This is a genomic window from Clostridium boliviensis (assembly GCF_033342255.1).
GTDB classification, from domain to species: Bacteria; Bacillota; Clostridia; order Lachnospirales; family Lachnospiraceae; genus Lacrimispora; species Lacrimispora boliviensis.
Genome location: NZ_JAWONS010000109.1, coordinates 115,344 through 173,014 on the forward strand (window position 1 = coordinate 115,344; position 57,671 = coordinate 173,014).

Here is a 57,671-nt window from a genome sequence, read left to right on the forward strand (position 1 = left end):
ATATCTTCCGTTTTGATTATTTTGGTAAGGAGGCATATCTGGCTCAAAGTCCTCAGTTTTATAAGCAGATGATGGTGGGAGTCTATGAACGGGTTTTTGAGATTGCACCAGTATTTCGTGCTGAAAAGCATGATACTTCCAGACACTTAAATGAATATATAAGTGTAGATTTTGAAATGGGATATATCAGGAGCTTTGAAGATATAATGGAAATGGAGACAAGGATGCTTCGTCATGTGATGGAGGTGCTGGAATCCTGTTATGAAGAGGAACGGGAGATTTTAAATGTAAACCTGCCGTATATAGAGAGAATTCCTGCAATTAAATTCATGGAGGCAAAGGAACTGATTTCTAAGAAATTTAACAGACCAATTACGGACTTTGATGATTTTGAGCCGGAAGAAGAGAAATTTCTTTCTCAATTAATGAAAGAAGAAACTGGAAGTGACTTTGTATTTGTCACTCATTACCCCAGCAGGAAAAGGCCTTTTTATGCCATGGACAGCAAAGAGAACCCAGAAGAAACGGATAGCTTTGACTTGCTGTTTAAAGGTCTTGAAATAACCACCGGAGGTCAGCGGATACATTCTTATGAGAAACAGTTAAATAAACTGAAAAGCAGGGGAATGAATCCGGATTTATTTGAAAGCTATCTGATGATGCACCGATACGGCATGCCACCTCATGGAGGTCTGGGTCTGGGTCTGGAACGTTTTACAAGCAGATTGCTTGACCAGGAGAATGTGCGCCATTCTTCACTGTTTCCAAGGGATTTAAACAGAGTAACACCCTAAGAAAGTACAAAAACACAGTTACACAGAACCTGCCATTCCGACAGGCCCTGTGTAACTGTTTCTTCTATATTATAGCGTGTAACGGTAAATCGCATTAAAACGGTCATTTCTGTAGGGATCATAAAAACCATCACTGATTTCCCAGCCCTCAAATTCATCCTTTGTGAAAAGAAGATGTTCTTTGCGGTGGGAACGAATTGGCAGTTCCCCGATGAGAACACTTTTTCTGGCGACACGGAGCAGCTCGCTGGTGGCTTTCTTTGCATATTCCTTATTATCAAAGTAGAGATAAACTCCATAGCAGATTACCTTGTCAAAGGAATGATCTTTAAATGGCAGATCTGCAGCTTCTCCGGTCAATACGGAATTGTTAAGGATCTCGATATGCTTTTTGACCAGTGTGTGGGAATAATCCATACCTGTATAGTCGCAGTCTAAGTATTGAGCAAGGGCACCTGCACCGCAGCCTACTTCCAGCACTTTGTCACCTTTTTGAATATCCAGGCGTTTTGTAATCTGACGGGCTACCTCTTTCATATCAACCTGAGTTGCCTCATAGCCGTCAAATGCAAGTAAGTCATTTCCTTCAGCCTTTCCTTTTCTAACCCAGATCTGTTTCCATGTTTCGTTTGCTGTTTCCTGTGCATTCATTCTCATTACCTCCTGATATTAACGTAATATATGTTTTAGTGCGTCGCATAGACGCCGGTTATCCTCTTTGGATCTCACTGCGATTCGTATGCATTCTCTGCCTTCCATTCCAGGTTTGTGAGAGAGATCCTTTACAAGAATGTTGTAACGGTTTAAAAGCAGCTCCGCAATCTGCTGGGCAGAACAGCCGTCTTTTACTTCGCAGAGTATAAAATTTGCCTGGGAAGGGTAAAGGGTCAGCTGTCGGATCGAGCTTAACATGCCATACATCTCAGCTCTGGTTTCACGAAACTGTCTTAAAGCACTGCAATAATCTCCCTGATACTTTTCAAATATCTGAAGAAAATATTCTGCAAGTGAGTTAATGTTCCAGATGGGAAGCTCACTGCGTACAAGACCGATGATGTCCGGATCAGCACAGGCCATGATTCCAAGCCGTAATCCTGGTACACCATAGGATTTAGAGATGCTTTTAATCAGCACCAGATTCCGGTTGGCATTTAACAGCTCTGGCGTCATAAAGGACGGCGATTCTTCCTGGTCTGAAAAATCCAGAAACGATTCATCCAGTATCAGCAGAGCGTTTTTCTCTTTGCAGAACCCGATAAGCTGCAGTACATCTTCTTTTTTTATGTAATTTCCGGTTGGATTATCCGGATTTACCAAAACTAGGGCATCAATGTCCTCGCCGCTATAAAAATCCATAACATCCTGAGCATTATAAGAAAAATCTCTGGAAGAAATGGTAAAAGGGATTGCCTGGTCTGTACAGTTTTCGTATTCCGAAAAGGAAGGGCGAAGGACACCTACCGGCTTGTTAAAGCTTCGAAGAAGGGGTTTGATCAGCTCTGTAGCTCCATTTCCTGTCAATACCTGGTTTTTATCCAGTCCCAGGGATTTTGCTGCAAGGAGATTGTTAATATCCAGCCCCGAAGGATAGCTGGTGGTAAGAATTTCGAAACTGGCTTTGATTTCTCCCATGAGACGGTTGTTGGGAAAATAGGGGTTCACCAGATAGCAGAAATCTAACAGTCCCGGATAGCGCCAGTATCCCCCGTACCGCTCAGAAAGGCGTTTTAGTCTGCTCTGGGAGTCTGTAAAAATGGATTCAGCAATATCTAAGTCCTGTTCGTCATCGATTTCATACCAGAATCCATTTTCCAGACGGGAGGCTTTTAAATCGTGATCATCCAGAAGGGATATAACCTTCAGCACCTGTTCATAGTAGGCATTATTTCCTAACGCCTTACTGTATGCCTCTAAGAAAGGAACATAATGGGTGGAAGAAAAGCTCTGGCTGAATTTGTATATATTAACCGTTTTATAGTAAGAATGGATGTCTTCAAACCGAAAGTCTTTTCTCGTTAAAAACTTCATAATATTATCCTGCTGGTCTATGAGTACAACCGTACCATCCATCCAGCTTTCAAAGGGGGCAGTAAGAGCCAGATTGGGACGGGAATCCGTTATAATCTGGGTCAGAACCTCCTGCTCAAATATTAAGTCGGATTCCAGGAGCAGAGTGTCGTCTTTCAGGAGATAATCCTTGGCTAAATAAAGGGAATAGATATTATTGGTGGTTTCAAAAACCGGATTATCGATAAATACAACGGGAGTAGTAAGGGAAAGGGATTCTACAAAGGACTTAAGCAGTTCTCCCTTGTGACCGGTTACAAGAATGATTTTCTCCAGCTGATATTGATCCAGCTGCTTTAACATTCGTTCAATTAATGGAATTTTGTTGACGGGCACCATACATTTGGGTTGATGCTCGGTTAACTGTTTCAGTCGCCGTCCCATGCCGGCAGCCAGGATGATTGCTTGCATAACCTCCTCCTTCTTGTTCAAAAAGTAAAATATTTCTAAATTTATGAACATAATACCAGTTTAAAAACCTGTTGTCAAGAGCCAGATGAGGGAAATGAAGAATTTTATCATAAGAAACAGAGAACTATTTTCATATTCATCTTGACATTTCAAGAGAGAGTGCTATAATATGAAAATGATTTCTGATTTCGAAAATAGGGGATGAATATGGCAGAACGTGGAAGATACCGGACCAGGCAGCAGGAGATGATTGTCAGCTGCTTAAAAAAACAAAAAGATATATTTTGTACAGTGGAAGAATTTATGGATAGTCTTCGCAGGGATGGAATTCAGGTGGGGCAGACTACGGTTTACCGTGCTTTGGAGCGCCTGTGTGAGGATGGTGTGGTTGTGAAAATACCGTCTGTTGATGGATCAAAGGCTCAGTTTCGGTATATTGGTGACGAAATTAACAGGAATGTAGGAAAGCTTGTCTGCTTAAAATGCGGCTCCATGATTCCTTTAGAATGCTCCAGGCTGGATGAATTTTACCGCCACATCCATGATGATCATGGATTTAAGCTGGACCAGAAGCATATGGTGCTTTACGGCTATTGCAGCGGGTGTCAGCAGTAAACGGACTAAAAGGAAGGTTTATCATGAAAGGCAGATTTAATTTCAGACAATGGGCAGCACTTATGACAGCAGTGATTCTCACTGTGGTCTTTTTTTCCTCATCGTTTTTTGTATTCACCCACCTCTCTCATGAGTGTACAGGCAGTCACTGCAGAGTTTGTCAGGAGATTGAGGTTTGTATTTCGGCAATCAGCGTAATTTCTGAGGCGATTGGAACTGCTGCTGCAGTCTTCATATCCTTTCAGATTACAAATTATAGAATTGTACCCTATATTGCAGGACTTTTTTTACGTCCGGTTTCTCTGGTGGATTTAAAGGTCCGTATGGATAATTGAATTCGGAAAACATATGGCACTGACGAATAAAGAGAGAACCGGAGGATTTTAATCATGAATAAAAAAAATATAATGAAAGCAGTTTTTTTTACAGCTGCAGTTTCTGCAGCACTGTTATCAGGCTGCGGACAAAAAAATGAAGCACAGGACAGCGGGAAACTGACTGCAATGGCAAGCTTTTATCCGATGTATGATTTTGCCGTAAAAATAGGCGGCGATAAAGTAGATGTTACCAATATGGTACCGGCAGGAACAGAGCCTCATGACTGGGAACCAGCGACGAAAGATATCACAAATCTGGAGAAAGCCGATGTATTTGTATACAGCGGAGCCGGAATGGAGCATTGGGCAGAGGCTGTGTTAAAAACTCTTAAAAATAAGAATCTGACTGTTGCAGAGGCATCTTCGGGAATCACTTTGATGAAGGGGCACGAACATGAGGAGGGTGAAAGCCAGGAAGCTGAAAGTGAGGAACATGAGCACGGAGAGTTTGATCCTCATGTATGGCTGAGCCCGGTTAATGCGAAGAAAGAGATGGAAAATATTAAGGATGCTTTTGTAAAGGCAGATCCTGAGAATGAAGCATACTACCAGGCTAATTATGAAACCTATGCCGGTAAATTTGATGAGCTGGACAAGAAATTTAAAGACACCTTGTCTCCGCTGCCAAACAAGTCGGTGGTAGTTGCACATGAGGCATTCGGATATCTTTGCGATGCTTATGGACTGACTCAGATGGGCATTGAGGGACTGACACCGGATTCAGAGCCGGATCCTGCAAGAATGGCCGAAGTCATAGACTTTGTAAAGGAAAACAAGGTGAAAACCATATTCTTTGAAGATCTGGTCAGCCCGAAAGTGGCGGAGACCATAGCAAAAGAAACCGGCGCAAAAACAGAGGTTTTAAATCCTTTAGAAGGACTGACTGACGAACAGTTAAAAAATGGGGACGATTATTTTTCTGTTATGGAGAAGAATCTCACCGTATTAAAGGAAGCGCTGGAATAAAAAGGACAGGAGTAAACATGTGAACGCGATTGAAATGAAAGGATTGACATTTTCCTATGGAGGAACACAGGTTTTAAACGGAGTAGATTTAACCGTTCCCCAAGGCGGGTTTGCAGCACTCACCGGTGATAATGGAGCAGGTAAGAGTACGCTGATCCGGATACTTTTGGGAGAACTGTCTTTAACCGGAGAGGAAGGAAGCTTTAAGCTGCTGGGAAAGGACATCCGTCAGTTTTGTGACTGGAAGGAAGTGGGCTATGTTCCCCAGAACGGAATGGATACCTACAAGGACTTTCCGGCCTCCGTTGAGGAGATCATTCAGGCAAATTTATACAGCCAGATCGGGCTGTTTCGTTTCGCAGGAAAAAAAGAGAAGGAAAAAGTGACGGAAGCTCTTTGCGAGGTGGGAATGGAATCATACAGAAAGCGCCTGATCGGAAAGCTTTCAGGCGGACAGCAGCAGCGGGTTTTGCTGGCGAAAGCCCTGGTTAACAGGCCCCGGCTTCTGATTCTTGACGAGCCGACCACCGGTGTGGATGAAAAGAATACGGAAGAGTTCTACCGCCTGATAAAGAATTTCAATCGCGATGATCATATGACTGTTTTTATGGTAACACATGACCGGAAACGGCTGGCTGGACTGGCGGATACCATCTTCCGCCTGGAGAACGGCGTGATGAGACAAATAACAACTCAGGGGGAGGCTGACTGTGATGGAGATCTTTAATTATGCTTTTATGCAGAAAGCCTTTGTAGTTGGAATTTTACTGGCAATGGTGATTCCCTGTATTGGTGTCGTGATTGTATTAAAAAGGCTTTCCATGATCGGGGATGCACTGTCCCATACCTCCCTTGCTGGAGTGGCATTTGGGCTTATAATGGGAATCAACCCTGTGGCCGGAGCAGTGGCTGCCTGTATTATGGCAGCCCTTGGAATTGAGGCAATACGAAGAAAATTACCCCGTTATTCGGAAATGTCCATTGCGATTATAATGTCTGCAGGAATAGGTCTGGCAGGCGTGCTTTCCGGTTTTGTGAGGAATTCTGCCAATTTTAACAGCTTTTTGTTTGGCAGTATTGTAGCAATCAGCGATATGGAGATGTTTCTGGTTATTGGAGTGTCCTTAACGGTCCTTCTGCTGTTTTTACTCCTTTATAAAGAGCTGTTTTATATCGCTCTTGATGAGAGGAGTGCCAGACTTGCCGGAGTTCCGGTGAAAATAGTGAATTTTATATTTACCGTGTTAACAGCGGTTACAGTCTCTATTGCGGCCAGAACCGTAGGAGCGTTAATTGTTTCTTCCATGATGGTAATTCCCACAGCCTGTTCCATGCAGTTTTCAAAAAATTACAGGCAGACGGTTCTTTATGCCATTGGTTTTGATGTGATATTTATGATAATCGGTCTTTTTGCCGCATATTATCTGGGGTTAAAACCGGGAGGAACCATTGTTTTAGTGGGGGTCGTTTTTCTTCTGCTTATATTTATTGGAAAGAAGCTGCTCGGAGTGAAAGGCTAGGTCACGATAAGGAGTAGATAAGATGATAGATTTGTATATCATATCCGGCTTTCTGGGGGCAGGTAAGACCACATTGATTCAGACGATGGTCCCCGCTGTTTTTCAGAACCGGAAGGTTGTAGTAATTGAAAATGATTTCGGTGATGCCGGAATCGATGCGGAGCTTTTAAAGAGTGACAGTTTAACTGTGACCAGCTTAAATTCAGGGTGCATCTGCTGCAGTCTGACCGGAGATTTTAACAGTGCCATGGGACAGATTGCAGAAGAATACGAGCCTGATGTGATTTTGGTGGAGCCGTCCGGCGCCGGACGGCTGTCGGATATTATTAAAGCGTGCATGAATCGGAAGGACATTGTGAATATCTGCCGCTGCATCACTGTGGTGGATGTGATGAATTTCGATAAATACAGGGAAAATTTCGGAGAAGTGTTTATCAACCAGATTCAGTTCGGTGATTTAATTCTTTTAAGCCATATAAGCGAAAGCGCAGGAGAGACAGAAGACATCATGGGTAAAATCAGGAAACTGAATCCCGAAGCCAGAATTGAAGCGGATTTCTGGGACAGCATTCCTGCAGAGATATTTCGTGAGGGAAAAAGGGTAACTTTGGCGGAGACCTTACAGGAAGAACTAAAAAAGCCTGCCGCTTTGAACCGGAAGATCCGTTTCGGCGGAAAGGGAGAATCTGCTGTGCGTCCCCTGTTTCATTTTGCCAGAGAGATCTTTTCATCCGTTACCTTTGAGTGTGATGAGTTTCTGACGGAGGCCGCACTGAAGGCGAAAATCAACAGGGTAACCTTGCAGGCAGACGGAATGATTCTCAGAGGAAAAGGGATTGTGAAAGGTCCTGAGGGAAGTATTTCTTTTCATTACATACCCGGTATGCTTAAGATTCAAAATTGCAGGGGAGATGGAAACAGTGTGTGTTTCATAGGAACAGGAATAAAGCAGCAGCAGATTATAACATTGTTTAAAGGAGAATAACGCATGGTGGTTCCTGCATGGGTAATTACGGGATTTCTTGATTCCGGAAAGACAACGCTGATAAACCGGTTAATCCAGGAAGAGCTTTCTGAACAGGAAGTCCTTGTGATTCAATTTGAACGGGGCGACACACCCCTTGCAGAAGGGGAAGGCGTGCGCTCCCTTTATTATTCTAAAGCAGAAATAGAAGAGTCACCGTTTTTTGTGGCTGATTCGATTTGCGAAGAGATTCTGGCTGATCCGGCCGATTTAATCTTGATTGAGTGGAATGGAATGGAGCATTTTCACAAATTTGAGGAGATGTTTCTCCAGTTTCACATGAAGCCGGCAATGAATGTGGAAAAGGTTGTTTATGTGGGAGAAGAAAAGGAACTGAAGCACCGGATCACAGACTCCGGACTGATTTCCATGTCCCAGATCTCAGCCAGTGATATGGCATATTTAAGAACAGAGGATGAGAAAAAGGCGGAGCAGAGTGCCCAGGCGCTTTTTCGTATCAATCCCGATATCCGTGTATTTACAGAAGGGAAATGGGACCGTATTAAGAAATATATGTTCCGGTATAAAGTGAAATCCCAGATGCTGCTGCTTTTGGCTGCAGCTGTCGCAATTAGTTATCTGGTTGCAAATTCCTTTTTAGGATCATTTGTCACGTTGTTTCTGGGTGTGTTTTTACAGGCGGTGCCCTTTCTTGTTATCGGAGTGCTGCTTTCCTCCGCCATACAGGTTTATGTGCCTGCAGACTGGATCAGGAGTAAGTTCCCAAAGAATGTTGTCCTTGGGCAGTTTTTTGCCATTGCGGCCGGATTTTGTCTTCCGGTTTGCGACTGCGCTTCCGTACCGGTGTTTAAAGGTCTGGTAAAAAAGGGAGTCCCGCTGTCTGCAGCAGTTACCTTTATGCTGGTTTCCCCGGTAATTAATCCGGTGGTGATTTTATCTACCTGGTATGCCTTTAATGGAAACATTAAGATCATTGCAGCCAGATGCGGTCTGGGGATTTTATGCGCAGTTTTGACTGGTCTTACTTATCTTGTATCCCCATCCTCCAAGATTCTGTTAGCGGATCCGTCCATACAGGGGGGAGAAACGTACGGAGATTATGAGATCCCTGCGTCAGATGAGACGAAAGCTTCCCGTTTTTTTCTCATGATGCGTCACGCCCAGAATGAATTTTTCACAGTTGGTAAATATCTGCTTACTGGTATTTTTGTATCCACTGTATTGCAGGAAGTCTGGCCGGGGATGACGCGGTCTGGAGCTGGAATTCCAATTCTGGGTTCGGTGGCATTTATGATGGCAATGGCATTTATCCTGTCTTTGTGTTCCTCATCCGATGCGGTGGTGGCAAGAACCATGGCAGGTGTTTTCCCCACAGGGGCGCTGATGGGGTTTCTGGTGTTCGGTCCCATGATTGATTTGAAAAATGGAGCAATGCTTCTTGGCGGATTTGAGAAAAAGTTTATTGTCCGTCTTTTTGTTACAACATTCCTGATTTGCTTTGGTGTAGTGGGTATGTTTGCATTGCTTGGAAGCGGAGGGATCCGGATATGAAGCTGAAAGGAAAAGGAATCAATGTTCAGGCACTGACTGAGTCTGCCTGTTATCTGATTTTTGGAATTCTGGTTTTCCGGCTGACTGTTACAGGCGGCTATCTCTCCTATGTGACGCCGAGAATGAAGCCTTATTTATATGGATTGTCCGCACTTATGGTACTGTGGGCAGCCATGGGAGCAGGGAGAATATTTCGCCCCAAATACAAGGGACGGCTGTTTCATTGTCTGGTTCTTGGAATCCCGATTCTGATTTTAACAGTACCGCCAGCCCCTCCTGCAGGAAGTGCGGCGATTAAGAATTATTCCAGTTCCAGTATACCTGGTTTTTCTTCGGAAGGGTCAGGAATCGATTATGGAAGTGCCAGTGAACAGGAAACAGCCGGATACGATTATTATGAAGATGAAACAGAGGAAGAGCAGCCGGATTACAGTGCAGGTTATGATGGGAATGCAGATGACGGGCAGCAGGGGCAGACTCAGCCGGCACAAACCCAGTCACCGGATCTTTTAAAGGGAGCCGAATTAAACGGAATTGATGAGAATGCGAAAACCATCACCATTGCAGATGATGATTATTATGCGTGGATGACAGAGCTTGGAGCTCATGCGGACAAATACCAGGGATATACAGTTACCATGAAGGGTTTTGTTTTTCTGGATCTGGAAAACAGGCAGGAAAATGAATTCGCGCTGGTCCGACTGTCTATGTGGTGCTGTTCTGCTGATATGGCGCCTATGGGGCTGATGGCGTATGATTCAAAAGGATTGAACTTTAAAGAAAATGACTGGGTAACGGTTACCGGAAAGCTGTCAGTAAAAGACGGATATCCTACCATTGATGCAGAAAATATGGTGGCAGCGGAGAAACCGGAACAGGAGTATGTTTATCCTTATTACTGATAGAACCGTATCTGTGTGAGGTACGGGTTAATCAGAAGTTAAAAAAGGAATGTTTCTGTTAGATATAGTTATATATCAGCAAAGACATTTCTTTTTTATTTAATGATATTTTATATCAACTGCACTGTGTTGACATAAGTCATATCAGATGTTAAACTGTACAAGTATATTTATCAGTTAGTTAACACTAACTAATGAAATAAGATATCAATAAGAACAAAAGGAGTGCACAATTTTGAAACTTATAAAACTTTTTACCGGACTTATGGTACTTACTGCCCTTTTATCCGGCTGCGGGTCATATGGAACGAGTGCAAAGAGCACGGCAGCAGAAACTGCAACTGTAGAAAAAACAGGAGAGGCGACTGCCAGAGTAATCGAGCATGCCATGGGAACAACAGAAATTGAGGGAACCCCTCTAAGAGTTGTAACACTGTTTCAGGGAGCAACTGACAGCGCTCTGCTCCTTGGCATAAAGCCTCTTGGTGCAGTAGAATCCTGGGCGGAAAAGCCAGTTTATGAATACTTAAGAGGTGAGATGGATGGGGTGGTGAATTTAGGAATAGAGACTCAGCCGAACTTAGAGGAAATCATCGCGTTAAAGCCGGATTTGATCATTGCTTCCAAGGTCCGTCATGAAAAAATATATTCCCAGCTCACAGAAATTGCACCCACTGTTATGGTGAAAGAGGTCTATCAGTGGAAGGATACGTTAAATATCTGCGCGAAGGCTTTGAACAAGGAAGAAGAGGAAAAAGCGTTTTTAACGAAATGGAACGAAAAAACCTCATATTTCAAAGAAAAGGCAGCAGATCAAATCAAGGATACCAAGGTAGCTGTTATCGATTTCCGTGCGGATCATGCACGTATCGTTTATACAGGCTTCGCTGCTACCGTGCTTGATGACATGGGAATTGAACGCCCGGAAAGCCACAAGAAATCGGAGTGGGGCGTTATGCTGCAATCTGAGGAAGCGATTCCACAGATGGAAGCAGATTTAATCTTTGATCAGACCAACTTGGCTGAGGCTGAAAATGTGGCAAACCGGGATAAATGGATTTCAAATCCACTGTGGTCCAATTTATCAGCAGTAAAAAATAATCGGGTATATCCGGTAAATTCTGTATTCTGGAACAGCGGCGGAGGCCCTCAGGCAGCCATGCATATGCTTGAGGAAGTATATGCATTTTACGGAGTAGAATAAGAGAAAAGGAGATAGGCATATGGCTTGGCTGAGGAAAAAAACACAAAAAATAGCAGTATTAACCGGACTTCTTGCAGGAATGGTGTTCTGCTTTGGGGCCAGTGTATCTCTTGGTACTTATTCCATTTCTCTTCATGAGGTAGTTCAGGCTTTTATTCATTTTGATCCTGGTTTAACGGAGCATATTCTTGTTATACATACAAGGCTTCCAAGAGCGGTCACAGCCATGCTGGTGGGTGGTAGTTTAGGGGTTTCTGGTGCGTTTACTCAGGCGCTGACCAGAAACCCACTGGCTTCCCCCAGTATCCTGGGTATCAATTCAGGCGCTGTTTTTTTTGCTGTGCTGGCTTCTTCCTTTGCAGGGAGTCTGCCGGCGCAAGGCGTTTTATGGGCGGCTTTTGTTGGTGCGGCTCTTTCTGCCGTTTGCGTATACGTACTGGGATCGGTAGGGAGAGACGGACTGACGCCTGTTAAAATCGTTTTGGCAGGATCAGCCATTACTGCACTTTTTTCCTCCTTTACCCAGGGAATTCTGGTTTTAAGCGAATCAGGAATACGCAATACCTTGTCCTGGCTTGCAGGCGGCTTTGCCGGCCGTGATATGAAACAACAGATGATGGTAATTCCCTATATGGCAGCAGGAATGCTTCTGGCTCTGCTGCTTTCGGTTCCTGTCAATATTTTATCTTCAGGGGATGAGGTTGCAAAAGGACTGGGACAGCGTACCGTGCTGGTTAAAATCATGATGGGAGTTTCGATTATATTATTGGCGGGCAGTTCCGTAGCAGCGGCAGGCTCCATCAGCTTTGTGGGACTGGTAATTCCCCATTTGTCAAGAAATCTTATTGGGCAGGATCACAGATGGATTATTCCCTACAGCGCAGTACTTGGAGCGGCTCTTTTGTTATGTGCAGATATTCTGGCCCGGTTTATTGTCATGCCTTCCGAGGCACCGGTAGGAGTAATGACAGCTCTCATTGGCGCACCATTTTTTATTTACATTGCGAGAAAAGGGGGAAAAGGCAGACAATGAGATTATTTTTTAAAACAGTAGTTGCGAAAGGGAGATCAGCCCCTCAAAAAAAGCTTTTGGCTTTAATCATAATACTGAGCGTAGTCTATGTGGTCTGCGTTTGTGCCGGATCTTCGTTTCTTTCACCTGAAACCGTACTTCTTGGGATTTTCGGAAAGTCCGGGAGTCAGGTAAAAATGATTCTGGAAACCATTCGGCTTCCGCGAGCTACAACTGCGCTTCTTGCAGGCGCGGCGCTAGGAGTATCAGGAACGCTGCTTCAGGGAACCATAAGAAATCCTCTTGCAGCACCTAATGTAATTGGTATCACCGGAGGCGGAAGTCTCTTTGCCGTTTTATTTCTCAATTTTTTACCGGACGGAGGAACCATTTTCCTTTCACTGGCAACGTTTTTGGGAGCCCTTGCGGCGGCAGCACTTGTTTATGTGCTGGCATTTAAAAAAGGGGTTACCCCCATAAGGTTGATTCTGGCAGGAATTGGAGTTTCTTCGGTAACAAGTGCCCTTACCACACTGCTGCTTTCCAAAAGTAAAAATGCGGCAGTGGATAAGGCTTATATATGGATGGTTGGCAGTGTGTATGGCGCAGACTGGAAGGATGTACGCCTTCTCCTGACCTGGTTTTCTATTTGCTTTCTTGTTTCTATGGCTTATGCCCGCCATATTGATGTGCAGGGACTGGGAGATCAGGTGTCAGTGGGGCTTGGAGCAGATTTGCAAAGACACAGGGCAGTTATTATTTTACTCAGCGCTGCTTTATCAGGAGGCGCGGCAGCGGTGGTAGGCGCCATTGGATTTATCGGACTTATCGCACCTCATATGGGCCGGCGCCTGGTGGGAGCTGAGCACATCTTTCTGCTGCCTGCCTCGGCACTGATCGGTGCCCTGATCCTGTTGATTTCCGATACGATTGCCAGAACGGTATTTCTGCCAGTTGATGTGCCTGCAGGAGTGTTTACAGCTGCAATAGGAGCCCCATTTTTCATTTATCAGCTTTACCAAAGCCGCAATCAATCCAATTGACAGGAGAAAATACATGAATGAATTATTGACCAATCAATTATCTCTGTCCTACGGAGACCAGCTAATCATAGAACACTTAAATCTTCATATACCAAAAGGAAAAATCACCATACTTGTAGGAAGCAACGGCTGCGGGAAGTCAACGCTGTTAAAATCCCTGTGCCGTTTATTAAGGCCAGGAGAAGGAAATGTGGTTCTGGACGGACAGGATATTTTTAAAATGTCCACAAAGGCTGTGGCGAGAAAACTGGCGGTATTGCCTCAGGGGCCAGCTGCCCCTGAGGGACTGACTGTTTACCAGCTGGTAAGACAGGGGAGATACCCTCATCAGAATTTTATGGGACAATGGTCCAGACACGACGAGGAAATGGTGCGAAAGGCAATGGAAGATACCAATGTGGCAAGTATTGCTGACAGAACCGTGGATTCTCTTTCCGGCGGTCAGCGACAGCGTGCCTGGATTGCAATGACTCTTGCACAGGGAACGGAGTACCTGCTGTTAGATGAACCTACCACATATCTGGATCTTGCCCATCAGATTGAAGTACTGGATCTGCTTTATGAGCTGAATGCCAGAGAGGGACGTACCATTGTCCTGGTTCTTCACGATTTAAATCTTTCCTGCCGCTACGGTCATCATATGGTTGCATTAAGCAATCGCAGGGTATATGCAGAGGGAGCTCCGGAAGTAGTCATGACTGAAGAAACAGTCAGAGAAGTCTTTCATCTGGAGTGTGAGATTTCCACAGATCCTATATTTGGGACACCTTTACTGATTCCTCATGGTAAAGGTAGGAGTATGATTCCGGTCTAATCTGATTGACAGACATTTCCCCCTGCTTTACAATGATCTTAAAATACAAAATTTACCAGCAGATCAGTTAAAATATGGTTTGGATATGGAAGGAGCCGGAAAAACATGCAATTCAGCTTAAATGGTTTTTTGGATTTGCAATTACAAAGGATTTAGACCATGCATTTGGTCATGTGATATAGGGGGATGAAATATGAAGTATGAAAAAGTTGCATTATCTATTGTGCTGGTCTCACTGCCTATCCTTGTTTTCGACGTGATGCTGACTGCTTATACGAAAGAACTTGGGTATACCGTATTTCAATTAAGCATTCTGTATTCTGTTTATTCATTTTCAGAATTGATCATGAGGCTGCTGATTGGAAAGGTTTCCGACCGTTACAGCCGTTACGCGGTACTGTGCTGTGCCCTTTTCCTGTATGGACTGGCTTTTTTTCTATTTGCGCAGGCAAGAAGTCTGGGATACTTACTGGCTGCAAGAATGGTACAGGGAGCAGCAGGAATTCTCTTGACGATTTCTGCAGTCAGCCTGATTACGGCAGAGAAAACCAGCTTTGCACGGGGACTTGGCAGATATAGCGGTAACCGGCAATTTGGAGGTATCTTAGGAATCGGACTGACATATTATGTGTTTTATCGCTCTGATTTTTTAGAAGGATGGAACCGGTTGTTTTTAATCAGTGCAGCTTTTGCTATCGTTTCTCTGGTTTATACACTTGCCCAAAGACCATCTCACACGAAAGATACGTTTTCCCAGTCTGAAAAGATAGTCTACACTGTGCTGGAACAGAAGATATGGATCTTAAATTTTCTTTACTGTATACCGGGGAGGATGGCAGGAGTGCTGATTATTCCGTATATGATGGAGGTATATCATGTTGATATGGCAGCTGTTGCATATGTGTTTATATTGCCGGTAATGCTTTCTGCCTTTCTTAGTCCAAGAATCGGACAAATCGGAGACAGGGTGGGATATAAGACGACCATTCTTTCATTTACGCTGATTGCAGCTGTGCTCGTTGTCCTTCTGGTTTTCAGCCCCAATCTGTGGATATTTGCGATTATCTGGACATTGTATCAGTTAGCCCTTACTGCCCAGGATTATTCCCTGGATGCATTGTTTGTGGAAGGAGTTCCGGAGCGGGTAATGGGGAATTTTTATGGAAAGTATATGTTTGGTACCAGTCTGGGCGGAATCATTGGTCCTTTTATTGGAGGAAGTATGTTTCATCTGGCTGGAGGGAGGGCCCCTTATTTTATTTGTTCTGCTTTCCTGGCTGTGATTACTGTTCTTGTGTGGAGGCTGATACCTGCAAAGGGTAAGTGTGAAAGAGAAATGATTGGTTGACAGAATAAACAGACGGTGATATAGTCAGATAATCAGATATAAGGAGAGCAGATATGAGTATTATTATTAGCGATCAATTGACAAGACGAATGAGCTCTGTACAAATCAACCCGGTGAAACATTGTACAGAGTATGGCGGTTACTGATACGCTTATAGAATTCATCGGGAAACAGTGCAGCAATAAGGACAGCATTACAGGCTGTTTCTTCTTTTGATGTCTGTTTTCCCTGCTTCTTATTGCGGTTAAAGGTCATGGACAATGTTTTATTTGTTCATGGCCTTTTGTTGCGTTTACCAGGCAGAAGGCAGAGGAGATAATATCCTTGTCTTCTGTTTTTTTGTTTGGGAAATCAGCAACAGGGATATTGGGATAGAAAGAGGAAATACGTCTGTATCGAAAGTAGAAATCAGAGAGAAGGAATATAGACATGAGTTTACTGGAAATTACAGGCTTATCCCATTCATTTGGAGATAATCAGTTATTTAATGAAACAGAATTGGTTTTAAATAAAGGAGAACATATTGGGATTACAGGACAAAATGGGACTGGAAAAAGTACTTTGATAAAAATCTGTACAGAAGAGATTATTCCGGATCAGGGCAGAATTGTGTGGCAGCCCGGTCTGAAAATCGGATATCTGGATCAGTATGCCAGTATAGATACTGGTATGACAATGAAAGAATTTTTGAAAACAGCATTTAGAGATCTCTATACTCTGGAGAAAAAGATGAATGAGCTTTATGAATGTGCGGCAAATGGCAGGGAAGGTGCTCTCAGGGAAGCAGCCGGCTGTCAGGAGATACTGGAACACCGTGATTTTTACCGGATCGATTCACAAATTGATCTGGTTTGTCAGGGACTGGGGCTTACGGTCATTGGGTTAGAACACCGGATTGGTGAAATGAGCGGAGGTCAGAGAGCAAAAGTCATGATGGCAAAGCTGCTGATTGAGAAGCCGGATGTGCTGCTGTTAGACGAACCCACCAATTTTTTGGATCACGATCATATTGTCTGGCTACAGGATTATTTATGCGGGATTGAGCAGGCATTCTTAGTTGTTTCTCATGATGAGGGATTTCTTGCCAGAACAACAAACTGGATCTGTGATATCGATCATAAAAAAATAGTAAAATACTTTGGGTCCTACAATGAATTTCTGAAGAAAAAAACACAGTTACGGGAAAATTATACACGGCAATTTTCAGCTCAGCAGAAAGAAATTAAAAAGACGGAAGAATTCATCCGCAAAAATATTGCGGGAAGAAAATCAAAGATGGCAAGAGGAAGGCAAAAGCAGCTTGACCATTTAGAGCGATTGGAGGCTCTGGATCAAAAAGAAATCAGACCTTTTTTCCAGTTTGATCATGGTGGACTGTCATTGACAGGGAAATTAAATGTGTCAGATCTGACTGTGGGGTACAACTTACCGGTTTTGTCCTCGGTGAAATTTTCTATGAAAGAGGGAGAGAAGGTGGTCATAACAGGCTTTAACGGGGCAGGAAAATCAACGCTGTTAAAAACCCTGATGAGTCAGATTCCTGCATTAAACGGAAATTATTGCTTTTCAGCAAAAACGGTTATCGGGTATTATGAACAGGATCAGGTGTGGGAAGATGACAGCCTCACTCCAATGGAGATTGTGTCAGATTATTTTCCGTTGATGGAGAGAAAGGAAGTGAGAAAAAGGCTGGCGCGCAACGGAATATCAAGTAAGCATGCGATGCAGCAGGTTAAAAGCTTAAGCGGAGGAGAGCAGGCAAAAGTAAAGATTTGCATGCTGACTGGAAAACCCTGTAATTTTCTCATCATGGATGAGCCAACCAATCATTTGGATGTGCAGGCAAAGCAGGCATTAAAGGAAGCATTATCTGAATTTTCAGGCACTGTTTTGCTGGTCTCCCATGAAGTATCATTTTACAAAGACTGGGTTGACAGAGTGATTAAGATTGATTCATATTGAAAAACAATTTTGCTAAATATAATTTATTAAAATAATATTGACTTATATGGAATAATGTGGTACTATTTTTATAACAAAATAAATATAACGTATAAATCACATGGGATGAGGGATGATTTCCTTAGTGGTTTCAAATAAATTAAAGGAGGAACAAATATTATGTCATTTATTCAGAGCCTTGAGAAGAGAAGAACCTATTATAATATTAACCGCCAGCTTCCTGTATCGGAAGAGGAAGTTCTGGATATTATCAAAAAAGTAACAGAAGCGACACCGGATGCGTTCAACATGAAGAGTGCCAGAGTTGTGGCTGCACTGGGAGAGAAACAGGATCAGCTTTGGGATAGTGTCTATGATGCATTTGGTGGTCAGGTAGATCGCGGCAAGATAGATTCTTTTAAGAATGGGTATGGAACAATTCTTTATTTTATCGATGAAGATATTGTGAAATCATATCAGGAACAGTTTGCTCTATATGCAGAGAAGTTTCCTGTCTGGACTAATCAGGCAAATGGAATGCTTCAGTCTAATATCTGGACTGCTTTAAGGGAAGTGGGAGTTGGAGCATCACTTCAGCATTATAATCCGGTAATCGATGAAGCGGTTGCCAGATTATTTGATATTCCGGGAAATTGGAAGCTGATTGGAGAGATGCCGTTTGGCGGCATCGGTGCTGAACCAGATGCGAAAGAAAAAGAAGATATTGATAAACGAGTTGTTGTTAAGAAATAATATAGAAAAGCTGTCCGGCACATTTATTGCAGGGCAGCTTTTATTTTTATTGCTTGATTAAGTGAAGTCCTTAACAATTTTTATATATTCATTTGCATGATAATTTAAATATGATCCCTTACGGTAAGCTGCGACAAAATCAACCATTGTGCTAGGCGTGCTAAAGGAGACGGAGCCAGCACAATCTATTCAGCATTTAGGCCTAATGGCAATTCCACAATAAAAACACTGCCTTTCCCAGGCTCACTTTGCACTTCAATTGTTCCTTCACATAGTTCTGTAATTTTCTTAACTAAAGTCAAACCCAATCCATTACCAGGCAATGAGTGGGAAGTGTCTCCCTGAAAGAATTTGTCAAATATATGAAGCAGGATTTCATCATTCATTCCACATCCATTATCTTCAAGCCGAAAGACTGCTAATTGACTGCTCCGGCATAGTCTTGCATTTATTACACCACCAGTATTTGTGTACTTAATTGCATTGTCAAGAAGATTAACCCATATCTGATGGATTAGATTTTTATCACCAAGAATTTCAATTCCATCTTCAAGCCAAATGTCAACATGAAGATTTTTATCGCTCCACTTTGGTTCCAGCATAACAATCGCCAGTCTGATTTGTTCATCCAAACTATAGATCGTTTTTTCACTGATAATCTCTGTACTTTCTATTTTTGAAAGGTTAAGAACGTTTGTGGAGAGATGAACAAGCCGCTCTGATTCCTGCACGATTATATTTAAATATTCCTGCTTTTCTTCGTCATCAGCGTCCCCCGCCTGCAATAGTCTGGCGAATCCACGAATCGAAGTAATGGGTGTTTTGAACTCATGGGAGAAGTTTCTTACAAAGTCGCTGCGCAGGGTTTCGATACCTTTTAACTCCTGTACCATCTTATTGAAGCTCCCGGCTAGCGCATCCAATTCAAAGACAAAGCTGCCGTTTACCATGACCGAAAAATCACCCTGAGATACCTTTTCAGTGGCTTTCATCATGTCTCTGATTGGCTTAACAGAACGCCTGCTTAATAATGTTGCTATTACCACACCCAGAAAAATACTAATGTATATCATTATGGAGATAGCCCGGCTTGGACTTGCACTCCCTCCCAAATCCATGATTCCTAATTTGTACAGCAAATAAGCAATCAGGCCAGCCGATAAAATGGAAAAGAGCATAACACCAAAAACCAGAGCCACCAGGGAAACTGCAAGACTAATTTTTAGGGGCAGTCTTTTTTTTATCTTCTTCATACACGCCTCCCAATTTTATATCCCAGTCCGCGTACAGTAACAATCTCAAAATCGGGGTTGTTTCTAAATTTATCCCGTAATCTGTTTATATGAACATTTAAAGTGTGTTCGTCCGTCTCAGTCTCCAGCCCCCAAAATTCATCCATTAGTTGATTACGCGTAAAAATCACATTGGGATAACTCATGAGTTTAAAAAGAAGCTGAAATTCTTTCTTTGGCAAAGTATGCTGTTCATTTTTCCATGAAACAGTGAGAGAATTGTAATCCGCTGTGGTTTCACCCATGACAACTCTGTGCTCGTTGGCAATTTGTGCCCGTCGCAAAAGCGCCTTTATCCGGAATAGCAACTCTTGTTCGTCAAAGGGTTTTGTCATATAATCATCCGTTCCGGCGAGAAAACCTTTATGCATGTCTTTCGTCTCATGATTGGCTGTTACCATTAGTATTGGAATATTCTCCCCCACATCGCGTAATTGCCCGCAGAATTTATAACCATCCATGCGGGGCATCATTAAATCCAGGACAATCAGATCGAATCGCTGTGTTTCCATCCTTTCAAGTGCCTCAAGGCCATCTTTTGCAGTATATGTGCTATAGCCGCCGTGTTTTAGAACGGCGCATATTAGTTTTTGGGTATTTATATCATCTTCAACAATTAAAATATCAAACACAATAGACCACCTCCATGGTAAGTATTATATACCCGTAAAGTAAACGGAACATCAACTAACTTCTGGGTAAAAATTGATGTTCAGTTGATGTTTTAAAATTATAGTTCATTATAGCGTTAATTTAAATAAAAACGCAAAACGAAATTTACAAAAGGAGTGTATAAAATGGTAAAATCAAGTGGTAACGTCCCCACTGCAATACAGTTAGATCGTCTTACAAAAAAATTTGGAGATTATCATGCCGTTAGTGATCTCTCACTTGAGGTAAACGGCGGCGAAATATTCGGGTTTCTTGGTTTAAACGGAGCAGGCAAATCAACTACAATTAAAATGATGTTGTCACTGCTCAAGCCTTCGTCCGGCAGTATCTATATGCTGGGGAACAAAGTTAACTCAGGAACTTATAAGTTATGGGAGGAGGTTGGATATTTGGAGGATGCTACTTATTATCCAGGACTTACTGTAATAGAAAATTTAGATATTGCCCGCAGGATGCAAATGATATCTGACCGTCAATCCATTACCAGGGTGATACAAAAGCTGGGTTTAGAGGCTCATAAAAATAAGAAAGCGAAAAATCTTTCTCTGGGAAACAAACAACGGTTAGGATTAGCAAAAGCAATGATTCATAATCCCCAAATTTTAATCTTAGATGAACCGATTAATGGCCTTGATCCAGCCGGTGTGGTGGAAATCAGGAAAATGCTAATGGATCTATCAAAGAATTTTGGTGTTACTGTTTTTATATCCAGTCACCAGCTGGAAGAACTCTCAAAACTGGTTGATCGAATTGGAATCATCCATCAAGGTCAGTTAATCCAGGAAATTAATATGGCACATTTGGAGCAGTCTTTGCAAAAACACCTGGTTCTGGCTGGGCGGAATAAAAATGCAATGGAACATATACTCGCAGAACATGGATATAATTTTGAAAAAAGCGCAGATGGACAACTGCTGCTATTGGAAGGTCCTGCAACGGAAAGCCCCGAAAGATTGGCTGAACTGTTGGTTCGTTCTGGACAGCCTCCAACACAACTAAACATTGTTACCGAAGATTTAGAAGGTTATTTTTTGCGTATGATTCAAACTACAAGGAGGATATAAAAATGAAACTATTGTCATTTATACATTGCGAAGCTCTTAAAGTATTGCGTTCAAGTGTTTTTTGGATTGTTGTTGTAGCATTTGCCACCATGCCGGTTATGCTTGGTTTCGTCACATATATCAATGCTGCAGATGCCGGATGGGATCCTTATCTAACAGATTTACTTGGCACCAGCACTGCACTTTTGGTGATTGGATTTTCTTTCACCGCATGCTGGGTTTTTGGACGGGAATATACAGATAAAACGATCAGTGAATTGCTTGTGAAACCGGTATCTAAACTTTATGTGGTACTTTCAAAGTTCATCGTAATTTTTCTTTGGGATTTGTTGCTGGCCTTTTTCATGTTTGCGGTTGTAACCATTATGGGGATTCTGATTGGTCTGAATGGCGGTACATGGCTGCTTATAGTAAATAGCTTTCTTACTTTTATGGCAGCATCACTTCTGACTATGGTAGTTAGTACAATAAGCGCCCTCCTTGCAAATGTCAGCAAAGGATATTTAGCTCCTATTGGACTCGCGTTCCTTATGGTGGTTGTTTCTAATGTCGTTGCACAAGCTGGGCTTGCCGCTTACTTTCCATGGACAATTCCGGCATTAATTATTTCAAATGTTCCTCTTAGCTTCATCAGCATCGCCATACTTGCTATTACTGGAATAATAGGGTTTGCCGGAACAGTTGTGTGGTGGAGGGTTGCCGAACAACTATAGTTTTTTTCACTATTCTGTGACTTTGAGAACAATCAGGGAGAGCCTGACTCTAATTATAATATCAATTTTACTTAAATCAAGACCTGTGATATCTTTCATCTTTTGTATGCGGTATTTCAGTGTGTTAAAATGGATATGCAGACGATCCGAAGCAGTTTGCAGATCCAGCTGATTGTCCAGGTAACAGGTGAGTGATTCCATTAAAGCAGTACCATGTATCCGGTCATATTCCATCAGCAGGTTAAGACCTGGTTCCACCATATGTACCTGTGGGTTATGAAGCAGATAGGTTTCTGCAAGATCTTCCAGAATATAATCTTCATAAAAAAACAAGTGTCCTTGACAATCCTTTTGCCTTGATAAGTCCAGTGCCTTTTTTGCCTGTTCGAAAGCATGGCACGCATGCGTAAGGTCCAAAAAGGCGCGGCTTACTCCGGCAAACATATGATTTGCATTTAGAATCTGAAGAAAGTTCTGCAGCCGGTCATCTTCAAGGGGAGACTTTAAACACTGATCAGAATCCAGAAGGATCACTATTTTGCCTTCAATTATCTGCGTCAGACCACCTGTAAAGAACTTATCCAGCAATGTGCAGATATAAACCATTTTCTCCCTGGAATCAGGAAGTTCATTGTCTGTAATGTAAATGAAATATAAGTATTTCTTAAAATGAAGTCCGGATTTTTTTATGAGCAGTCTGATTTTTTCCGGATTAGGCTGCTGGGTTTTTAATACATAAAGCAGTACTTCCGATACAGGTGAATCGTAAGAACAATAAAAATGTGTATCATTGCAGAGCCTGATTCCGGCGAAATGGGCGAATACCTGTAATAGTTCACTGTTAAATTCCGTAAAGGGACGGTTGTATTCCAGTTCGCTGACAAAAGCAATATTCATATGGCTCTGTCTGATCCGCAGGATCCGCAGGCGGTGTTTATAGATTTCAGGGTAATTCATGATATACGGCGTTGAGGAGTTGAGCATATGGCGCTGAAATGCGTAATCAGTGCTGCATATATCGTTATATTTTTGGGAAAAAATCTGATTCTTCTTGTAATCCATCCATTGCGGCTCATCTAACTGGTCCTCATCCCAGCAGGAAACTACCGGGTTATGGGCAGAATCTATGACTCTCAGCGGGTTTCCTATATATCGGTAGGTTATTTCCAGCATCTTCTTTATTGCATCCTGATCGCCTAATACGCTTATCATTTCTTCCTTATATTGATACAGAGTCAGCTCTTCATGAAAGAATTCTTCTGTCAGATTAATTAACCCCGGCAATGTTACCAGACTGGAGTCACAGAGAATCCAGTTAAATTTGTTTTCTTTCATAAAGGGTAGGGGCATCTCCTTATCCCCTATGACTAAAAGATTAATAACTTCTGAAAGCGGGAGAGTATCAGGCAGTTCTGAGATATATGCGATGTAAATGATATCTGGGCAGAAAACCTTAAGTCCGCCTTCCAGACAACGGCACGACTTGATCATGGAATCGTTGCTGATATGAGAATTACAGGTGTATTTTTTTAAAAAGTCAGCCAGATTTTTTATGTGTTTTGCCATATAAGCGTCCTCTTTTCTTTCACCAACATTTAAAAAGATTATACCACTGTTCTTATACTGCTTCTATACTGGATTGTTAAAATAAACAAAATTGTAACTTGAAATTGTTATATAGAACAAAAATAATTTTATTAAACTGGACAAGAAACTGGCAAAAGTTTATAGATGCAGACATACCCATTTCCTTTTGTATTTGATACTATTTTTTATAGTATCAATAAAAGGAGAAGACAAATATGCAGAACAAATATGAAAAGCTTTTTGAACCGGTTAAAATCGGCAGTGTCACATTGAAAAACCGCTTTGTGATGGCACCTATGGGTCCCCAGGGGCTGGGAGACAGCGTGGGAGGCTTTAACCAGAGAGGAGTTGATTATTATGTGGAGCGGGCAAAGGGCGGAACCGGGCTTATTATTACAGGAGTATGTTTTGTTGATAACGAAGCAGAGCATCACTCCATGCCAAGTACTCCCTGTCCAACGATCAATCCGGTGCATTTTACCAGGACTGCAAGAGAGATGACAGAACGGATTCATGCTTATGATGCCAAAGTATTTCTCCAGTTAAGTGCCGGTTTTGGACGTGTTGCACCTCCCGTTGATCCTGATTTAAAACCGGTATCTGCCTCGGAAATCATGAACCGCTGGGTTGACATACCCTGCCGGGCTTTGACGAAAGAAGAGATCCACAGGATTGTAAAACGGTTCGGGGAAGGAGCAGCAATAGCTAAAAATGCCGGATTTGACGGAATCCAGATTCATGCAGTTCATGAAGGCTATCTCCTGGATCAGTTTGCTATCTCATTTTTCAACAACAGGACAGATGAATACGGGGGAAGTCTGGAGAACCGCCTTCGTTTTGCCAGGGAAATCGTGGAGGAAATAAAGAAAACCTGCGGAAACGATTTTACAGTAACGCTCCGTTACAGCCCTAAATCCTTTATTAAGGACTGGCGTGTCGGCGGTCTTCCGGGAGAAGAGTTTGAAGAAAAGGGACGCGATCTGCCGGAAGGGATCGAAGCGGCGCAGCTGCTGGAGCAGTATGGTTATGATTCCCTGGATGTGGACGTAGGCTGTTATGATGCGTGGTTTTGGAATCATCCACCGATGTACCAGAAGAAAGGACTATACATTCCGTATGCAAAAGCAATCAAAGAAGCAGTTAACGGTCCTGTTATCTGCGCAGGCCGCATGGATAATCCGGATCTGGCTCTTTCAGCCATTGAAGACGGAAGCTGCGATTTAATTGGGCTTGGCCGTCCGCTTCTTGCAGATCCTGATTATGTAAACAAACTGCGTTTTGGACAGACAGAGCTGATCCGCCCATGCCTTTCCTGCCATGAGGGGTGCCTTGGCCGCATGGTTCATTATGGCTGGCTCAACTGTGCAGTCAACCCGGCATGTGCAAGAGAACGGATTACAGAGCTGAAACCTGTCCTGAAAAAGAAAAAGGTAATGATTATCGGCGGAGGAGTGGCAGGATGTGAAGCTGCCAGAGTGCTTAGCCTGAGAGGTCATCAGCCGGAGGTATATGAAAAGACCGGCCGCCTTGGCGGAAATTTAATTCCAGGAGGAACACCGGATTTCAAAGAAGATGATCATGCTCTGGCAAATTGGTATAAAAATACGCTGAAAGATCTGGCAGTGCCGGTTTATTACAATACAGAGGTAACTCCTGATATGATCCGTGCAGAAAATCCCGATACTGTAATTATAGCAACTGGCTCCAGACCGAAGGTATTTGCTCTCGGTGACGACAGCAAGGTATTTACAGCGGAAGAGGTGCTTCTTGGAAATAAGAATCCGGGCAGCCGCGTAGTAGTTTTAGGCGGAGGGCTGGTTGGATGTGAGCTTGCCTTGTGGATGAAGAACAACGGAAAAGAAGTTACTATTGTAGAAGCCCAGGATGGTCTGTTAACCTTAAATGGCCCGCTGTGTTTTGCCAATACCAGCATGCTTTTAGCTCTGATTGAGGAAAAGAAAATTTCCGTTTATACAGATTCCAAAGCAATCCGTACCACAGAGCACGGGGTTATGATTAAGACTTTAGAAGGGGAAAAAGAGTTAATCGCGGATTCGGTTGTACTTGCTGTGGGGTATGATTCAGAAAACAGGATTTATAATGAGTTAAAGCATGAAGTCAGAGATCTTTACTTACTTGGAGATGCAAGAAAAGTCTCCAATATTATGTATGCAATATGGGATGCATTTGAGGTAGCATCAAATATTTGATTTTGAATTAAATGTGTTTCCGCCACATAGGCTGCACAGGAAATAACACCAATCAATGCCAAAGATATATTGACCAGGTAACTTCGCGGCTATATAATACACATAAGCACAAACAGATTGGAGTACAGGTTATGAGCAAAGAAGAACAGGCTATGAAAGGTCTATGGGACATGTTTAAAAAAAGAATGTGGCTTGATAGCTTTAGGATGAAAGAAAGCCTTATGGCATATAATCCGTCTGAAATACATTGTATCGCTTATATCGGAGAAGATATGGATTCCAACGTGACAAAGCTGGCGGAATCTTTTGATATGACAAGAGGTGCAATAAGCAAGCTGACAAAGAAGCTGATAAATAAGGGGCTCATTGAAAGTTATCAGAGAGCCGATAATAAGAAAGAAGTGTATTTTAAGCTTACCAGCCAGGGGAAAAAGATTTATAATATACATGAGGATATACACAGGGAGTTTAAGGATAGAGATCAACCCTTTTTCAATCAGGTAACTGAGGAACAGCTTGATGTTATCCTCGACTTTGCGAATAAATATAATACGCATTTAGACGCTGAAATTATGAAACTGGGTATAAAAATGAGATCTGATAACCTCTGATTATACCGATTTATTTTCTGGCAGCCCGCCTCGATCGAGGATGGGCTGTTTTTTTGTGGATGAAGGCAGAATAATAATTTTATTATAACTTTATTGACAAGGAAACAATATGGTGTTAGGATAAATGTGTGACAAGGAAACAATAATCCTGCCGCAAGAGGTTATACTAATGATCAAATATGCTTGGGATCAAAATTAACAGACACAACACACAAGGAGGATTAAACATGAATATCATCGGAATAATCGCAAGTCAGCGTAAAGAAGGCAATACAGCTTTTATTGTAAACGAGATACTGGAAGGTGCGAAGGAACAGGGCGCAGAGGTCAAAGCTTTCAGCTTCAACGACCTTGATATTAAACCATGCAGGGGCTGTTGGGCCTGCCATAAAAGTGATAAGGGTTGTGTAATCAAGGACGACATGCAACAAATTTATGACGCGCTTGAGCATGCCGATGCCATAGTTTTGGGATTACCGATTTATATGGGACAAATGAGCGCTCAGGGGAAAATAATCACTGACAGGTTATTTGCTCGTTTTTCTCCGCGCTTTTCCCCATTTTTTAAAGAAAACGCAGTGAAACAAAAGCTGATCCTCTCGTTCAATCAGGGTAATCCAGATGCTGATTTGTTCAAGGTCTACACCGATTATACAAAAAATATGTTTGAGGTATTGGAGTTCGATGTTACAGAGGTACCGATTGTTACCGATTTGCGGAGCGAACCGGCGTGTGAAAGAGAGGACCTGCGAACAAGCCTTATGGATTTCGGTTCAGCGTTGGTTTCGGTAAAATGACAATAATAGTACGTAGGAGAATACAATCATGCAGGAAGAAAACAATAACAGCAAACGCCGTACGTTTGCCTTAGTCATACTTCTGATCGGGGCTTTTATGGACATCTTGGATACCATGGTTATCAACATTGCCGTAGTATTAGGGGTGATCTTATGTGCAATTGGGATTGCAGGCGTAGAGTTAGTACTGCACGGGGCTGGATCTTCTCTTACTAATTGGCAGCTGCTTCCTGTACTTCTAATTGCTGGTGCGGGCATGGGTATGTTAGTATCGTCACTGACTGATTTTAGTCTTTCACAAATTCCTGGACAGGATGCAGGCTCAGCTTCCGGTATTTTGAGCATGATGCAGCAGTTGGGCAGCAGTATTGGTATTGCAATCCTGGGTACAATTAATCTTAACAATACCATTTGTTTTTTTACTTCCCCCAAAAGCACACCTGTCTTAAATCAGAAACATAGCCCCCGTGGTATTAACAATATGAAAAGGAGCATTCGCTGAATGATTTTGTTCAGTAAATGCTCCTTTTTTTATGATAGTATCTATAAAGGCTTTAGGTATTACATCAGATATTTCTGCACATATTTGTTGAATAACAAATCAAAAAAATAGTTGATGCCATACCTGGTATAAACATTCTGCATTCCATTGGATATGTGTTCAGATGACTGGAATTTATCACTTAAGAAAATTATCGTGTCATAGTATTCCTCAAACTGCTTTGCGTGGTTTAGGGTAATGAGAAACTTTCTGGCCCTGACACCCTGAACATTATCCTTAGTCGTGATCGCATAGTTCCCAGACGCAGAGCAGGTGATAAGCAGGTCCTCTTCTGTTAGTGCTGGGAGTATTCCAGCATTACCGGATATATTGGTAACAAGTTTAATCAATCTGCCGAGAGAAGTCATCTCCAGCTGAAATTCCTTGGCAGAGGAACTTGATGTGTCTGCGTTCAGAATGACTACGTTATGGCTTTTCTTGATCAGATCAACAAGCAGTCCAATATTTTGCTGGTCCAGCGTATCATTAATATCCTGAAGCATGTCAACCATGGAATTCATAATGTAATCAGTAAATGATGATTGGTTTACGAAATCAATAAATGCCCTGGAATGAATCCGCATATATCTGATGTTATCCTTCATGTGAGTAAAACTTTCAAACCCAATGCTTTTCACAAATCTGTGAATTGTACTCCTCGATACATAACAGTAATCAATAACATCATAAATGCTTATTTTATCCATAACATTAATGCGCTCCAAAAGGTAATTTGCTAAAACATAGTTGATATCATCTTCGCTGTAATAGTTTATGATAGCAAGCAAAGAAGAAGTGATATTAAATCCCTTCAGGCTAAATGTATTTTGTTGTTTTTTATTATTTTCATTCATGTCAAAATTATATATCAAAAAACATAGCAGTACAATATGAAATAGCAGCAAAATTATATAATTATCCTGGTTTCATATTCTGAAACACGGATTTTGCCGAAATTTGATATAATTAAGTCATGGAATTGCATGAGGCGCGCAGATGTAATTCTAATTGATCAATGAGGGTATGGTAAGATTAAAAGCAGACTATAAGAAGAGGGGTAAATTATGGCAAATAAAGATTATGCACAAATATGTAAAGATATAGTCCGTGTTTGCGGAGGCGAATCAAACATTGCAAATGTCACGCATTGTATGACACGCCTACGAATACAGCTGCATGATGAAACAAAGCTGAACAAAGATGAGGCAAAGAAAATTTCTGGCGTGATCAATATGATTGTTCAAAGCGGAGAGTATCAATTTGTTATCGGACAGGACGTCCCCGCTCTTTATGAGGAATTTAAGAAACTGGAAGGTATCAAAACTGGTGGAGAGGTCCCGGATTCAGATACCGCTAAACAGGATATAAAAGCAGGGAAGAGTAATATTTTTTCAAGCATTATGGCATTTATCGGTGGAACTTTTTCTCCGGTTATTCCCGTACTGATCGCAGGAGGTCTTACCGGAGCAGTTTTAACGCTTCTCACAACACTCTTTGGAGTTTCTGCCGAAGATGGGGCATATAAGATTTTTTATGCGATTAATCAGGCTGCTTTCTATTCATTACCTGTTTTTATCGGTTATTCAGCAGCAAATAAGCTAAAATCCAACGGGTATCTCGGGGCGTTTCTTGGCGCAATCCTGTTATATTCCACGATAAATAATGCGGAAGCTCTTGATTTCTTTGGCATTAAGGTTGCTCAGATTGCCTACAACTCAACAGTATTTCCTGTAATTCTGGGCGTACTATTTATGTCTGTGATTTATAAAATTTTACAGAAGATAATCCCTGTTTATTTACGGACAATTTTCGTACCGCTTATTACAATGCTGATCACAGTTCCTGTAACACTTATTGTACTGGGACCTATCGGTAACCTTGCAGGTACATGGCTGGCGGATGGTGTACTGGCTATTTACAGAATAGCTCCGGCAATTGCAGTTATGATCATTGGTATTACGACACCTTTGATGGTATTCTTTGGAATGAATAATGCAGCATATCCCGTAGTATTTTTATTAATTGCTGAAATTGGCTCAGATCCGCTTATTTGTACCGGTATGACTCCGGCAAATGTAGCAGTAGGCGGCGCATGTCTGGCTGCTGCAATGATTGCAAAGAATGCGGAATCACGCAGTATCGCAACTGGTGCCGGTATTACTGCCCTTTGCGGAATTACAGAGCCTGGCGTATACGGTGTGTTATTTGTAAAAAAATACCCGCTTTTAGGCGCAATGATCGGAGGCGGTATCGGTGGTCTCCTGGCAGGCTTATTTGGTATGACCCAGTATGTTGTATCAACACCCGGATTTATTTCCATTCCTGCTTATATTAATCCGGACGGGACAGGAAAAAACCTGATTGTATCAATTTTTGTAATGATAACTGCTGTTACAGTTTCATTTTTAATTACTTTAATATTAGGTAAAAGAGCTGAAAAGAAGACGGCAGAGAAACAATAAAATGTATTAAAAAACTGGAGGTATAAAATGTATTATAAAGAAGACCCTAAATTTCCCGAAAACTTCATGTGGGGCGCATCAAGCGCTGCATGGCAGGTAGAAGGCGGAGTTGCTGAGGGCGGAAGAACTCCGGCCATGATAGATTTAAACAGCAGGAAGAAACAGCCTTATGCTGATAATTCAATCGCAGCTGACCATTACCACAGATATAAAGAGGACGTGGCACTTATGGCGGAATGCGGATTCAGTTCATACCGCTTTTCTCTTTCCTGGTCAAGAATTATCCCTCATTCTGACGGAAAAGTTAATTCGGAAGGAATTAAATTTTATAATGACCTGATTGACGAGCTGATTAAAAACAATATCACTCCTATTGTGACCATTTACCATTATGATTTACCTGTCTGGGTATATGAGGAATTAGGCGGCTGGAGAAGCAGAAAGACAATTGATGCATTTGAACACCTCTGTAAGGTCTGTTTTGAAAATTTTGGAGACAGAGTAAAGTACTGGTTATCACTTAATGAGCAGAATATGCAGATCTGCTATGGCCATTGGCTTGGGACCAGTGCTGGCTGTACGGACTGGGAAAAAGAAAAATGGGATATCAATCATATCATGAATCTCTGCCATGCAAAGGCAGTCGTTCACTGTCATGAAATGGTTGAGGGCGGGAAAATCGGACCTGTCCCAGGTTATGTCCCGATCTACCCAAAGACCTGCAATCCTGGTGACCAGATAGCGGCTATGAATGCAGAGGAACTGACTCAGAAGATCTGGAATGATACTTACGTATACGGTGAGTACAGTGGTTTTATAAAAAAATACTGGGAAACACACGACGTTCATCCAGATATCCGTCCTGAAGATCTCGAGCTTATGAAAAAGGCGAAAATTGATTTCATAGCTGTTAACTGTTATAGAAGCAACACCGCATATGAATCTAAGATTGACAGTGAAAGACAGGAATATGGTCTGAATAAATTTGGTATTAAAGGTCAGATGCAATGGCCCAACGTTCCGGGCGAATATGCATTTTGTTCCAATCCGTATGTGGAATACACAGACTGGGATTGGGAAATTGATCCCCAGGCGATGAGATATTCCCTTCGTTATCTCTGGAACCATTACAGACTGCCCATGATGATTACTGAAAATGGATTAGGAGCAAATGAGACTAAAGATGCAGACGGACAGGTACACGATACAGCCAGAATTGATTTCCTCAGAGACCAGATATACAATGTGGGTCTTGCCATCGAGGATGGATGTGAAGTGATTGCTTACAATCCATGGTCATTTACGGACTTATTATCAACCGGGAATGGAATTAAGAAGCGTTACGGCCTGGTTTACATTGATACAACGGATGACGAACTTGTCAACTGTAAGGATGTATCAGAACTCAGCATGAAACGCATTAAAAAAGATTCCTTCTATTGGTACTCAAAGCTCATTAAGTCCAATGGTAAAGATTGGGGCAAGGAAATGAAATAAGAAGTCTGGATACAGTAATTTAGAGTATGCACAGGAAGGCAGAGTAAGCTTAGAAAGCGAAGCATTTTCCTATAAATGTCATTAAATAATTTTCATGCAATAACGCCGTAGCCGGAAACAGCTATGGCGTTATTTTTTTGTATATTGACTCTACAACCATTGTAGACATTATGATATACTTAATTAAGAAAAGGATGTAATTATATTTATGGAAAAGAATTTAACCACAGGCAGTATATTTAAGACAGTTGCATATTTCTCATTACCGTATTTATTATCTTATTTTCTTCAAACGCTGTACGGTATGGCTGATCTGTTTATTATAGGACAGTTTAATGGGGTGGATAGTATTACAGCAGTTTCCATAGCAAGTCAGGTTATGCATATGGTGACAGTTATGATTGTTGGCCTGGCAATGGGAGCAACAGTGATGATCGGGCGTTTTGTAGGTGCAGGAAATAATGAACAGACATCTGCTGCCATCGGGAACACGATTACTCTGTTTATGGCTTTATCAATCATAATCATGATAGTACTGCTTATGGCAGTAAATCCAATCGCCGCCATTATGTTAACACCTGACGAAGCTTATTCAGAGACGGTTACATATCTTACAATCTGCATAATCGGTATACCATTTATAACCGGATATAACATCATCAGTTCTATATTTCGGGGAATGGGTGACTCCAAAAGTCCTATGTGTTTTATTGCGGTAGCCTGTGTGGCTAACATTGCACTGGATTATCTTTTTATCGGTATATTAAAACTTGGAGCAGCCGGTGCAGCGCTGGGTACAACATTATCACAGACCATCAGTGTTATTGTCTCCCTGGTCATTATCAGAAAACGTAAATTGGTAAGCCTTTCATGGAAGAATTTGAGACCGCAAATAATAATAATGCGCAATTTACTTAAAGTTGGTATCCCGGTTGCATTACAGGACGGGTTTATCCAGGTCGCATTTATTGTAATTACAGTAATTGCAAATAACAGGGGATTAAATGATGCGGCGGCAGTGGGTATTGTGGAAAAAATAATCGGTATTTTATTTCTGGTTCCATCCTCTATGCTGTCCACCGTTTCTGTACTTTCTGCACAAAATGCAGGCGCAGGGAAACATGAACGTGCCCGCCAGACGCTTTGGGTCGGAATATTGACAACGGTTATGTTCGGCATAATATCGGCAGTTTCCATGCAATTATTGGCTGAACCGGTAATCGGGCTGTTTACACATGATGCTAAAGTGATTCTTCTGGGCGGTCAGTATATGAGCGGTTATGTCTGGGATTGTATTTTTGCAGGGATACATTTCTGTTTCAGCGGGTATTTTTGTGCATATGGTTTATCCGGTATATCGTTTATTCACAATTTGATTTCAATCATTTGTGCACGTATACCGCTTGCATATCTGGCATCCGTATATTTTGCAGACACTCTGTATCCCATGGGAATTGCAGCTCCCGCAGGATCAGTTCTGTCAGTTATTATCTGTGTCATTGCTTTTATTTGGTTGAGCAAACAGCCGGGCAAATTAAACGGCTGCATATGAATGTTGGAGGGAGATGCAGATGGATATTAATAAACAAAAAGAATTGAAAATAATTGACTGATGATACAAAAAAATTTGTGACAGAGATTCAAATACCAGTAGCTGACTTAAAACACTGCCACTCATTACTAAGCATAGAAAAAATATAATCATCATAGAATTTTCCCTCCAATTCATGATGATTCCGTAAAGCACCATCTTTGCTGAAATTCATATTTTCCAATAGTCTAATGGATTCTTCATTAAAGCTTGCAGTTTGTGCATATATTTTGTTTATTTTGATTTTTTCGAAAAATATATCCAGAAGATTGGTCAGAGCTTCATCCATATATCCATTTTTCCTAAATCGAGGAATTTCATAATATCCTAATTCCAGACTTCTGTTTCTTGGATTATAATCATTGAAAGATATCTTACCAACTAATCCCCCTTCCTTTTTGTTGATGGAAAAAATAAATCCATTCTCTTTTTTAATAATATTCTTATAAAATTCAACCAACTCAGGTCCTTCTCTATTCATGATTGGCCTGCATGTCATTTTATACATATCTTCATATTTTGTTTCTGTTCTAATTTGTATTAAATCATCTACTGTAATTTCATTGATATATAATCGTTTAGTAATAATTGGGACCACATTGTATATAATATCCTTCATATTTCACATCCTCTCGCTGTTTAATCTGCTGTTATCTTTTATTTTATACCACAAAATAACAGGTATTTCCAGATCACCTTCACTTTTTAATCGGATTATAGGATAAATAAGCGTAACACATTAACATTATAAGTTCATTGTTTCATATTTGATGTTTATCTAACATATTCATTGACAAGCTTCTAATTGATGATATAATAAAAAAAATTAGACTTTATAAATGCATCGTGTTGACATATTATTCATTTAAAGTGATGGGGTTATAAAATGAGCATAGAATGTACAGTAATAAAAGAGATTGATTATTATATAGAAAGCATAGAATTACTTTTTCGTATTATCAATAAAAATTCGTATCAAAATTTAAAAATGGATATTCTCAAACGAACTGATGAGTCGAAGCATAAAAAAATTTGTTATCAACTGGATAAATTATCCATTATACAGGATGATATTGAAAAACATACCGATTTAAACGATCCTCAAATCATGTATTATTTTTCCCCATTCTTATCAGATAACCTGTGCATTGCAAAGATATTATATCAGTGGAAGCGGCATTCCACATTTTCCGGCAGTAAAGATGAAATAAAAAGCTATATTGTAGAATCGATGGATTCTATTAAAAATGATGATACCCTGGAACTATCCTTTGATGATTTAGATTTAAAGACCTCCGTCTTTGAAAATAATCAGAAGGCTTGTTTTACGGACCGGATTAATAACCTGGAGTGTGATCCTGGACAAAAGTGGAAATTGTTGGAATTAATAGAACATTCCGGAAAGCATCTTGATAATCTGTATAAGATCCTGGACCAGACGGTTGCAGCATTAGAAAAACATGAAGAGACATTAGTGGAATTAAAGGGAGAAGCGACTGCGTACTGGGTAGATTATTTTGAACAGCATAACTTTCATAAGTTAATGAATAGTTTTTATAACATCAAAGAGGATAGTTATCCAAGCAGACCGACTTTTATACGGACACGGATTATGGCCTGTAACCGGGTTATCTTTTACGGAAATGATGAAAATGCGGGAGATTATCATCTGTTGGATGTTGGAATCTTGTTTGACTGTAATTTTAAAGTTTCAAAACGGCGATTGTCAAATCAGGAATTGAGCAATGGACTCAAGCTTTTATCAGATCCCAGTAAATTTGAAATTTTGCGTTTTATCCGCAACAACAAAGCGTATGGACAGGAAATTGCTGCAGAACTGAAGCTTACGACTGCCACGATATCCCATCATATGAATACACTTATGAAGCTGGGTCTTATTAATATAGAAAAATCAGACAATAAGGTTTATTACCAAATGAACAAAGAGGCCGTCAATTATTTATTAGAAGTGACGAAAAGAAAATTATTGGAGGATTAAAATGAAGTTTAAAGAGATGCCATATCAAAGAGTGGATCTGGAAGAAAAAAGGGTCCGTTTCCAGGAGATTATGAATGAATTTGCCAATGCTGAAAGTGGAGAAGCCCAGTTTCAGGTTCATAAAAAATACTATAAATTCAAGGATGAAATTGAAACCATGGTTACCATGGCAAAAATCAGACATGATATTGATACGACAGACCCATTTTATGAAAAAGAACAGAGTTATTATGATGAAATAGAGCCTGAGCTGATTGATATGAATGTAATATATGCACGGCAGATGTATGATTCTCCCTATAGAGCCTATTTAGAGGAGAAGATCGGTACTGTTGCATTTAAGAACATTCAGCTTAATATCAGATCATTTGATAAAAAGCTGATACCGCTGAAACAGGAAGAGAATACACTGACTACGGCATACGATAAGCTGATCGCCAGTGCAGAAATTGAGTGGGAGGGGGAGACGCTGAACCTCTCATTATTAAGAAAATATCTGACCCATAAGGACAGGGAAGTACGGCAGAAAGCATATACAAAATACTGCGCCTTTTTTGAAGCCAACGGAGAAAAACTGGATTCCATCTACGATGAATTAGTGAAAAACCGAACAAAACAGGCCAATGAATTAGGTTATGATACTTTTGTGGAAATAGGTTATGACCGTGTAAAGAGAAATTGTTATGGCAAGGATATGGTGGAAAATTTCAGAAAACAGGTAAAGGAGTATTTTGTACCATTCGCCGGGAGGCTTCATGAGAGAAGAAAAAACCGGTTAGGTCTGGAGAAATTATCCTGTATCGATGAAGGTGTTTACTTTGCAAATGGAAATCCGGAGCCAATTGGAACTCCACAAGAAATCATGGTCAGTGCTCAGAAGATGTATGGGGAACTATCCAAAGAAACCAAAGAATTCTTTGATTTTATGACCGAAAATGAATTGTTTGATGTATTGGGCAGAAAGAGAAAACGAGCCGGCGGGTACATGACATATCTGCCAGATTACAACGCTCCTTTTATTTTTGCAAACTTTAACGGAACCAGTGGAGATATTAATGTAATTACCCATGAATGCGGTCATGCGTTCCAGGGTTATCTTTCAGGAAAGGATCCGATTAAAGAACATGCGGATATCACCATGGAAACAGCAGAAATTCATTCCATGTCAATGGAATTTTTCACAGAACCCTGGATGAATCAGTTTTTTGGAAAAAGAACCGATGACTACGGTTTTATGCATCTGGAGGATTGTGCTATCTTTATTCCCTATGGCTGTATGGTAGATGAATTCCAGCACATTGTTTATGAAAATCCTCAGATGACTCCTGCCCAGAGGCATGAGGCATGGAAGCAGTTAGAATCCCAATACCGGCCCCATATGGATTATGAGGGATTTCCATACTTTGAAAAAGGGGGATTCTGGCAAAAACAGCCTCACATTTTTGATGATCCCTTCTATTATATAGATTACTGTATTGCACAGATCTGCGCATTCCAGTTTAAAATCAGAATGGATGAAAACTACCAGGAGGCCTGGGACAGTTATTTAAAGCTTTGTAATTTATCAGCCAGTGATTTCTTTACAAATATGCTGAAAGAAGTTGGGTTAGACAGCCCGTTTGAAGATGGTTGTGTGAAGAAAATTGTTGAGAAACTGGAATCACTGTATATGACAAAAGCTTAGCCGTATAGTACGCGGCTCGTGAAGCGGGTCGCTGAAACTATAAAAATGAAGTGAAAGGGATGGATAAAGATGAAATTAAGAAGATTTTTTAGTGTGTTAATGGCAGCAGGACTGGTCGCCTCCAGTTTAGCCGGTTGCGGCGGTTCTGCTGGAACGTCTGCAGGCGGGGATAATGCAGATACGCAGAAAACAGCAGAAAATGGAAAAAAAGGACCAAACGGAGAGACACTTGCAGCAGAACAGGTTGCACATGGCATGCAATTTCATGTTGTTACGTTTGACACCGCGCAGGCTGGAGATTCTGAGTCAGGTTCGTTCTTCTTAGCAACCTGCGAAGGCTTATTCAGAGAAAATAAAGGTGTTCTGGAGAATACAGGATGCGAAAAATATGAAATTTCCGATGACGGTCTGACCTATACGTTTCATTTAAGAAAGAATAAATGGTCGGATGGGGTAGAAGTAGTTGCCAGCCAGTATAAAGACGCAGTAGAAAGAGTGCTGAATGTTGATTTAGCATGTCCTTATGCATTTTTTGCATTCCCGATTAAGAATGCAGAGAACTATTACAATGGGAAATGCGGCTTTGATGAAGTAGGCGTAGAAGCGGTTGATGATTATACCCTGAAATTTACCCTTGAAGCACCAGAACCTTATTTTATTGATAAATTAGCCTATACAATGTTTGATCCGATCCGTGTGGATAACATTGAAAAATACGGCGATACATATGGCACGGATGCAATGCAGGTTTTATCCTGCGGACCTTATATGGTACAGGAATATACAGCAAGCCAGAGTACTGTTTTAGTAAAAAATCCGGAGTATTGGGATGCAGAACATGTTTACCTGGATGAAATCGATTTACAGCAGATCGATGAAACCGCTACCCAGTTCCAGTTGTTTGAAGCTGGTCAGTTAGATTTTGTACCAGCTTCCGGCGATTATTTAAAAAAATGGGATGAGGCAGCAAGTGAAGGTAAATGCCAGCTTTATATAGATAAAGATGTCTCTACTCAGTATTTTGCATTTAACACACAGGAATCATGTCCCAGTGGTTTAATGCAGAATGCAAAGATAAGAAAAGCAGTTGCTTACACCTTTGACAGCCAGACATTTATTGATTCTGTCTACAATAGCAGATATACGGCAGCTTACGGACTTGTCACACCTAATATAAAAGTAGGGGACAAAGAATATCGTTCGGAAGTAGCAGAACCGATTAAAGAGGAATATAGCGAGTATGCGAATAATCCTGAGAAATTAAAGGCGTTATTCCATGAAGGATTAAAGGAACTGGGAAAAGATACCGATGATTTAAGCACCATCACGCTTCAATTCTTAGGCTATGGTGAGACAACAATTGAAAAAGACATTGAACAATATGTAGTACAGCGGATACAGGATAATTTAGGGGTTAAAGTAAAACTCAATATCGTCGGAGATTTTGGGCTTGCAAATGCAGCTCAGCTTGCAGGTGAATTCGACCTTTGTATGCTGGGTTGGGGAGCAGATTATAATGATCCAATGACATTTATTGATATCTTTAGAACCGGCGGTGGAAGTAACTACGGTAAGTATTCCAGTGAAAAATATGATCAGATCCTGGATCAGCTGGCAACAGAACAGGACAATGACAAACGTATGAAACTGTATGGAGAAGCAGAGAGTATCTTAATCAGGGACGATGCTGCAATCAAACCTCTGCTTTACCGGGATAAACATAGTTATATTAATAACCGCTTTCATAATTTCCAATATCCTGTTTTTGGCGGAAAATATGAATTCAAATATGCTTATATTGTGGAAGAATAAACAGACTTAAGGTGATACCCATAGCGCATCGGCAAAAGTCGGTGTGCTTTTGGTATCCTTTATAGATTAGGAGAATGAAAATGGCAAGATACATCGTCCGGAGAGTATTGGAAATGCTGATTACCTTGTTTTTGATTGTGACAGCTACCTTCTTTTTGCTGGCAGCAATCCCTGGAAATGCACTGACCTCAAAAATTGCCAAATTACCAAAAACGGTGCAGACAAAGATTATTGAAAAATACGGATATGATAAACCGGTCGTCCAGCGTTATGTGATTACCATGAAGGGGCTGATCGTAAAGGGTGACTTTGGAGAATCGATCATCAGACCAGGCGAAACATTTACCAAAAATCTAAAGGCGAAGCTTCCGGTGACGGTCAGGCTTAGTATTCAGCAGATTTTGTTAGGTGTGACTGCCGGTATTTTATTGGGTATTATAGCAGCAATGAAACGTGGAAGTTTCTCAGATAAGCTGATATTAGTGGGGGCCATGATTTTAGTATCCATGCCCTCGCTGGTAATATCACTTCTGCTTCAGAAATATTGTGCAAATGGAGATCTGTTTAAACTGCCCATCATTGGCTGGCCGAAAGGAAAGGAGTTGTGGTTTGGGGGCTGGAAGTATACAATCCTTCCAACCATTGCTGGTTCATGCAGCTTTATTGCCTATTATTCCAGACTGACCAAAACCAGTATGCTGGAAAGTATTAACCAGGAATATACTCTTACAGCAAGAGCAAAAGGGCTTTCTGAGATGCAGATTGTGAAAAACCATGTAGTGCGTAATTCATTTATTCCTATTATTACGGTACTGCCTACAACTGTGGCAAGTATTCTGACGGGTTCTCTGTTCATAGAACGTGTATTCTCCATTCCCGGAATGGGACGGTATTATATAGAAGCAGTTCAGACAAGAGATATTCCGATTGTTCTGGCAGGAACAACATTTTATGCCATAATTACGGTTATAACGATGTTGATCACCGATATTTTATACGGGATCGTTGATCCGCGTATCAAAATCGGTGCCAGGAAATAACGGAAAGGAGAAATAGGATGAATTCATTGGAAGACAAACGGTTTGAACTTGCTGACCAGTCTAAATTTAATGCTGATGAGGTTGTCAGACCCAATATCAGTTACTGGCAGGATGCATGGAGAAGATTAAAGAAAAATAAATTAGCCCTGTTATCAATGGCTGTACTTATCATTCTTTTTATTATGTCCATCATTGGTCCTGCAATAAGCGGACAGAATTATACAACCTTAACCCCGGAAATTAAAAACTTACCTCCAGGCAGGACTTACTGGCTGGGAACTGATTATTTAGGAAGAGACCTTTTCTCCCGTTTGTGGAAAGGCTTAAGATTTTCCATTCTCGTTGCTGTTGTGGCAGCAAGCTTAAAAGTGCTGATCGGTTGTATTTACGGTGCGGTTATGGCATATCTGGGCGGATTGGTAGATGATGTCATGATGCGGATTGTAGAGGTATTAAACAGTATCCCGTATCTGATCGTTACTTTAATTATTTTAGTGGTATTAGGTAATGGTTATCTCCCCTTATTATTTGCATTATGTATCACGAACTGGACGAGTACAGCCCGTATGGTCAGAGGCCAGATTTTAAAACTCAGGGAAAGCGAGTATATTATGGCTTCTGCTGCGTTAGGAGCCTCATCGGGAAGAGTCATTGTGAGACATTTAATTCCCAATACGTTAAGCTTATTGATTCTGGATCTTGCTACATCCATTCCGTATATTATTTTTGACGAAACCGTACTTTCTTTTTTAGGAATCGGTCTCCAGCCCCCTGCGTTTAGTTTGGGAACACTGCTGTCAGCAGGTCAGGAGGCTATGGCATTTTATCCGTCTCATTTATTATATCCTAGCTTACTTTTATGTTTACTCGTATTGTCGTTTAATATTTTAGGTGATGGTTTAAGGGATGCCCTTGATCCACAGCTTAGAGACTAGGAGGAGATTGTGATGAGTCAGGAACCTTTGTTAAAAGTTCAAAATTTAAAAGTTTCTTTTCATACATATGCAGGAGAAGTGCAGGCGGTAAGAGGCGTTTCTTTTGACGTAAAAGCAGGAGAAGTATTGGCGATTATCGGTGAATCAGGCTGCGGTAAAAGTGTCACCTCCAGAGCAATCATGTCTCTTGTGAAAGCACCCCAGGGTGAAATCAAGAAGGAAAGTAAGATTCTCTATGAAGGAAAGAACGTTTTGGAAATGAGTAAAAAAGAGCAGAGAGCCTTTCGCGGCGGGGAATGCTCTATGATCTTCCAGGATGCTATGGTTTCCTTAAATCCCACCATGAAAATCGGGAAACAGATTATTGAAAATATCGTTCAGCACAGGCAGATCAGCAAAAAAGAGGCCAGACAGGAAGCCATTCAGTTATTAGAGGCAGTGGGGATTCCTAACCCGGAAAAGAGGATTGATCAATACCCGTTTGAATTTTCAGGCGGTATGAGACAAAGGGCAATGATTGCCATCGCCATTGCCTGCAATCCGAAGATTCTGATTGCAGATGAGCCGACGACAGCTCTTGATGTAACGATTCAGGCACAGATTATGGAGCTGATTAAAAGTCTGAAAGAGAAACTGAACACGGCTGTTATCTTAATTACTCATGATTTTGGTGTTGTAGCAGGTTCCGCAAATAAAGTTGCAGTAATGTATGCAGGCCAGGTGGTAGAAAGCGGAACGAGAGAAGAAATTTTCTATCATCCACAGCACCCCTATACGTTAGCGCTTTTAGGAAGCGTGCCCAAATTAGAATGGAAAAACAAGCAGCTTCTGCAAACCATCAAAGGGACGCCGCCAGATCTTATTTCCCCACCGAAAGGCTGTCCATTTGCCAAACGCTGCAATTACTGCATGAATGTCTGCCTGGAAGAGATGCCTGATACAACTGATTTTGAAGCCGGTCATTATACAAGCTGCTGGCTGCATCATGAGGAAGTACCGGCAGCCATTAAAAAAATGTTCCATGATGACAGAGCGATAATAACTGAGGGTGAATAAAATGAGTAGTCAGGATATTTTAGAGGTAAAGCACTTAAAGAAATACTTTAATGTCGGGAAACATGACGTTTTAAAAGCGGTAGACGACGTTTCTTTTTCCATAAAGGAAGGGGAAACATTAGGTCTTGTGGGGGAATCCGGCTGTGGAAAAACAACCTGCGGACGTACGGTCGTGGGTATGTATCGTGCATCGGAAGGGGAAGTATACTACAAAGGACAGAATGTCCATAAACTGAAAGGAAAAGAAAAAAAGGCTTTTAATAAAGAAGTCCAGGTTATTTTCCAGGATCCATATGCTTCTCTGGACCCCCGAATGACCGTTGCAGAGATTATCGGTGAGGGGATAGAAATTCATGGTCTGGCGAAAACAAAGCAGGAAAAAGATGAAAAGATTTCTCATCTTTTGGAACTGGTGGGTTTAAATAAAGAGCATGCGAACCGTTTTATCCATGAATTTTCGGGCGGACAGAGGCAGAGAATCGGAATTGCAAGAGCTCTGGCTGTGGAACCGAAATTTATTATGTGCGATGAGCCGATATCCGCATTGGATGTATCCATTCAGGCCCAGATTGCCAATATGCTGATTCAATTTCAAAAGGAAATGAAGCTGACGTATTTATTTATTGCCCATGATCTGGCAATGGTGAAACATATATCTGACCGGATTGCAGTTATGTATTTAGGGTCCGTCGTTGAACTTGCGGAGTCAGAAGTCCTTTATCATAATCCACTCCATCCTTATACGGAAGCATTAATGTCAGCCATTCCCATTGCTGATCCAAAAATAGAAGATACCAGGCAGAGAATCATGCTGGAAGGGGATGTTCCCAGTCCCATTAATACGCCGCCAGGCTGTAAATTCCAGGGCAGATGCCGGAAAGTAACCGATCGGTGCAGATGCGAAGAACCAGAATTAATAGAAGTGGAACAGGGACATTTCGTGGCCTGCCACTTGTATACGAAATAGGTTCCTTATGATGAAACGGTTAAAGAGGATTGGAGAGGATTTTTGGAAATGCTTGAAGTACAGCAGCCTGGCAAGCATGGTCTTAGTAGTTATCAGCGGTATTTTTGGCCTTATTTTATCAGGCGGAAATTTGTTAAACGCTCTGGAATGCATAAAAGCAGTTTTGTTTGCTGTGGGAAGTATAGGACTTATAATTGGTGCGGTCTCTATCTTAAGAAAAGACAGGGAGAAAGATAAAGACTGGTCTGAGTGGAAAAAAAGGTTTGAAATTTTTACTTATCGGGTTACAGTTATTATAATGAGTATAATTGTTTTGTTATATGGTTGCATTTCAGATGAATTTTTATTTATGCTAAACCATTAGTAACGGAATAATAAAAGGAGCGCTTGCTGCATATTTCTTGTGCTGCAAACGCTCCTTTTAACAATGGTCAGTAGTTTATGTCAGAAACCCATTTCACTCTTAAAATCAGGATGGTAGTAATGAGGGCAGCCATGTAATTGGAAAACAGGTTTCCCCAGAACACGGAATAAAAGCTCAGCACATGTTCTGTCGCCAGGATAAATATGTATCGCAGAAGCCATACCCGCAGCAGGCTTATGGCGAGAGTGATCCGGGTCTTCCCCAGACCAATAAAAGCTCCCTGCTGAACCATGCAGATGCCGAAACCAATTACGGAATAGGTGTAAATGTGAAGTGCCTTGTTTGCTACAGAAAGAACAGAGGCATCCCTGGTAAACAGCACTGTAAGCTTTGATGACAGTGGCACGACCAGGGCGATTAAGAATGCTGCGGTGACAGCACTTATGACACAACCAACCAGACATGCTTTTTTAGCCTTCTCCGGCTGCTTTGCGCCTATATTCATGCTGACCATGGTGGTGACTGCGGAACCGAAAGAGGAGGGGAGTATAAAGCATATGGATGTAATGTTATTAGCAATACCCTGTCCATTTAAAATAACAGCCCCATATTTCGCCACCTCATTGTTGATCAGGAAGAAACCCAGGTTGAGCATCAGACTGGAAAGCATAGCAGGAAAGCCAATGCGCAGTAAGGTGTTAATAATAGTCCAGTCAAACCGGAAGCCGGCCAGCACAAAGCGTTCTCCTGTTTTTTTGATAAATAACTCATAATACATCCAGCCGGTAATTAAAAAGTTAGATGCCAGAGAAGCCATGACAGAGCCAACAAGACCCCAATGGAATACCGCAATAAAGAGGGCACTGAAAATAATTTTAAGAATCAGCATGATCACCATCCGGACAAAGGTATCCTCCGGCTTGCCATTGGCATTTTTAATGGAATTATAAATAGATTCCATAAATGAAAACGGTGTCACACAGGCGCTTAAGGCAAGATAAAGAAAAACATTGTGTGAAATTTCCTTATTTACATGAGCAGATATTGGAAAGGCAAGGGCAATCAGCAAAGGAGCAAGAGCAAAGCCCAGTAAAAAAGTAAAAACAATGATTTGAGTGGATATCTTTCGGCTGTTATTGAAATTCCCGTTCCCATTGGACTGACCGATAATTGCCATACCGGCAACACTTAGGCCCTGAGCCAGGGCAGATATCATGTTTACAATGGGAGTACAGTATGTAACGGCGCTGGCCGCCCTGGTTCCTACCAGGTTGTTTAAAAACAAACCATCGATAACCGGTATGGCGGATTGAATGAGTCCCATCATAAGGGTGGGTACAGATAGAAATAATATGGTCGTAAATACGGAGCCGTTTAGAATGAGATCCCGTCTCTGCTCGGCGCTTTGCTTTAAAAAGTTAGATTTCATGTTTGGTTCACCTGATTAGTAGATTTGCGGTAGAAGGTTTCGTTATTACCGTATAAAATTAAAATATACACTTGAGGTATTGGAAAGTCAAGCATTGTTGCAAGAAGCAATATATAAGATATTGTGTCGAACTTTGCGAAATAAGGTATGGTGCATTTTGTTGACTTCTTTTTCATTAAAATATAAACTGAAAATAGATTCATTCTATATAAACAGGAGGTATATCAAGTAAGTGGCTTGATAAAATATCCAGATGAATATAACTATCTTAGGAAGTACGGAATTTGTTGATGAACGACTTGATTTTATTATTTCTGACTTGGAGCCAGATACGGAATGCAACATTGAATTTGAATTACAATATTCGTGGTGTGATGCCATTTGCAAATCATATGGATTATACAAGACAGATAAAAATGGTATTGTGAATTTAGCAGAAACGGCTCCTGTTGAAGGTGATTATAAAGGAATAGACTCCATGGGGTTATTTGCATCTTGTAAAGAAATGCGACCAGTTAAAAATATTCGGTATGAGCGGGATTTTACAAGAGAATATCTAGTATGTTGTTTAACGGTAACTTGTTGTGGAGAAAAGATGGTAAAATCATTTAAACGTTATTTTACTGATAAAGAGGTTCAATGCAAACGCATTACTACGCCTATTACAGGACACTACTTTTATCATTCAGATAAAAAAACCACGCATTCAATTCTTTTGCTGGGCGGTTCAGAAGGAGTTGCAAATCCTATGCTTCCGATTGCTGCATGTCTGGCTAATAAAGGTTTTAATGTACTTAGTCTTCAGTATTTCAGTCCGGCTGGTGATCCTGATCCAAGAAAAGAACTTCCGGCTTTTTTAAGACTGATTCCAGTTGAATACATAAATGCTGGAATTGATTGGTTATGTAATATGTCAGAAACGGCTGATGTATCGATAATGGGATTTTCAAGAGGAGCTGAATTGGCGTTATTGACCTCAACTCTGAATGAAAAGGTAAAAAAAGTGATAGCTGTTTCTCCTTCAGCATATGTTTGGCAGGGAATATATACGATATCCTCAGCGTGGTCATTGGAGAAAATGCCGATACCCCGTTTAGTTGTTTTTCCCATTCTGGCGTTCATTGAATCTATTAAAAACACCATAATCCAAATTTTTAATTTACCTCAGGGTTATTATCTTTCTTATGAATTATCAAGAAATCTGATACCTGACCGATTTAAAGAAAAGGCACGTATTAAAATAGAGAAAACAGAAGCTCATATTTTATTAGTCGCAGGTAAGAAAGATTTTGTTTGGAACAGTGTGGCTTCTGTTAAGATAATAAAAGATACTATGGAAGCGCATCATAAGGGCGAAAAAATTTTCTGTGAAATATATGAGAATGCAGGACACTATTTTCGTCCCCCATTTATATTTGGAGAAGAAGTAAAAGATACAAACAATAAAACAATATTATCGAAAATTAATGAGGATTTCTGGAATTCTGTAATTGTTTTTTTGTCCAACTAACTATGGAGGGTATTTATGTTTGAATTGATATTTCTGGTACTGATAGGGTTATTTTTTAGTTTTGTGGGGTGGCGTATCTGGAAAAAAGAGCAGATAACACTAATCCATGATTATCACTATACTAAAGTGGTTGAAAAGGACAAGAAACCATACACAGAAAAAATGGGTAAAGCATGTATTATAATGGGATGCGGAATGATATTGACAGGTACAGTTGATTTTATAACAAATACGTTTTATGGATGGATATTCTTTGGAGTCTGCTTCATTAGTGGTTTGATTATTATGATTTTTACTCAATTAAAGTATAATGGTGGGCTATTCTAATAATATTATTTAAGCTCAGAAGCTGAAGCAATACAGGCTATTAGGTCAGAACTGGAAAAAGGAGTTGAAAGTATTGAAAGGGGGTTCTTGTATACAATTGAAGAAGCATGGGAGGAAATCGACGCAATTTAGGATAATTAATGGGGAATTTAATAAATCATAAAGTATGCCTGACATCAGATGCAAGAAATGATAATGTACAGATAGCTATATTGAGTTTAAGCCCTTTTTCAAAGGCCGATGCAAAAGACTGTTGATTCAAGGGCTTGAAGTGTATTATAAGCCTTACAGTACCTATATCCGTTTCCTGGATTAAAAATCTGATCAGAAAATCTTTAAAATCTTAGCGATACTCAATTATATCAATCCATAACTCCAACATAACATTAATTACATATATTCCATTTAGTCATACTGAACGCAATATTAAAATCACGATTGACAATATCACTAATTAGTGATATATTCAAACTATGAAAAAGAACACAATATCTTATGGAAAAGAAAATGACATCAACCTAAAAGCATTTATCGGACTTAGCAGAACAACCCAGGCACTCCACAGAAGAGCGGGTGCCATCTTTAGCCAGGGTGGTCTCACCTCAGCTCAATTCGCTGTGCTGGAGGCATTGTACCACAAAGGCGATTTAACAATTAACGAGATTATTGAGAGTATACTTTCTACCTCCGGAAACATGACGGTGGTAATTAATAACTTAGAAAAAGATGCCATGATAGAAAGACATCCAAATCCCAATGATAAAAGGTCCTGTATTATTGCAATCACACAAAAAGGGAGAAATAAAATTGAAGAGATTTTCCCCAGGCATGTGGAAGATCTGGCAGAGAGCTTTACCGGACTGAATGAAGAGGAAAAAGAACTATTAGTGCATCTGTTGAAAAATATTAAGACAAGGAGTGAATGATATGAGCAAAAAGATAAAAACAATAGAAAAAATAGGATTTCAATGGGGAATGGACAGTCCATTTCTGGCAACCATGCATCATAAGGACCAATTCCCGGCAGGGAATGAGGTACAGGGACCTGCAGTTTCTTTAGCAGGAAGAAGAATAGGGAATGATTTTTCCGGAAAAGACGGTTTTAGTATGTATCATGGAGAAAAGGTTCCTGGATTTCCAGTTCACCCCCACCGTGGTTTTGAGACTGTTACGGTCGTGCTGGAAGGGCTTGTTGACCATTTTGATTCCAAGGGAGCGGAGGGGCGTTATGGAAATGGAGACGTCCAGTGGCTGACTACCGGAGCGGGCTGCCAGCATGTAGAGATGTTTCCGCTGGTGCATCAGAATAAGGATAACCCTCTTGAATTATTTCAGATCTGGCTGAATTTACCGGCAGCGAGTAAGTTCGCAGAACCCGATTATAATATGCTCTGGGCAGAAGATATTCCAGTGATAAAGCATACAAATGAAGAAGGAAAGACCGCAACCATACGATTAATTGCCGGAAAATATGAAGACAAAAAAAGTCTGGAGCCAACGAAAAATTCGTGGGCAGCAAGGGAAGAAAATCATGTGGGAATCCAGCTTGTGGAGCTGGAGCCTGGGGCAGAATTTCATATTGCTGCAGGATCTAAGACATTAAACCGCAACTTATATTTCTATCAGGGATCAGGTTTCATTACCATAGATGGTCAAAATATTACACCTTCCTCCCGGATCAGGCTTTCAGGAGAAGATTCAATTACAGTGGTAAATGGTGAGAAAACCAGTTTCGTGTTACTTTTAGAGGGGGAACCAATCAATGAGCCGGTCGCACAATATGGACCATTTGTTATGAATACCGAACAAGAAATACAAAATGCATATAAGGATTATCAGAATACGCAGTTTGGAGGCTGGCCATGGCCTGATGATGAGCCGGTTCATGAAAGGGAAACGGGAAGATTCGCCCGTTATCCGGATGGAAGTGTGATAAAGAGGTAATAGCTATTAGTCATAATAGGTCTGATATAAGCAGAAGTACAGCAAAATAGCTGGCTGGATAGAAGGAGCGTTAATGTACTGTAGGCGCTCCTTTAATCAGGCATATGTAGGGGAGGCAGAGATGTTCAGGGGAGTTTTGGTTTTGGGTAACCTTATTTGGGGCATAGGCAAAGTTGTATCGGCTGCTATGCCCCCAAATGGTAAAGAGGGGATCATAAATTTGAAGAAAAGGGGCATACGTAGGAAAAAGATTACATCTATGTCCCGCAAACTCAATAATGGCGGGGCATAAATTAGGACTTATCAGCTGCAATGCCCTCAAGAGGGATAGAGAAGGTGGGAAAATTGTTAAATGAGGTATAAGGATAAAAAAAGTCATTTATACCCCGTAAATATAAACTATGCAAAGGCTGCCGGGAATTAGAAACAGCCTTAGGCAATAATTTAAGGAGTTTTTACCAAATAGAAACCGCCAATTGGTAAAAACTCCTTTTTCATAATTTTATAATTTAGAAACGAATCTTTTTCTCCAGCATCGAAATCCCCTGATACAAAATCGCCGAAACAATACAAAGGATCACAATGCTCATCACAACCAGATCCATTTTAAACACCTGGCTGCCGTAAATAATCAAATATCCCAGTCCTTTATTCGCCGCCAGGAATTCTCCGATAATCACACCTACCAGACAAAGTCCGATATTCACTTTCATATTACTGATAATAAGGGGGACGGACCCCGGGAGAAGTACTTTTAGCAGCACATCTTTTTTTGTTCCGCCCAGTGAATAAATCAGCTTGATCTTATCCGGGTCAGTCTGTGAAAACCCCGTATGGAGTGTCATAATGCAGCCAAACACAGCGACAGAGATGGAAGCTACAATAATTGTCTTAACATTATTCCCCAGCCATACTATTAAGATAGGGGCAAGAGCAGATTTGGGAAGGCTGTTTAACATCACCAGATACGGTTCCAAAACCTCTGATATGCTCCGGCTGGACCAAAGGAGAACGGCAATCAGAAAACCGCATAGGACTACCAGTACAAAGCTGACCAGTGTTTCCATGACGGTTACTCCTATGTGCATAAAGATGCTTTTGTCCTTTACCATCTCAAGAAAGCAGATGGTAATTCTTGATGGGGAACTGAATATAAAGTCATTGATAATGCCCAGTCTGGCACATAATTCCCACACGGAGAGCAGAAGGACCAGCAGCATAAAGCGCCAGACTCTGACGTTCCTGCGGTGTATTTTTTCTTTTTCAATAAATGCCTGCTGGGCCAGGGTAGGATGTGTCTCAATCATGATTCTGCAGCTCCTTCCATACCTGATTAAAAAATATGGAAAACTCCGGCATATTTCTGCGGTCCAGAGGCCGTATGTTCTCGCTGCCGAATGAGGTGGGAACAACTGCCTTTATTCTGCCAGGCCTTTTCGTCAGGACTATCACCCGGTCGGCAACACTGATCGCCTCTGACAGGTCATGGGTAATTAAAATAGCAGTTTTATGAGTGCTTTTTATAATAGTGCTGATATCGTCACAGACAGACAGCCTGGTCTGATAGTCCAATGCGGAAAACGGTTCATCTAATAAAAGAAGGTCCGGTTCCAGTGCCAGGGTGCGGACCAGGGCAGCACGCTGGCGCATACCGCCGGACAGTTCAGACGGCCTTGCATTTTCAAAACTGCCAAGACCGTAAGTATGAAGCATGTGATGCAGCTTTTCTCTGGAGCTGCTGTTTCTTTTATTCTGAATTTCCAGTCCAAGCTCTGCGTTGCCCATAATTGTGCGCCATTCAAATAGATGGTCACGCTGCAGCATGTATCCGATATTAACCTCCGATTCGTCCTTAGGAACGCCATCAATTAAGATTCTTCCCTCATCGGGAATCAGCAGTCCGCATAAAAGTGATAACAGGGTTGATTTCCCACAGCCAGAGGGGCCGACTACAGCAAGGAATTCCCCGTTTTCAGCAGTAAAAGATATATTGGAAAGGGCCAGTGTCTCACCCTCAAGGGAATGATAGGAGTAACTGAGCCCGGAAACTTCCAGTTTTGGTTTCATGGGTCCTCCTTATTTGACAGAATTAACTCTGATATAGTGTTATAATATGTACAAAAAAAAGGAGTGTGAGAAAAACTTTGTCCTCCCATGGTATAGAAACAATTTAAGAAATTCAAATAATAGTTGGAAAAATCAGAAAATATGAGAAAAAACTCTTGCAATTCCAGGAAAAGGGTGTTATACTATTCAAGATAACAAGCATGTTTGACGGATAGAGAGTGGGCGCAAGTCCACTCTTTCAATTTTGTTTGGAAAGGTGGGAAGAAAATGGCTAAAAGAGAAGAGTATGAGGCAAAAACGGAAAGCTTTTTAATGCCCCTTGTGAAAGAGAACGATTTTGAACTGGTGGACGTGGAATATGTAAAAGAAGCAGGAAACTGGTATTTACGGGCTTATATTGATAAAGAAGGCGGAATTACAGTTGACGACTGTGAAATCATAAGCAGGAAGCTGGGAGACTGGCTGGATGAAAAGGATTTTATTGCAGACAGCTACATTCTGGAGGTCAGTTCCCCGGGACTTGGCAGACCCTTAAAAAAAGACAAGGATTATGATAGAAGCATTGGAAAAGATGTGGACATTAAGCTGTATAAGCCTTTGAACAAACAAAAGGACTTCACTGGAACGCTGATATCCTATGACAAGGACACTGTGACCATTGCCCAGGAAGATGGAACAGAGCTTACGCTCAACCGACCGGAGATCGCACTCATTCGGCTGGCATTTGATTTCTAAACAGTAAGAGATATTAGGAGGATAAAAAAATGAATAAGGAACTGTTAGAAGCACTGGATATTCTGGAAAAGGAGAACAGTATCAGCAAGGAGACTTTGTTGGAAGCAATTGAGAATTCTCTCCTTACGGCGTGCAAGAACCACTTTGGAAAAGCGGATAATATCAAAGTCAGCATCAACCGTGATACCTGTGATTTTAACGTTACCGCAGAAAAAGAAGTGGTGGAGACAGTTGAAGATCCTCTGTTGCAGATCAGCCTGGCAGAGGCGAAGATGACAAATCCCAAATACGATATTGGAGATGTGATTCATTGTCCTATAGACTCGAAAAAGTTCGGAAGAATTGCCACACAGAATGCGAAAAACGTAATTTTACAGAAGATCCGTGAGGAAGGCAGAAAATCACTGTATAATGACTGGTACTGTCAGGAACGGGAAGTTGTTACCGGAATTGTGCAGAGATATCTGGGTAGAAACGTCAGCATCAACTTAGGCAAGGTAGACGCCATTTTAAATGAAACAGAGATGGTGAAAGGGGAAGTATTTAAGGCAACGGAACGAATCAAGGTTTTAGTGCTGGAAGTAAAGGATACCCCAAAGGGACCAAGAATATCCGTGTCCAGGACACACCCGGACCTGGTGAAACGTCTGTTTGAGTCTGAGGTTACAGAAGTCAAGGACGGTACGGTGGAGATTAAGGCAATCGCAAGAGAAGCTGGCTCCAGAACCAAGATCGCCGTTAAATCCAACGATTCCAATGTAGATCCGGTAGGCGCATGCGTTGGCTTGAACGGAGCAAGAGTGAATTCCATCGTGAATGAGCTGAGGGGAGAGAAAATTGATATTATCAACTGGGATGATAACCCGGCGTACTTAATTGAGAATGCACTTAGTCCTGCAAAGGTTATCTGCGTTGTGGCTGACGAGGAATCCAAAGAGGCACAGGTGATTGTGCCGGATTACCAGCTGTCACTGGCAATTGGCAAGGAAGGCCAGAATGCAAGACTTGCAGCACGGCTTACCGGATATAAAATTGATATCAAGAGTGAAACACAGGCAAGAGAGTTGGGATTATTTGAAGAGCTGGGACTAGAATATCAGGACAGCGCTAACAGCAGCGAATCTTACGAGGAAGAGTATCAGAACGAATATCAGCCGGAAGAGACCGAAGGCAGCTTTCAGGAATAATGATTAGGATGTGATGGAGACGTGAGTACAAAAAAGGTACCGCAAAGACAATGTATCGGCTGCGGTGAGATGAAAAATAAAAAAGAGATGATACGTGTTTTAAAAACTTCAGAAGACAGTTTTGTTCTTGACGGAACCGGGCGTAAGAATGGAAGGGGAGCTTATTTATGTCCCTCTATGGAATGCTTCAAAAAAGCAGTAAAGAGCAAGGGGCTGGAGCGTTCCTTTAAAATGCCGATTCCAAAAGAAGTTTACGAAGCGTTGGAAAGGGAGATGGAGCAGTTTGGATAACAGACAGAAAATCCTGAATCTGATCGGCCTGGCGACAAAAGCCGGGAAGATCTCGAGCGGAGAGTTCATGACTGAGAAATCCGTTAAGGCAGGAAAAGCATCGTTAGTGATCGTTTCTGAGGAAGCCTCAGACAATACAAGAAAGATGTTTACCAATATGTGTACTTACTATAAGATACCAATTTACTTCTTTGCTGCAAAAGAAGAACTGGGTCACGCTATGGGTAAGGAGATGAGGGCATCTCTTGCTGTCGTGGATCATGGGTTTGCAAAGGCAATCGAGAAACTAATGAATACAAATGCAGGTAGTCAGTGTGAAAAGGATCCTTCACATCTACCGGTATGTGCTGCAGAATGTGCACAGAATGGAGGAAAGCATGAGAGTATATGATCTGGCAAAAGAACTGGGAAAAGACACGAGTAAGGAGATACTGGATATATTGGAAAAACATAACATAAATTTAAAGAGTTCTTCAAACATCACCGATGAACAGGCAGCAATCGTGAAAAAGGAAGTAGGGGGCAGCAGAGGAACCGCACCTGCACGCTCTGAAGCAACGGACAGTGATGATACAGAAGCACCAAAGAAGAAAATTGCGGCTGTATTCAGACCTCAGAATGCACAGATGAAACCGCAGGGTCAGGGATCATCAAGACCACAGCAGAAACCTTCCCAGAGTATGGGACAGAGAGAGCAGAACTCTGACGGATCTTCAAGAGATCATAGTACTGGAAGCCGGGAAGACAGACCGCAGGGCCAGGGCGGCTACCAGGGAAACAGACCACAGGGGCAGGGCAGCTACCAGGGAAACAGACCACAGGGCCAGGGCGGCTACCAGGGAAACCGTGACGGAAGACCGCAGGGTCAGGGCGGCTACCAGGGAAACAGACCACAGGGTCAGGGTGGTTACCAGGGAAACCGTGACGGAAGACCGCAGGGTCAGGGCGGCTACCAGGGAAACAGACCGCAGGGTCAGGGCGGTTACCAGGGAAATCGTGACGGAAGACCGCAGGGCCAGGGCGGTTACCAGGGAAATCGTGACGGAAGACCGCAGGGTCAGGGCGGTTACCAGGGAAATCGTGACGGAAGACCGCAGGGTCAGGGCGGTTACCAGGGAAACAGACCGCAGGGTCAGGGCGGTTACCAGGGAAACAGGCCGCAGGGTCAGGGCGGCTACCAGGGAAACAGGCCACAGGGTCAGGGCGGTTACCAGGGAAACAGACCGCAGGGCCAGGGCGGTTACCAGGGAAACAGACCACAGGGCCAGGGCGGTTACCAGGGAAACAGACCACAGGGCCAGGGCGGCTACCAGGGAAACAGACCACAGGGCCAGGGCGGCTACCAGGGAAACAGGCCGCAGGGCCAGGGCGGTTACCAGGGAAACAGACCGCAGGGCCAGGGCGGCTACCAGGGAAACAGACCGCAGGGTCAGGGTTATGGAAGACCGCAGGGTGGTTTTCAGAACGACAAAGATAGTGATTACCGCAGTGGAAGACCCCAGGGAGCACGCACCAGCAGAGACGGAGCACCTAAAAGTTTTGATACTCCGATTCAGGCAAAACCTACCAGTAACAGAGCTACGAAGAATAACTATAAAAACGGCAGGTTTGATAAGAGAGACAAGGATGACGTCAGCAAGGGAAGAACAGCAGCAAAGGGTGGAAAAGCCTCGATTCTGCCGCCAGTTCATGTAGAACCTAAAGTTGAGGAAATCAAGACCATTATCGTACCTGAGATTTTAACCATAAAAGAGCTGGCAGAAAAGATGAAACTTCAGCCTTCTGCCATCGTAAAGAAGCTGTTTTTAAAGGGCAAGATCGTTACCCTCAACACAGAAATCGACTTTGAACAGGCAGAAGAAATTGCGATGGAATATGAAGTTCTCTGTGAGAAAGAAATTAAGATCGATGTCATTGAAGAACTCCTTAAAGAAGAAGAAGAAAATGTGGAAGATATGGCTTCCAGACCGCCGGTTGTCTGCGTAATGGGTCATGTAGACCACGGTAAAACTTCTCTTCTTGATGCAATCCGCCAGACCAATGTCACCTCCAGAGAGGCAGGCGGTATTACCCAGCACATCGGTGCTTATACAGTGGAAATCAGCGGTCAGAAGATCACATTCCTTGATACACCTGGTCATGAAGCATTTACAGCCATGCGTATGAGAGGAGCCCAGTCTACCGATATCGCCATTCTTGTTGTAGCGGCAGATGACGGTGTAATGCCTCAGACAATCGAGGCGATCAACCATGCGAAGGCAGCAGAGGTGGAGATTATTGTTGCCATCAATAAGATTGATAAGCCAAGTGCAAATCTTGACCGTGTTAAGCAGGAACTGTCTGAGTACGAACTGGTTCCGGAAGACTGGGGCGGAAGTACAGTATGTGTTCCGGTATCCGCACATACCAAAGACGGAATTAAAGAGCTTCTGGAGATGATTCTTCTTACTGCAGAAGTGAAAGAATTAAAAGCCAATCCAAGCCGCCGTGCAAGAGGTCTCATCATTGAGGCAGAGCTTGATAAGGGCAAGGGACCGGTTGCTACCGTTCTGGTGCAGAAGGGAACTCTTCATGTAGGCGATACCGTTACTGCAGGCTCCTGCTACGGAAAAGTCCGTGCCATGATGGATGATAAGGGACGGAGAGTAAAAGAGGCCGGTCCATCTACTCCGGTAGAGATTCTGGGCTTAAACGATGTTCCGGGTGCAGGTGATGTTCTGATCGGTACAGAGAATGAGAAGGAAGCAAGAAACTTTGCGGAAACCTTTATCTCTGAAGGAAAGAACCGGTTGTTAGAAGATACAAAAGCGAAGCTGTCACTGGATGATCTGTTCACCCAGATTAAGGCTGGTAATGTAAAAGAGCTTCCTCTTATTATTAAAGCAGATGTTCAGGGTTCTGTAGAAGCAGTAAAACAGAGTCTTGTGAAACTGTCCAATGAGGAAGTAATGGTTAAGGTGATTCATGGCGGAGTTGGTGCCATCAATGAATCCGATGTTGCCCTGGCTTCTGCTTCCAATGCCATAATCATCGGTTTCAATGTAAGACCTGATGTTACGGCAAAATCCATTGCAGACAGGGAAAAAGTAGATTTAAGACTTTACAAGGTAATTTATAAGGCCATTGAAGATGTGGAATCTGCCATGAAGGGTATGCTGGATCCTGTCTTTGAAGAGAAGATCATCGGTCACGCCGTTGTCCGTCAGACCTTTAAGGCATCCGGTGTGGGTACCATCGCCGGTTCCTACGTAATGGATGGTAAATTCCAGAGAGGCTGCAGCATCCGTATCACCCGTCAGGGAGAAAAGATTTACGAAGGACCGCTGGCATCCTTAAAGAGATTTAAGGATGATGTAAAAGAAGTTGCAACTGGTTACGAGTGCGGCCTTGTATTTGAGAAATTTAATGATATTATGGAAGATGATATGATTGAAGCATATGCCATGGTGGAGGTTCCCCGCTAGGAATCCCATCTGGAACATTCAGAAGATGAGCCCGTTTTAGCGGGCTGGTCTTTTTGAATATGCGGGCGGAAAGCGAAAGGAATAAGATGCGTAAAAACAGTATAAAAAATACCAGAATTAATATGGAAGTGCAGAAGGAATTAAGCCAGATTATCCGTCAGGAGATCAAGGATCCCAGAATTCACCCCATGACAACCGTGGTTTCGGTTGAGGTGACTCCGGATTTGAAATTCTGTAAGGCATATATCAGTATTCTGGGCGATGAAGAAGCAGGAAAAGCAACAATCGAAGGACTGAAAAGTGCAGAAGGATATATTCGCCGGGAGCTTGCCCGGAGAGTGAATCTTCGCAATACACCCGAAATTAAGTTTATACTGGACCAGTCTATAGAATATGGAGTGAATATGTCCAGACTCATTGACGAGGTTACGAAAGACATCAAAGAGTAAGGAGGTGCCATTATGAGTTTCCTTGAAACATTTCTCAAAGATGTGAAGAATGTGGCAATTATTGGCCACGTGAGACCAGATGGGGACTGTATTGGTTCCTGTCTGGCAGTTTATAATTATCTGGAAGAAAATTGCCCGGAGATTGATGCAGTGGTCTATTTAGAAAAGCCCTCTGTAAAATTTGCATATTTAAAAAATATTGACCGCATTGTCAGCGACTTTGGCACAGACCAGAGCTATGATCTTTGTATCTGCTTAGACAGCAGTGATACGCTTCGTTTTGGCGAAGCGGTCAAATACTTAAACACAGCGAAAAAAAGTCTGTGTGTAGACCACCATATTACCAATACCGGATATGGTACGGAAAATATAGTCAAAGGGAAGGCAAGTTCTACCTGCGAGGTATTATTTGACCTTCTTGATGAGAATAAGATCAGTAAAGCAGTGGCCGAATGCATCTATACCGGAATTATCCATGATACCGGTGTATTCAAATACGACTGTACTTCTGCAAAAACCATGGAAATTGCAGGAAAGATGATGGAAAAGGGAATTAACTATTCAAGCATCATCGATGACAGCTTCTACAGGAAAACCAATATACAGAATCAGATTTTAGGCAGAGCCTTGCTGGAGAGCATCACATTTCACGATGGCAGATGTATTTTCAGTGCAATCGGAAAAAAAGACATGGATTTCTATGGAGCCGGCAGCGGCGATATGGATGGAATCATTGACCAGTTAAGAATTACAGAAGGTGTGGAGTGTGCGATTTTCATGTATGAGACTGCATGCAGGGAATATAAGGTGAGCCTGCGTTCCACCACAGACCTTGATGTAAGTAAAATTGCCGTCTATTTCGGCGGGGGCGGACATAAAAAAGCGGCTGGCTGTACCATGACAGGTAGTATTCACGATGTGATCAACAATCTGTCGGATCAGATATCGAAGCAGCTTAATTAGGAGATACAGGCAATGGCAGACGGCATTATTAATGTATATAAAGAAAAAGGTTTTACCTCTCATGACGTCGTGGCGAAAATGAGAGGTATTTTAAAACAAAAAAAAATA

55 protein-coding genes (2 of these 55 cut by a window edge) are annotated in these 57,671 nt (G+C 41.7%); 45 read left to right on the top strand and 10 right to left on the bottom strand.

Annotated features, from left to right (window positions below):
* Positions 1 to 794, top strand: the 3' portion of a protein-coding gene (gene aspS / locus RZO55_RS07055) for an aspartate--tRNA(Asn) ligase (RefSeq protein WP_336624277.1). Its footprint begins 286 nt before the window's first position; only the last 794 of its 1,080 coding nucleotides appear in the window; its start codon lies off the left edge, out of view; its stop codon occupies positions 792 to 794.
* 69 nt (positions 795 to 863) lie between these two features.
* On the opposite strand, the gene RZO55_RS07060 is transcribed toward aspS, so the two are convergent.
* A complete protein-coding gene (locus tag RZO55_RS07060) occupies positions 864 to 1,445 on the bottom strand; it encodes a class I SAM-dependent methyltransferase (protein ID WP_318063575.1) in 582 nt (193 codons plus the stop codon).
* An 18-nt stretch (positions 1,446 to 1,463) separates the two neighbouring features.
* Complete coding sequence (locus RZO55_RS07065; protein WP_318063576.1) at positions 1,464 to 3,272, bottom strand: aminotransferase class I/II-fold pyridoxal phosphate-dependent enzyme; 1,809 nt, start codon at positions 3,270 to 3,272, stop codon at positions 1,464 to 1,466.
* 207 nt (positions 3,273 to 3,479) lie between these two features.
* Between RZO55_RS07065 and RZO55_RS07070 the strand changes: the two genes are divergently transcribed.
* The 15 genes from RZO55_RS07070 to RZO55_RS07140 all read left to right on the top strand — a co-directional run bounded on the left by RZO55_RS07070 (position 3,480) and on the right by RZO55_RS07140 (position 18,303).
* The gene (locus RZO55_RS07070) at positions 3,480 to 3,887 is read left to right on the top strand and encodes a Fur family transcriptional regulator (RefSeq protein ID WP_318063577.1); all 408 of its coding nucleotides are present in this window, start codon (positions 3,480 to 3,482) and stop codon (positions 3,885 to 3,887) included.
* A 23-nt stretch (positions 3,888 to 3,910) separates the two neighbouring features.
* Positions 3,911 to 4,222 carry an AraC family transcriptional regulator gene (locus tag RZO55_RS07075; protein ID WP_318063578.1) on the top strand — a complete coding sequence of 104 codons (312 nt, stop codon included), beginning with the start codon at positions 3,911 to 3,913 and terminating at the stop codon, positions 4,220 to 4,222.
* Positions 4,223 to 4,276: 54 nt separating this feature from the next.
* On the top strand, positions 4,277 to 5,230 hold the full coding sequence (locus RZO55_RS07080; protein WP_318063579.1) for a metal ABC transporter substrate-binding protein: 954 nt from the start codon (positions 4,277 to 4,279) through the stop codon (positions 5,228 to 5,230).
* Positions 5,231 to 5,249: 19 nt separating this feature from the next.
* A complete protein-coding gene (locus tag RZO55_RS07085) occupies positions 5,250 to 5,957 on the top strand; it encodes a metal ABC transporter ATP-binding protein (protein WP_318063580.1) in 708 nt (235 codons plus the stop codon).
* Positions 5,944 to 6,750 (top strand): metal ABC transporter permease, encoded by an 807-nt coding sequence (locus RZO55_RS07090; protein WP_318063581.1) that lies wholly within the window; start codon positions 5,944 to 5,946, stop codon positions 6,748 to 6,750. The genes RZO55_RS07085 and RZO55_RS07090 overlap by 14 nt, the downstream gene beginning before the upstream one ends.
* A 22-nt stretch (positions 6,751 to 6,772) precedes the next feature.
* Complete coding sequence (locus tag RZO55_RS07095) at positions 6,773 to 7,735, top strand: CobW family GTP-binding protein (RefSeq protein WP_318063582.1); 963 nt, start codon at positions 6,773 to 6,775, stop codon at positions 7,733 to 7,735.
* Between the two features lie 3 nt (positions 7,736 to 7,738).
* On the top strand, positions 7,739 to 9,286 hold the full coding sequence (locus RZO55_RS07100) for a permease (RefSeq protein ID WP_318063583.1): 1,548 nt from the start codon (positions 7,739 to 7,741) through the stop codon (positions 9,284 to 9,286).
* Positions 9,283 to 10,188 (top strand): TIGR03943 family putative permease subunit, encoded by a 906-nt coding sequence (locus RZO55_RS07105; RefSeq protein ID WP_318063584.1) that lies wholly within the window; start codon positions 9,283 to 9,285, stop codon positions 10,186 to 10,188. The genes RZO55_RS07100 and RZO55_RS07105 overlap by 4 nt, the downstream gene beginning before the upstream one ends.
* A gap of 235 nt (positions 10,189 to 10,423) precedes the next feature.
* Positions 10,424 to 11,392, top strand: coding sequence for an ABC transporter substrate-binding protein (locus tag RZO55_RS07110; RefSeq protein ID WP_318063585.1), 969 nt, complete (start codon positions 10,424 to 10,426; stop codon positions 11,390 to 11,392).
* Positions 11,393 to 11,411: 19 nt separating this feature from the next.
* Complete coding sequence (locus tag RZO55_RS07115) at positions 11,412 to 12,425, top strand: FecCD family ABC transporter permease (RefSeq protein WP_318063586.1); 1,014 nt, start codon at positions 11,412 to 11,414, stop codon at positions 12,423 to 12,425.
* Positions 12,422 to 13,447 carry a FecCD family ABC transporter permease gene (locus RZO55_RS07120; RefSeq protein ID WP_318063587.1) on the top strand — a complete coding sequence of 342 codons (1,026 nt, stop codon included), beginning with the start codon at positions 12,422 to 12,424 and terminating at the stop codon, positions 13,445 to 13,447. The genes RZO55_RS07115 and RZO55_RS07120 overlap by 4 nt, the downstream gene beginning before the upstream one ends.
* 13 nt (positions 13,448 to 13,460) lie before the next feature.
* Positions 13,461 to 14,261: an ABC transporter ATP-binding protein gene (locus RZO55_RS07125; protein ID WP_318063588.1), complete on the top strand. Its 801-nt coding sequence runs from the start codon at positions 13,461 to 13,463 to the stop codon at positions 14,259 to 14,261.
* 193 nt (positions 14,262 to 14,454) lie between these two features.
* Positions 14,455 to 15,609 (top strand): MFS transporter, encoded by a 1,155-nt coding sequence (locus RZO55_RS07130; protein WP_318063589.1) that lies wholly within the window; start codon positions 14,455 to 14,457, stop codon positions 15,607 to 15,609.
* A 429-nt stretch (positions 15,610 to 16,038) separates the two neighbouring features.
* Positions 16,039 to 17,571 carry an ABC-F family ATP-binding cassette domain-containing protein gene (locus RZO55_RS07135; protein ID WP_318063590.1) on the top strand — a complete coding sequence of 511 codons (1,533 nt, stop codon included), beginning with the start codon at positions 16,039 to 16,041 and terminating at the stop codon, positions 17,569 to 17,571.
* 159 nt (positions 17,572 to 17,730) lie between these two features.
* Positions 17,731 to 18,303: a nitroreductase family protein gene (locus RZO55_RS07140; protein WP_318063591.1), complete on the top strand. Its 573-nt coding sequence runs from the start codon at positions 17,731 to 17,733 to the stop codon at positions 18,301 to 18,303.
* 185 nt (positions 18,304 to 18,488) lie between these two features.
* On the opposite strand, the gene RZO55_RS07145 is transcribed toward RZO55_RS07140, so the two are convergent.
* Positions 18,489 to 19,556: a HAMP domain-containing sensor histidine kinase gene (locus RZO55_RS07145; RefSeq protein WP_318063592.1), complete on the bottom strand. Its 1,068-nt coding sequence runs from the start codon at positions 19,554 to 19,556 to the stop codon at positions 18,489 to 18,491.
* Positions 19,553 to 20,227 carry a response regulator transcription factor gene (locus RZO55_RS07150; RefSeq protein WP_318063593.1) on the bottom strand — a complete coding sequence of 225 codons (675 nt, stop codon included), beginning with the start codon at positions 20,225 to 20,227 and terminating at the stop codon, positions 19,553 to 19,555. Before RZO55_RS07150 ends, RZO55_RS07145 begins: the two co-directional genes overlap by 4 nt.
* A 165-nt stretch (positions 20,228 to 20,392) precedes the next feature.
* Between RZO55_RS07150 and RZO55_RS07155 the strand changes: the two genes are divergently transcribed.
* The gene (locus tag RZO55_RS07155) at positions 20,393 to 21,331 is read left to right on the top strand and encodes an ABC transporter ATP-binding protein (protein ID WP_318063594.1); all 939 of its coding nucleotides are present in this window, start codon (positions 20,393 to 20,395) and stop codon (positions 21,329 to 21,331) included.
* A gap of 2 nt (positions 21,332 to 21,333) precedes the next feature.
* Positions 21,334 to 22,044: an ABC transporter permease gene (locus tag RZO55_RS07160; protein ID WP_318063595.1), complete on the top strand. Its 711-nt coding sequence runs from the start codon at positions 21,334 to 21,336 to the stop codon at positions 22,042 to 22,044.
* Between the two features lie 9 nt (positions 22,045 to 22,053).
* Here RZO55_RS07160 and RZO55_RS07165 read toward each other — a convergent pair whose 3' ends face one another.
* A complete protein-coding gene (locus RZO55_RS07165) occupies positions 22,054 to 23,610 on the bottom strand; it encodes a PucR family transcriptional regulator (RefSeq protein WP_318063596.1) in 1,557 nt (518 codons plus the stop codon).
* 236 nt (positions 23,611 to 23,846) lie between these two features.
* Here RZO55_RS07165 and RZO55_RS07170 point away from each other — a divergent pair, with 236 nt between their 5' ends.
* The 4 genes from RZO55_RS07170 (at position 23,847) to RZO55_RS07185 (ending at position 27,751) form a co-directional block, all read left to right on the top strand.
* A complete protein-coding gene (locus RZO55_RS07170) occupies positions 23,847 to 25,841 on the top strand; it encodes an oxidoreductase (protein WP_318063597.1) in 1,995 nt (664 codons plus the stop codon).
* Between the two features lie 131 nt (positions 25,842 to 25,972).
* A complete protein-coding gene (locus RZO55_RS07175; protein WP_318063598.1) occupies positions 25,973 to 26,452 on the top strand; it encodes a MarR family transcriptional regulator in 480 nt (159 codons plus the stop codon).
* 227 nt (positions 26,453 to 26,679) lie between these two features.
* Positions 26,680 to 27,249, top strand: a complete 570-nt coding sequence (locus RZO55_RS07180) for a flavodoxin family protein (RefSeq protein ID WP_318063599.1) — start codon at positions 26,680 to 26,682, stop codon at positions 27,247 to 27,249.
* A 28-nt stretch (positions 27,250 to 27,277) separates the two neighbouring features.
* Complete coding sequence (locus RZO55_RS07185) at positions 27,278 to 27,751, top strand: MFS transporter (RefSeq protein WP_318063600.1); 474 nt, start codon at positions 27,278 to 27,280, stop codon at positions 27,749 to 27,751.
* A 59-nt stretch (positions 27,752 to 27,810) separates the two neighbouring features.
* Here the strand turns inward: RZO55_RS07185 and RZO55_RS07190 are convergent, their stop codons facing one another.
* A complete protein-coding gene (locus RZO55_RS07190) occupies positions 27,811 to 28,644 on the bottom strand; it encodes a MurR/RpiR family transcriptional regulator (RefSeq protein WP_318063601.1) in 834 nt (277 codons plus the stop codon).
* A gap of 210 nt (positions 28,645 to 28,854) precedes the next feature.
* On the opposite strand from RZO55_RS07190, the gene RZO55_RS07195 reads away from it, so the two are divergent.
* The 3 genes from RZO55_RS07195 (at position 28,855) to RZO55_RS07205 (ending at position 33,301) form a co-directional block, all read left to right on the top strand.
* Positions 28,855 to 30,252 (top strand): PTS transporter subunit EIIC, encoded by a 1,398-nt coding sequence (locus tag RZO55_RS07195; RefSeq protein WP_318063602.1) that lies wholly within the window; start codon positions 28,855 to 28,857, stop codon positions 30,250 to 30,252.
* A 27-nt stretch (positions 30,253 to 30,279) separates the two neighbouring features.
* Positions 30,280 to 31,749, top strand: a complete 1,470-nt coding sequence (locus RZO55_RS07200) for a glycoside hydrolase family 1 protein (RefSeq protein ID WP_318063603.1) — start codon at positions 30,280 to 30,282, stop codon at positions 31,747 to 31,749.
* 208 nt (positions 31,750 to 31,957) lie between these two features.
* Positions 31,958 to 33,301: an MATE family efflux transporter gene (locus tag RZO55_RS07205; protein WP_318063604.1), complete on the top strand. Its 1,344-nt coding sequence runs from the start codon at positions 31,958 to 31,960 to the stop codon at positions 33,299 to 33,301.
* A gap of 88 nt (positions 33,302 to 33,389) precedes the next feature.
* Here RZO55_RS07205 and RZO55_RS07210 read toward each other — a convergent pair whose 3' ends face one another.
* Complete coding sequence (locus tag RZO55_RS07210) at positions 33,390 to 33,959, bottom strand: GNAT family N-acetyltransferase (protein ID WP_318063605.1); 570 nt, start codon at positions 33,957 to 33,959, stop codon at positions 33,390 to 33,392.
* Positions 33,960 to 34,226: 267 nt separating this feature from the next.
* Here RZO55_RS07210 and RZO55_RS07215 point away from each other — a divergent pair, with 267 nt between their 5' ends.
* From RZO55_RS07215 to RZO55_RS07250, 8 genes are all read left to right on the top strand, one after another.
* Positions 34,227 to 35,339, top strand: a complete 1,113-nt coding sequence (locus RZO55_RS07215; RefSeq protein WP_318063606.1) for an ArsR/SmtB family transcription factor — start codon at positions 34,227 to 34,229, stop codon at positions 35,337 to 35,339.
* A 1-nt stretch (position 35,340) separates the two neighbouring features.
* Positions 35,341 to 37,023 carry a M3 family oligoendopeptidase gene (locus RZO55_RS07220; protein WP_318063607.1) on the top strand — a complete coding sequence of 561 codons (1,683 nt, stop codon included), beginning with the start codon at positions 35,341 to 35,343 and terminating at the stop codon, positions 37,021 to 37,023.
* Between the two features lie 69 nt (positions 37,024 to 37,092).
* Complete coding sequence (locus RZO55_RS07225; RefSeq protein ID WP_318063608.1) at positions 37,093 to 38,835, top strand: peptide ABC transporter substrate-binding protein; 1,743 nt, start codon at positions 37,093 to 37,095, stop codon at positions 38,833 to 38,835.
* Positions 38,836 to 38,915: 80 nt separating this feature from the next.
* Complete coding sequence (locus tag RZO55_RS07230; RefSeq protein ID WP_318063609.1) at positions 38,916 to 39,875, top strand: ABC transporter permease; 960 nt, start codon at positions 38,916 to 38,918, stop codon at positions 39,873 to 39,875.
* A 17-nt stretch (positions 39,876 to 39,892) separates the two neighbouring features.
* A complete protein-coding gene (locus RZO55_RS07235; protein ID WP_318063610.1) occupies positions 39,893 to 40,810 on the top strand; it encodes an ABC transporter permease in 918 nt (305 codons plus the stop codon).
* Between the two features lie 12 nt (positions 40,811 to 40,822).
* Positions 40,823 to 41,866, top strand: a complete 1,044-nt coding sequence (locus tag RZO55_RS07240; RefSeq protein ID WP_318063611.1) for an ABC transporter ATP-binding protein — start codon at positions 40,823 to 40,825, stop codon at positions 41,864 to 41,866.
* 1 nt (position 41,867) lies between these two features.
* Complete coding sequence (locus RZO55_RS07245) at positions 41,868 to 42,833, top strand: ABC transporter ATP-binding protein (protein ID WP_318063612.1); 966 nt, start codon at positions 41,868 to 41,870, stop codon at positions 42,831 to 42,833.
* 7 nt (positions 42,834 to 42,840) lie between these two features.
* The gene (locus RZO55_RS07250) at positions 42,841 to 43,197 is read left to right on the top strand and encodes a hypothetical protein (RefSeq protein ID WP_318063613.1); all 357 of its coding nucleotides are present in this window, start codon (positions 42,841 to 42,843) and stop codon (positions 43,195 to 43,197) included.
* A gap of 67 nt (positions 43,198 to 43,264) precedes the next feature.
* Here the strand turns inward: RZO55_RS07250 and RZO55_RS07255 are convergent, their stop codons facing one another.
* Positions 43,265 to 44,626 (bottom strand): MATE family efflux transporter, encoded by a 1,362-nt coding sequence (locus tag RZO55_RS07255; protein ID WP_318063614.1) that lies wholly within the window; start codon positions 44,624 to 44,626, stop codon positions 43,265 to 43,267.
* Between the two features lie 253 nt (positions 44,627 to 44,879).
* On the opposite strand from RZO55_RS07255, the gene RZO55_RS07260 reads away from it, so the two are divergent.
* From RZO55_RS07260 to RZO55_RS07275, 4 genes are all read left to right on the top strand, one after another.
* Positions 44,880 to 46,136: an acyl-CoA thioesterase/bile acid-CoA:amino acid N-acyltransferase family protein gene (locus tag RZO55_RS07260; protein ID WP_318063615.1), complete on the top strand. Its 1,257-nt coding sequence runs from the start codon at positions 44,880 to 44,882 to the stop codon at positions 46,134 to 46,136.
* A 15-nt stretch (positions 46,137 to 46,151) separates the two neighbouring features.
* The gene (locus tag RZO55_RS07265; protein WP_318063616.1) at positions 46,152 to 46,463 is read left to right on the top strand and encodes a DUF3784 domain-containing protein; all 312 of its coding nucleotides are present in this window, start codon (positions 46,152 to 46,154) and stop codon (positions 46,461 to 46,463) included.
* 473 nt (positions 46,464 to 46,936) lie between these two features.
* Positions 46,937 to 47,389 (top strand): MarR family winged helix-turn-helix transcriptional regulator, encoded by a 453-nt coding sequence (locus tag RZO55_RS07270; RefSeq protein WP_318063617.1) that lies wholly within the window; start codon positions 46,937 to 46,939, stop codon positions 47,387 to 47,389.
* A 1-nt stretch (position 47,390) separates the two neighbouring features.
* Positions 47,391 to 48,407, top strand: a complete 1,017-nt coding sequence (locus RZO55_RS07275) for a pirin family protein (protein ID WP_318063618.1) — start codon at positions 47,391 to 47,393, stop codon at positions 48,405 to 48,407.
* A 509-nt stretch (positions 48,408 to 48,916) separates the two neighbouring features.
* Here RZO55_RS07275 and RZO55_RS07280 read toward each other — a convergent pair.
* On the bottom strand, positions 48,917 to 49,714 hold the full coding sequence (locus RZO55_RS07280) for an ABC transporter permease (RefSeq protein WP_318063619.1): 798 nt from the start codon (positions 49,712 to 49,714) through the stop codon (positions 48,917 to 48,919).
* Positions 49,707 to 50,474 (bottom strand): ABC transporter ATP-binding protein, encoded by a 768-nt coding sequence (locus RZO55_RS07285; protein ID WP_318063620.1) that lies wholly within the window; start codon positions 50,472 to 50,474, stop codon positions 49,707 to 49,709. The genes RZO55_RS07280 and RZO55_RS07285 overlap by 8 nt, the downstream gene beginning before the upstream one ends.
* A 267-nt stretch (positions 50,475 to 50,741) precedes the next feature.
* Between RZO55_RS07285 and rimP the strand changes: the two genes are divergently transcribed.
* The 8 genes from rimP to truB all read left to right on the top strand — a co-directional run.
* A complete protein-coding gene (gene rimP, locus RZO55_RS07290; protein WP_318063621.1) occupies positions 50,742 to 51,209 on the top strand; it encodes a ribosome maturation factor RimP in 468 nt (155 codons plus the stop codon).
* A gap of 29 nt (positions 51,210 to 51,238) precedes the next feature.
* Positions 51,239 to 52,396, top strand: a complete 1,158-nt coding sequence (gene nusA / locus RZO55_RS07295; protein WP_318063622.1) for a transcription termination factor NusA — start codon at positions 51,239 to 51,241, stop codon at positions 52,394 to 52,396.
* A gap of 21 nt (positions 52,397 to 52,417) precedes the next feature.
* A complete protein-coding gene (gene rnpM, locus RZO55_RS07300; RefSeq protein ID WP_097002829.1) occupies positions 52,418 to 52,687 on the top strand; it encodes an RNase P modulator RnpM in 270 nt (89 codons plus the stop codon).
* Complete coding sequence (locus tag RZO55_RS07305) at positions 52,680 to 53,078, top strand: L7Ae/L30e/S12e/Gadd45 family ribosomal protein (protein ID WP_336624271.1); 399 nt, start codon at positions 52,680 to 52,682, stop codon at positions 53,076 to 53,078. The genes rnpM and RZO55_RS07305 overlap by 8 nt, the downstream gene beginning before the upstream one ends.
* Complete coding sequence (gene infB, locus RZO55_RS07310) at positions 53,065 to 56,151, top strand: translation initiation factor IF-2 (RefSeq protein WP_318063623.1); 3,087 nt, start codon at positions 53,065 to 53,067, stop codon at positions 56,149 to 56,151. The genes RZO55_RS07305 and infB overlap by 14 nt, the downstream gene beginning before the upstream one ends.
* A gap of 86 nt (positions 56,152 to 56,237) precedes the next feature.
* Positions 56,238 to 56,600 carry a 30S ribosome-binding factor RbfA gene (gene rbfA / locus RZO55_RS07315; protein WP_318063624.1) on the top strand — a complete coding sequence of 121 codons (363 nt, stop codon included), beginning with the start codon at positions 56,238 to 56,240 and terminating at the stop codon, positions 56,598 to 56,600.
* A 12-nt stretch (positions 56,601 to 56,612) separates the two neighbouring features.
* A complete protein-coding gene (locus RZO55_RS07320; RefSeq protein WP_318063625.1) occupies positions 56,613 to 57,563 on the top strand; it encodes a DHH family phosphoesterase in 951 nt (316 codons plus the stop codon).
* A gap of 12 nt (positions 57,564 to 57,575) precedes the next feature.
* A protein-coding gene (gene truB, locus RZO55_RS07325) for a tRNA pseudouridine(55) synthase TruB (protein WP_318063626.1) crosses the window boundary here: on the top strand, positions 57,576 to 57,671 show its 5' portion. The gene runs 810 nt beyond the window's last position; the window shows 96 of its 906 coding nt (coding positions 1-96); it begins with the start codon at positions 57,576 to 57,578; its stop codon lies off the right edge, out of view.

Bases quoted from the DNA above. Each gene is read 5' to 3' on its own strand.
- RZO55_RS07140 (WP_318063591.1), top strand. From the start codon at position 17,731: ATGTCATTTATTCAGAGCCTTGAGAAGAGAAGAACCTATTATAATATT.
- RZO55_RS07120 (WP_318063587.1), top strand. From the start codon at position 12,422: ATGAGATTATTTTTTAAAACAGTAGTTGCGAAAGGGAGATCAGCCCCT.
- RZO55_RS07175 (WP_318063598.1), top strand. From the start codon at position 25,973: ATGAGCAAAGAAGAACAGGCTATGAAAGGTCTATGGGACATGTTTAAA.
- RZO55_RS07065 (WP_318063576.1), bottom strand. From the start codon at position 3,272: ATGCAAGCAATCATCCTGGCTGCCGGCATGGGACGGCGACTGAAACAG.
- RZO55_RS07195 (WP_318063602.1), top strand. From the start codon at position 28,855: ATGGCAAATAAAGATTATGCACAAATATGTAAAGATATAGTCCGTGTT.
- RZO55_RS07280 (WP_318063619.1), bottom strand. From the start codon at position 49,714: ATGATTGAGACACATCCTACCCTGGCCCAGCAGGCATTTATTGAAAAA.
- RZO55_RS07180 (WP_318063599.1), top strand. From the start codon at position 26,680: ATGAATATCATCGGAATAATCGCAAGTCAGCGTAAAGAAGGCAATACA.
- RZO55_RS07115 (WP_318063586.1), top strand. From the start codon at position 11,412: ATGGCTTGGCTGAGGAAAAAAACACAAAAAATAGCAGTATTAACCGGA.
- infB (WP_318063623.1), top strand. From the start codon at position 53,065: ATGAGAGTATATGATCTGGCAAAAGAACTGGGAAAAGACACGAGTAAG.
- RZO55_RS07265 (WP_318063616.1), top strand. From the start codon at position 46,152: ATGTTTGAATTGATATTTCTGGTACTGATAGGGTTATTTTTTAGTTTT.
- RZO55_RS07185 (WP_318063600.1), top strand. From the start codon at position 27,278: ATGCAGGAAGAAAACAATAACAGCAAACGCCGTACGTTTGCCTTAGTC.
- RZO55_RS07075 (WP_318063578.1), top strand. From the start codon at position 3,911: ATGAAAGGCAGATTTAATTTCAGACAATGGGCAGCACTTATGACAGCA.
- RZO55_RS07070 (WP_318063577.1), top strand. From the start codon at position 3,480: ATGGCAGAACGTGGAAGATACCGGACCAGGCAGCAGGAGATGATTGTC.
- RZO55_RS07105 (WP_318063584.1), top strand. From the start codon at position 9,283: ATGAAGCTGAAAGGAAAAGGAATCAATGTTCAGGCACTGACTGAGTCT.
- RZO55_RS07235 (WP_318063610.1), top strand. From the start codon at position 39,893: ATGAATTCATTGGAAGACAAACGGTTTGAACTTGCTGACCAGTCTAAA.
- RZO55_RS07095 (WP_318063582.1), top strand. From the start codon at position 6,773: ATGATAGATTTGTATATCATATCCGGCTTTCTGGGGGCAGGTAAGACC.
- RZO55_RS07285 (WP_318063620.1), bottom strand. From the start codon at position 50,474: ATGAAACCAAAACTGGAAGTTTCCGGGCTCAGTTACTCCTATCATTCC.
- RZO55_RS07155 (WP_318063594.1), top strand. From the start codon at position 20,393: ATGGTAAAATCAAGTGGTAACGTCCCCACTGCAATACAGTTAGATCGT.
- RZO55_RS07165 (WP_318063596.1), bottom strand. From the start codon at position 23,610: ATGGCAAAACACATAAAAAATCTGGCTGACTTTTTAAAAAAATACACC.
- RZO55_RS07250 (WP_318063613.1), top strand. From the start codon at position 42,841: ATGATGAAACGGTTAAAGAGGATTGGAGAGGATTTTTGGAAATGCTTG.
- RZO55_RS07100 (WP_318063583.1), top strand. From the start codon at position 7,739: ATGGTGGTTCCTGCATGGGTAATTACGGGATTTCTTGATTCCGGAAAG.
- RZO55_RS07210 (WP_318063605.1), bottom strand. From the start codon at position 33,959: ATGAAGGATATTATATACAATGTGGTCCCAATTATTACTAAACGATTA.
- RZO55_RS07090 (WP_318063581.1), top strand. From the start codon at position 5,944: ATGGAGATCTTTAATTATGCTTTTATGCAGAAAGCCTTTGTAGTTGGA.
- RZO55_RS07145 (WP_318063592.1), bottom strand. From the start codon at position 19,556: ATGAAGAAGATAAAAAAAAGACTGCCCCTAAAAATTAGTCTTGCAGTT.
- RZO55_RS07170 (WP_318063597.1), top strand. From the start codon at position 23,847: ATGCAGAACAAATATGAAAAGCTTTTTGAACCGGTTAAAATCGGCAGT.
- RZO55_RS07225 (WP_318063608.1), top strand. From the start codon at position 37,093: ATGAAATTAAGAAGATTTTTTAGTGTGTTAATGGCAGCAGGACTGGTC.
- RZO55_RS07270 (WP_318063617.1), top strand. From the start codon at position 46,937: ATGAAAAAGAACACAATATCTTATGGAAAAGAAAATGACATCAACCTA.
- RZO55_RS07230 (WP_318063609.1), top strand. From the start codon at position 38,916: ATGGCAAGATACATCGTCCGGAGAGTATTGGAAATGCTGATTACCTTG.
- RZO55_RS07215 (WP_318063606.1), top strand. From the start codon at position 34,227: ATGAGCATAGAATGTACAGTAATAAAAGAGATTGATTATTATATAGAA.
- RZO55_RS07130 (WP_318063589.1), top strand. From the start codon at position 14,455: ATGAAGTATGAAAAAGTTGCATTATCTATTGTGCTGGTCTCACTGCCT.
- RZO55_RS07060 (WP_318063575.1), bottom strand. From the start codon at position 1,445: ATGAATGCACAGGAAACAGCAAACGAAACATGGAAACAGATCTGGGTT.
- nusA (WP_318063622.1), top strand. From the start codon at position 51,239: ATGAATAAGGAACTGTTAGAAGCACTGGATATTCTGGAAAAGGAGAAC.
- RZO55_RS07240 (WP_318063611.1), top strand. From the start codon at position 40,823: ATGAGTCAGGAACCTTTGTTAAAAGTTCAAAATTTAAAAGTTTCTTTT.
- RZO55_RS07255 (WP_318063614.1), bottom strand. From the start codon at position 44,626: ATGAAATCTAACTTTTTAAAGCAAAGCGCCGAGCAGAGACGGGATCTC.
- RZO55_RS07245 (WP_318063612.1), top strand. From the start codon at position 41,868: ATGAGTAGTCAGGATATTTTAGAGGTAAAGCACTTAAAGAAATACTTT.
- RZO55_RS07220 (WP_318063607.1), top strand. From the start codon at position 35,341: ATGAAGTTTAAAGAGATGCCATATCAAAGAGTGGATCTGGAAGAAAAA.
- RZO55_RS07275 (WP_318063618.1), top strand. From the start codon at position 47,391: ATGAGCAAAAAGATAAAAACAATAGAAAAAATAGGATTTCAATGGGGA.
- RZO55_RS07080 (WP_318063579.1), top strand. From the start codon at position 4,277: ATGAATAAAAAAAATATAATGAAAGCAGTTTTTTTTACAGCTGCAGTT.
- RZO55_RS07135 (WP_318063590.1), top strand. From the start codon at position 16,039: ATGAGTTTACTGGAAATTACAGGCTTATCCCATTCATTTGGAGATAAT.
- RZO55_RS07200 (WP_318063603.1), top strand. From the start codon at position 30,280: ATGTATTATAAAGAAGACCCTAAATTTCCCGAAAACTTCATGTGGGGC.
- rbfA (WP_318063624.1), top strand. From the start codon at position 56,238: ATGCGTAAAAACAGTATAAAAAATACCAGAATTAATATGGAAGTGCAG.
- RZO55_RS07190 (WP_318063601.1), bottom strand. From the start codon at position 28,644: ATGAATGAAAATAATAAAAAACAACAAAATACATTTAGCCTGAAGGGA.
- RZO55_RS07260 (WP_318063615.1), top strand. From the start codon at position 44,880: ATGAATATAACTATCTTAGGAAGTACGGAATTTGTTGATGAACGACTT.
- RZO55_RS07320 (WP_318063625.1), top strand. From the start codon at position 56,613: ATGAGTTTCCTTGAAACATTTCTCAAAGATGTGAAGAATGTGGCAATT.
- RZO55_RS07205 (WP_318063604.1), top strand. From the start codon at position 31,958: ATGGAAAAGAATTTAACCACAGGCAGTATATTTAAGACAGTTGCATAT.
- rimP (WP_318063621.1), top strand. From the start codon at position 50,742: ATGGCTAAAAGAGAAGAGTATGAGGCAAAAACGGAAAGCTTTTTAATG.
- RZO55_RS07160 (WP_318063595.1), top strand. From the start codon at position 21,334: ATGAAACTATTGTCATTTATACATTGCGAAGCTCTTAAAGTATTGCGT.
- RZO55_RS07125 (WP_318063588.1), top strand. From the start codon at position 13,461: ATGAATGAATTATTGACCAATCAATTATCTCTGTCCTACGGAGACCAG.